Origin of the sequence: Pseudomonas sp. G11-1, assembly GCF_024031555.1 — a bacterium.
In the GTDB taxonomy this organism is placed as follows: domain Bacteria; phylum Pseudomonadota; class Gammaproteobacteria; order Pseudomonadales; family Pseudomonadaceae; genus Halopseudomonas; species Halopseudomonas bauzanensis.
On the sequence record NZ_QEYQ01000001.1, the window covers coordinates 1,263,991 to 1,321,661 of the forward strand.

The 57,671-nt window shown below is 60.9% G+C and carries 49 protein-coding genes, 1 tRNA gene and 2 pseudogenes (2 of these 52 only partly in view); 31 read left to right on the top strand and 21 right to left on the bottom strand.

Features of this window, described 5'->3' with window-relative positions:
* A protein-coding gene (locus tag DHB74_RS05810; protein WP_136868712.1) for an intermembrane phospholipid transport YdbH family protein crosses the window boundary here: on the bottom strand, positions 1-1,776 show its 5' portion. The gene continues 516 nt to the left of window position 1, outside the view; the window shows 1,776 of its 2,292 coding nt (coding positions 1-1,776); it begins with the start codon at positions 1,774-1,776; the stop codon falls past the left edge of the window.
* A gap of 73 nt (positions 1,777-1,849) precedes the next feature.
* Here DHB74_RS05810 and DHB74_RS05815 point away from each other — a divergent pair, with 73 nt between their 5' ends.
* Complete coding sequence (locus DHB74_RS05815) at positions 1,850-3,310, top strand: phospholipase D-like domain-containing protein (RefSeq protein ID WP_499160981.1); 1,461 nt, start codon at positions 1,850-1,852, stop codon at positions 3,308-3,310.
* Positions 3,311-3,325: 15 nt separating this feature from the next.
* Here the strand turns inward: DHB74_RS05815 and DHB74_RS05820 are convergent, their stop codons facing one another.
* The 3 genes from DHB74_RS05820 to gabD are packed head-to-tail and all read right to left on the bottom strand — an operon-like array spanning position 3,326 to position 7,362.
* On the bottom strand, positions 3,326-4,564 hold the full coding sequence (locus tag DHB74_RS05820; protein WP_499160982.1) for an NAD(P)/FAD-dependent oxidoreductase: 1,239 nt from the start codon (positions 4,562-4,564) through the stop codon (positions 3,326-3,328).
* A 36-nt stretch (positions 4,565-4,600) separates the two neighbouring features.
* Positions 4,601-5,872, bottom strand: coding sequence for a 4-aminobutyrate--2-oxoglutarate transaminase (gabT, locus tag DHB74_RS05825; RefSeq protein ID WP_499160983.1), 1,272 nt, complete (start codon positions 5,870-5,872; stop codon positions 4,601-4,603).
* A 29-nt stretch (positions 5,873-5,901) separates the two neighbouring features.
* Positions 5,902-7,362 carry an NADP-dependent succinate-semialdehyde dehydrogenase gene (gene gabD / locus DHB74_RS05830; protein ID WP_499160984.1) on the bottom strand — a complete coding sequence of 487 codons (1,461 nt, stop codon included), beginning with the start codon at positions 7,360-7,362 and terminating at the stop codon, positions 5,902-5,904.
* Positions 7,363-7,569: 207 nt separating this feature from the next.
* On the opposite strand from gabD, the gene DHB74_RS05835 reads away from it, so the two are divergent.
* Together DHB74_RS05835 and DHB74_RS05840 are read left to right on the top strand one after the other, a co-directional pair.
* Positions 7,570-9,531 carry a type VI secretion system family protein gene (locus tag DHB74_RS05835; RefSeq protein WP_074779533.1) on the top strand — a complete coding sequence of 654 codons (1,962 nt, stop codon included), beginning with the start codon at positions 7,570-7,572 and terminating at the stop codon, positions 9,529-9,531.
* Positions 9,528-10,202, top strand: coding sequence for a DUF2931 family protein (locus tag DHB74_RS05840; protein WP_036988972.1), 675 nt, complete (start codon positions 9,528-9,530; stop codon positions 10,200-10,202). The genes DHB74_RS05835 and DHB74_RS05840 overlap by 4 nt, the downstream gene beginning before the upstream one ends.
* 28 nt (positions 10,203-10,230) lie before the next feature.
* On the opposite strand, the gene DHB74_RS05845 is transcribed toward DHB74_RS05840, so the two are convergent.
* Positions 10,231-10,692 (bottom strand): MarR family winged helix-turn-helix transcriptional regulator, encoded by a 462-nt coding sequence (locus DHB74_RS05845; RefSeq protein WP_499160985.1) that lies wholly within the window; start codon positions 10,690-10,692, stop codon positions 10,231-10,233.
* A gap of 207 nt (positions 10,693-10,899) precedes the next feature.
* On the opposite strand from DHB74_RS05845, the gene DHB74_RS05850 reads away from it, so the two are divergent.
* The 4 genes from DHB74_RS05850 to DHB74_RS05865 all read left to right on the top strand — a co-directional run bounded on the left by DHB74_RS05850 (position 10,900) and on the right by DHB74_RS05865 (position 17,766).
* Positions 10,900-12,672 carry an N-acetylglutaminylglutamine amidotransferase gene (locus DHB74_RS05850; protein WP_499160986.1) on the top strand — a complete coding sequence of 591 codons (1,773 nt, stop codon included), beginning with the start codon at positions 10,900-10,902 and terminating at the stop codon, positions 12,670-12,672.
* 2 nt (positions 12,673-12,674) lie between these two features.
* On the top strand, positions 12,675-14,432 hold the full coding sequence (ngg, locus tag DHB74_RS05855; RefSeq protein WP_235818262.1) for an N-acetylglutaminylglutamine synthetase: 1,758 nt from the start codon (positions 12,675-12,677) through the stop codon (positions 14,430-14,432).
* Positions 14,433-14,442: 10 nt separating this feature from the next.
* Positions 14,443-15,630: an osmoprotectant NAGGN system M42 family peptidase gene (locus DHB74_RS05860; RefSeq protein ID WP_499160987.1), complete on the top strand. Its 1,188-nt coding sequence runs from the start codon at positions 14,443-14,445 to the stop codon at positions 15,628-15,630.
* A 228-nt stretch (positions 15,631-15,858) separates the two neighbouring features.
* Complete coding sequence (locus DHB74_RS05865; protein ID WP_499160988.1) at positions 15,859-17,766, top strand: beta-ketoacyl synthase; 1,908 nt, start codon at positions 15,859-15,861, stop codon at positions 17,764-17,766.
* A gap of 307 nt (positions 17,767-18,073) precedes the next feature.
* Here DHB74_RS05865 and DHB74_RS05870 read toward each other — a convergent pair whose 3' ends face one another.
* Positions 18,074-18,736 carry a glutathione S-transferase family protein gene (locus DHB74_RS05870; protein ID WP_136868675.1) on the bottom strand — a complete coding sequence of 221 codons (663 nt, stop codon included), beginning with the start codon at positions 18,734-18,736 and terminating at the stop codon, positions 18,074-18,076.
* A 173-nt stretch (positions 18,737-18,909) separates the two neighbouring features.
* On the opposite strand from DHB74_RS05870, the gene DHB74_RS05875 reads away from it, so the two are divergent.
* A complete protein-coding gene (locus DHB74_RS05875; protein ID WP_036988966.1) occupies positions 18,910-19,149 on the top strand; it encodes a TIGR02647 family protein in 240 nt (79 codons plus the stop codon).
* A gap of 51 nt (positions 19,150-19,200) precedes the next feature.
* On the opposite strand, the gene cyaY is transcribed toward DHB74_RS05875, so the two are convergent.
* Entirely contained in the window at positions 19,201-19,536 is a 336-nt protein-coding gene (gene cyaY, locus DHB74_RS05880; RefSeq protein ID WP_036988965.1) for an iron donor protein CyaY, read from the bottom strand.
* Between the two features lie 92 nt (positions 19,537-19,628).
* Here cyaY and lptM point away from each other — a divergent pair, with 92 nt between their 5' ends.
* Genes lptM through DHB74_RS05910 form a run of 6 tightly spaced genes read left to right on the top strand, consistent with a single transcriptional unit; the run spans position 19,629 to position 24,194 of the window.
* Complete coding sequence (lptM, locus tag DHB74_RS05885) at positions 19,629-19,775, top strand: LPS translocon maturation chaperone LptM (RefSeq protein ID WP_083392483.1); 147 nt, start codon at positions 19,629-19,631, stop codon at positions 19,773-19,775.
* An 8-nt stretch (positions 19,776-19,783) separates the two neighbouring features.
* Positions 19,784-21,037, top strand: coding sequence for a diaminopimelate decarboxylase (gene lysA / locus DHB74_RS05890; RefSeq protein WP_136868674.1), 1,254 nt, complete (start codon positions 19,784-19,786; stop codon positions 21,035-21,037).
* Position 21,038: 1 nt separating this feature from the next.
* On the top strand, positions 21,039-21,869 hold the full coding sequence (dapF, locus tag DHB74_RS05895) for a diaminopimelate epimerase (RefSeq protein WP_036988963.1): 831 nt from the start codon (positions 21,039-21,041) through the stop codon (positions 21,867-21,869).
* Positions 21,866-22,573 (top strand): DUF484 family protein, encoded by a 708-nt coding sequence (locus tag DHB74_RS05900; RefSeq protein WP_136868673.1) that lies wholly within the window; start codon positions 21,866-21,868, stop codon positions 22,571-22,573. The genes dapF and DHB74_RS05900 overlap by 4 nt, the downstream gene beginning before the upstream one ends.
* Before the next feature lie 14 nt (positions 22,574-22,587).
* On the top strand, positions 22,588-23,481 hold the full coding sequence (xerC, locus tag DHB74_RS05905; RefSeq protein WP_136868986.1) for a tyrosine recombinase XerC: 894 nt from the start codon (positions 22,588-22,590) through the stop codon (positions 23,479-23,481).
* Positions 23,482-23,495: 14 nt separating this feature from the next.
* A complete protein-coding gene (locus DHB74_RS05910; RefSeq protein WP_036988961.1) occupies positions 23,496-24,194 on the top strand; it encodes an HAD family hydrolase in 699 nt (232 codons plus the stop codon).
* Positions 24,195-24,261: 67 nt separating this feature from the next.
* Here DHB74_RS05910 and DHB74_RS05915 read toward each other — a convergent pair whose 3' ends face one another.
* The 4 genes from DHB74_RS05915 to glnK form a co-directional block, all read right to left on the bottom strand.
* A complete protein-coding gene (locus DHB74_RS05915; protein WP_036988960.1) occupies positions 24,262-24,567 on the bottom strand; it encodes a hypothetical protein in 306 nt (101 codons plus the stop codon).
* A 123-nt stretch (positions 24,568-24,690) separates the two neighbouring features.
* The gene (locus tag DHB74_RS05920; RefSeq protein ID WP_036988958.1) at positions 24,691-25,146 is read right to left on the bottom strand and encodes a hypothetical protein; all 456 of its coding nucleotides are present in this window, start codon (positions 25,144-25,146) and stop codon (positions 24,691-24,693) included.
* Positions 25,147-25,271: 125 nt separating this feature from the next.
* Positions 25,272-26,516, bottom strand: coding sequence for an ammonium transporter (locus DHB74_RS05925; protein ID WP_036988957.1), 1,245 nt, complete (start codon positions 26,514-26,516; stop codon positions 25,272-25,274).
* 53 nt (positions 26,517-26,569) lie between these two features.
* The gene (glnK, locus tag DHB74_RS05930) at positions 26,570-26,908 is read right to left on the bottom strand and encodes a P-II family nitrogen regulator (RefSeq protein WP_036988956.1); all 339 of its coding nucleotides are present in this window, start codon (positions 26,906-26,908) and stop codon (positions 26,570-26,572) included.
* Positions 26,909-27,365: 457 nt separating this feature from the next.
* Here glnK and DHB74_RS05935 point away from each other — a divergent pair, with 457 nt between their 5' ends.
* Positions 27,366-27,608, top strand: a complete 243-nt coding sequence (locus tag DHB74_RS05935; protein ID WP_036988954.1) for an accessory factor UbiK family protein — start codon at positions 27,366-27,368, stop codon at positions 27,606-27,608.
* A 48-nt stretch (positions 27,609-27,656) separates the two neighbouring features.
* Entirely contained in the window at positions 27,657-29,195 is a 1,539-nt protein-coding gene (locus DHB74_RS05940; RefSeq protein WP_499160989.1) for a YifB family Mg chelatase-like AAA ATPase, read from the top strand.
* Here DHB74_RS05940 and DHB74_RS05945 read toward each other — a convergent pair.
* Complete coding sequence (locus DHB74_RS05945) at positions 29,188-30,879, bottom strand: putative bifunctional diguanylate cyclase/phosphodiesterase (protein ID WP_499161035.1); 1,692 nt, start codon at positions 30,877-30,879, stop codon at positions 29,188-29,190. The two genes, DHB74_RS05940 and DHB74_RS05945, sit on opposite strands and share 8 nt — an antisense overlap.
* Positions 30,880-31,020: 141 nt before the next feature.
* Here DHB74_RS05945 and rep point away from each other — a divergent pair, with 141 nt between their 5' ends.
* Positions 31,021-33,027 (top strand): DNA helicase Rep, encoded by a 2,007-nt coding sequence (gene rep, locus DHB74_RS05950; RefSeq protein WP_074779765.1) that lies wholly within the window; start codon positions 31,021-31,023, stop codon positions 33,025-33,027.
* 156 nt (positions 33,028-33,183) lie between these two features.
* On the opposite strand, the gene DHB74_RS05955 is transcribed toward rep, so the two are convergent.
* On the bottom strand, positions 33,184-33,504 hold the full coding sequence (locus tag DHB74_RS05955) for a c-type cytochrome (protein WP_499161036.1): 321 nt from the start codon (positions 33,502-33,504) through the stop codon (positions 33,184-33,186).
* Between the two features lie 330 nt (positions 33,505-33,834).
* Here DHB74_RS05955 and DHB74_RS05960 point away from each other — a divergent pair.
* A tRNA-Arg gene (locus DHB74_RS05960) sits at positions 33,835-33,911 on the top strand.
* A gap of 236 nt (positions 33,912-34,147) precedes the next feature.
* Here DHB74_RS05960 and DHB74_RS05965 read toward each other — a convergent pair.
* Positions 34,148-34,618: pseudogene (locus DHB74_RS05965) on the bottom strand (OprD family outer membrane porin); the annotation flags it as partial.
* A gap of 73 nt (positions 34,619-34,691) precedes the next feature.
* Positions 34,692-36,203 carry an SLC13 family permease gene (locus DHB74_RS05970; protein WP_499160990.1) on the bottom strand — a complete coding sequence of 504 codons (1,512 nt, stop codon included), beginning with the start codon at positions 36,201-36,203 and terminating at the stop codon, positions 34,692-34,694.
* Between the two features lie 240 nt (positions 36,204-36,443).
* On the opposite strand from DHB74_RS05970, the gene DHB74_RS05975 reads away from it, so the two are divergent.
* From DHB74_RS05975 to DHB74_RS05995, 5 genes are all read left to right on the top strand, one after another.
* The gene (locus DHB74_RS05975) at positions 36,444-37,358 is read left to right on the top strand and encodes a LysR substrate-binding domain-containing protein (protein WP_499160991.1); all 915 of its coding nucleotides are present in this window, start codon (positions 36,444-36,446) and stop codon (positions 37,356-37,358) included.
* 100 nt (positions 37,359-37,458) lie between these two features.
* Entirely contained in the window at positions 37,459-38,340 is an 882-nt protein-coding gene (locus tag DHB74_RS05980; protein WP_499160992.1) for an alpha/beta fold hydrolase, read from the top strand.
* Between the two features lie 280 nt (positions 38,341-38,620).
* The gene (gene leuC, locus DHB74_RS05985; protein WP_499160993.1) at positions 38,621-40,042 is read left to right on the top strand and encodes a 3-isopropylmalate dehydratase large subunit; all 1,422 of its coding nucleotides are present in this window, start codon (positions 38,621-38,623) and stop codon (positions 40,040-40,042) included.
* A 1-nt stretch (position 40,043) separates the two neighbouring features.
* The gene (gene leuD, locus DHB74_RS05990; RefSeq protein ID WP_499160994.1) at positions 40,044-40,652 is read left to right on the top strand and encodes a 3-isopropylmalate dehydratase small subunit; all 609 of its coding nucleotides are present in this window, start codon (positions 40,044-40,046) and stop codon (positions 40,650-40,652) included.
* A gap of 55 nt (positions 40,653-40,707) precedes the next feature.
* Positions 40,708-41,403 carry an RraA family protein gene (locus tag DHB74_RS05995; protein WP_499160995.1) on the top strand — a complete coding sequence of 232 codons (696 nt, stop codon included), beginning with the start codon at positions 40,708-40,710 and terminating at the stop codon, positions 41,401-41,403.
* A gap of 63 nt (positions 41,404-41,466) precedes the next feature.
* On the opposite strand, the pseudogene DHB74_RS06000 reads toward DHB74_RS05995, so the two are convergent.
* Positions 41,467-42,054: pseudogene (locus DHB74_RS06000) on the bottom strand (LysR substrate-binding domain-containing protein); the annotation flags it as partial.
* Positions 42,055-42,324: 270 nt separating this feature from the next.
* On the opposite strand from DHB74_RS06000, the gene DHB74_RS06005 reads away from it, so the two are divergent.
* From DHB74_RS06005 to DHB74_RS06035, 7 genes are all read left to right on the top strand, one after another.
* A complete protein-coding gene (locus DHB74_RS06005; protein ID WP_499160996.1) occupies positions 42,325-44,373 on the top strand; it encodes a TonB-dependent receptor in 2,049 nt (682 codons plus the stop codon).
* A gap of 70 nt (positions 44,374-44,443) precedes the next feature.
* Entirely contained in the window at positions 44,444-44,719 is a 276-nt protein-coding gene (locus DHB74_RS06010) for a phosphoethanolamine transferase CptA (protein ID WP_235833865.1), read from the top strand.
* Position 44,720: 1 nt separating this feature from the next.
* Positions 44,721-46,292, top strand: a complete 1,572-nt coding sequence (locus tag DHB74_RS06015; protein WP_499160997.1) for a PepSY-associated TM helix domain-containing protein — start codon at positions 44,721-44,723, stop codon at positions 46,290-46,292.
* Positions 46,280-46,591: a DUF3325 family protein gene (locus DHB74_RS06020; protein ID WP_499160998.1), complete on the top strand. Its 312-nt coding sequence runs from the start codon at positions 46,280-46,282 to the stop codon at positions 46,589-46,591. The genes DHB74_RS06015 and DHB74_RS06020 overlap by 13 nt, the downstream gene beginning before the upstream one ends.
* A 173-nt stretch (positions 46,592-46,764) precedes the next feature.
* Positions 46,765-48,246 (top strand): carbon starvation CstA family protein, encoded by a 1,482-nt coding sequence (locus DHB74_RS06025; RefSeq protein WP_499160999.1) that lies wholly within the window; start codon positions 46,765-46,767, stop codon positions 48,244-48,246.
* A gap of 140 nt (positions 48,247-48,386) precedes the next feature.
* On the top strand, positions 48,387-48,974 hold the full coding sequence (locus DHB74_RS06030) for an IMPACT family protein (protein ID WP_280164874.1): 588 nt from the start codon (positions 48,387-48,389) through the stop codon (positions 48,972-48,974).
* Positions 48,975-49,061: 87 nt separating this feature from the next.
* Positions 49,062-49,586 (top strand): lipocalin family protein, encoded by a 525-nt coding sequence (locus DHB74_RS06035; protein ID WP_499161000.1) that lies wholly within the window; start codon positions 49,062-49,064, stop codon positions 49,584-49,586.
* Positions 49,587-49,607: 21 nt separating this feature from the next.
* Here DHB74_RS06035 and DHB74_RS06040 read toward each other — a convergent pair whose 3' ends face one another.
* The 3 genes from DHB74_RS06040 to DHB74_RS06050 form a co-directional block, all read right to left on the bottom strand.
* Positions 49,608-50,570 carry a siderophore ABC transporter substrate-binding protein gene (locus DHB74_RS06040; RefSeq protein WP_499161001.1) on the bottom strand — a complete coding sequence of 321 codons (963 nt, stop codon included), beginning with the start codon at positions 50,568-50,570 and terminating at the stop codon, positions 49,608-49,610.
* Positions 50,571-50,797: 227 nt separating this feature from the next.
* Positions 50,798-52,870 carry a TonB-dependent receptor domain-containing protein gene (locus tag DHB74_RS06045; protein ID WP_499161002.1) on the bottom strand — a complete coding sequence of 691 codons (2,073 nt, stop codon included), beginning with the start codon at positions 52,868-52,870 and terminating at the stop codon, positions 50,798-50,800.
* A gap of 218 nt (positions 52,871-53,088) precedes the next feature.
* Entirely contained in the window at positions 53,089-53,805 is a 717-nt protein-coding gene (locus DHB74_RS06050; protein ID WP_499161003.1) for a response regulator transcription factor, read from the bottom strand.
* A 103-nt stretch (positions 53,806-53,908) separates the two neighbouring features.
* On the opposite strand from DHB74_RS06050, the gene DHB74_RS06055 reads away from it, so the two are divergent.
* Positions 53,909-55,684: a S8/S53 family peptidase gene (locus DHB74_RS06055; RefSeq protein ID WP_499161004.1), complete on the top strand. Its 1,776-nt coding sequence runs from the start codon at positions 53,909-53,911 to the stop codon at positions 55,682-55,684.
* 16 nt (positions 55,685-55,700) lie between these two features.
* Here the strand turns inward: DHB74_RS06055 and hemN are convergent, their stop codons facing one another.
* The gene (gene hemN / locus DHB74_RS06060) at positions 55,701-57,089 is read right to left on the bottom strand and encodes an oxygen-independent coproporphyrinogen III oxidase (RefSeq protein ID WP_074781335.1); all 1,389 of its coding nucleotides are present in this window, start codon (positions 57,087-57,089) and stop codon (positions 55,701-55,703) included.
* A gap of 118 nt (positions 57,090-57,207) precedes the next feature.
* Positions 57,208-57,671: the 3' portion of a hypothetical protein gene (locus tag DHB74_RS06065; RefSeq protein ID WP_036991959.1), read on the bottom strand. 142 nt of this gene lie beyond the right edge of the window; 464 of the gene's 606 nt are visible here — the last part of the coding sequence; the start codon falls outside the window, past its right edge — the gene reads right to left on this strand; the stop codon is at positions 57,208-57,210.

Genomic DNA, 57,671 nt, shown 5'->3' on the forward strand with positions numbered 1-57,671 from the left:
CGGCTCCAGTATTATCTTTCCATCCAGCACACCGAGGCTGGCGCTGCGCAGGTCAAGCGCACCTGTGGTCGGTTCATTGAGCGTGGCGCGATAACGGCCGCTGGCCTGCAGTGGTCCCAGCGGCAGGCCAGGGTCCAGACTGGTGATGCGCAATGCGTCGGTGTCCAGCTGCAGCTGTTCGTTCTGCAGCACTATCTCCAGCGGCAATGACAACCCGGTGAAGCTGGCGCGATCGTAGATACCCTGACCGCCACTCAACGACAGTTGGCCGGTGAGACGACCCAGCCCGTCTCGGCCGGTCGCCTGCAACTGACCGCTGATGCGCCCACTGGAGAAACTGAGCAGCGCCGGCCAGTCGGTGAAGGTGCCCATCAGCGGATCGGCGGCGCGTAGAAAGATCTCCTGCAGGGTCGCCTGCAGCTGCCAGGGCTGACCGCTGGGCCAGTTCATTCGCAGGTCGGCATTCAGCCCACTGAGCGCGGCAAGGCTGCCATCCAACGTCAGTCCGGCCGGTGATTGCTGGAGTCTGCCGTTCAGGTTCCAGCCCTGGGGTTTGAGCGCGGCATGCGCCAGCCGGGTGGCACCGATCCGCAGCGGCGTATCCAGTTGCAGCTGATCAGGCGTTGCCAGCGGAACACTCAGACTGGCCCCGCCAACCTCCACGCGCAAGCCCGCCAGTTGCAGACCAACGTCCGCCAGCGACAGGCTCTGCGCCGTTACCAGGGCCTCTTTGCCGAGCTGCAGATTTAACTGCTGCTCGCTTATGTGTCCGAGAAACGGCCAGTCGAGTCGCACCGTCCGCGCCTGCAAGCCGGCCATCGCCAGACTTGACGCATCCAGTTGCAAGAGCCCGTCCCGCAGCCGAGCCTGCCACTGCGGCTGGCTGCTCAGCTCCAGTTGGGTATCCAACTGCCCGCTAATGCTTCCCTCAAGCGCCATGTGCATGGCCAGCGGAATCGTATCCCGCCAGCTCGCCAGACTGCCGGGCTGCGGCGTGACCTGCAGAGCAATGGCGTCTGGCCGCAGCTCCGCCGGCAGGCTAGCCAGCGCCTGCAGCTCCGGTCGCGCCAATCGCGCGTCCAGTTGCCCCGCATGCAACAGCCATTGATCACCGCGGTTTTCCAGATCGATATGGAGATGGCCACTGAGCTGCCCCAGCCCGGCCAGCGGCAGCGGTTGCGGCAGTTCCAGCTCGGCCTGCAACAGGTAGGCGCCGGCGTCTTCGCGCAGCTGCAGCTGGCCCTGCACGTACTGCTCATCAGCCTGGAGCGCCAGCTGGGCGGCAATTGCCAAGGGCTGCTGCTCGGCGCTTACCTGCAGCTCGCCCTGCAAGCGGCACCATTCGCCCTCACAGGGCAGTTGCACCAGCAGGCTGCGCACCGCCAACTCCCGCGGCAGCCAGGACAGCGGCCCGGCCAGTTGCTCCAGGTCGGGAAACTGCCACTGCGTCTCGGTCTCGCGTTGCGGCAGCTGCTGCGCCGACTGCCAGACCAGTTGCAGTTCATCGATCAGCAACTGCTCGATCCGCGGCCCATCGCGCCAGGCCGGCTGCAGGCGAATGCCATCCAGACGGAACCCCAGGCGACCCTGCTCCGTTACTTGTACCCCGCTGGCCTCGCCCAACCACAGCGCGCCATCGGTCCAGCGTAACTGCTGCCAGTGCAACTGTTCGAGCCCGGCGGCCGTGAGGGTGCGCTGCAGCCACTGGCCGGTCAGCACGGCGGCGAGCAGCAACACCAGTAATACTGCCCCGGCACTGACCACGGCTTTGCGCATTCACCCCTCCACAAGACAAGCACCCGGCATCAAGGTTAGCATGCGGGATCAACCCGATCATGAAGGCAGGTATATGGATATTCTCCGCCGGGTCAATCGCCGCAAACGGCGGCCCAGACCGTTGCGCCGACTGGCTCTGCTGTTCTTGCTGTTGTGGGTCGGCATGGGCCTGTTCGAGGCCAACCGACCCATGCCGGAAGGATTGGCGGTCAGCCAGCCCTGGCGACCCGCCACCGACGTGCAACTGTTGCTGGATCAGACCTGGCAGGCTGGTGATGGCGAGCGGATCAGCCAACAGCAGATCTTTGACGAGGCGCTGGCGATGATCAACGGCGCCCGGCGGCTGGTGGTCGTGGATATGTTCCTGTTCAATGAGTTTGCCGACGAGAACAGCTTCCGTCCCCTGTCTGCCGAACTGACCCAGGCGCTGATCGCTGCCCGGCAGCAGCCGACCGCACCGGAGGTCATACTGATAAGCGATCCCTTCAACACTCTGTACGGCGGAATGAACAATCCTCAGCTGCAAGCCCTGCAGCAGGCCGGCGTGCGGGTGGTGCTGACCCCGCTGCAGCAATTGCCTGCCTCCAACCCGCTATGGTCCGGCCTGTGGAATCTGTGTTGCCGCTTCGTCGGCAACAGTACCGAGGGCGGCTGGCTGCCCAACCCGGTGGGCGATGGCAAGGTTACCCTGCGCAGCTATCTGCACCTGGCCAACTTCCGCGCCAATCACCGCAAGACCCTGGTAGTCGATGCCGGCGACAGCTGGTCGGCGCTGGTCACTTCGGCCAACCCGCATGATGCCAGCAGTCGTCATTCCAACCAGGCGCTGCGTTTCAGCGGCCCGGCGGCGCTGGATCTGCTGCAGACCGAACAGGCCGTGGCCGCGCTGGCGCGTGTCGATACCCGCCACTGGCCGCAGCCACCAACCGCGACATCCATAACGGAGGAAACCAGGCTGCGCGTCCTCACCGAAGGTGCGGTACGTGATGCATTACTGCAGATAATCGACAGCGCCGCGCCCGGCGACCAACTCGATATGGAAGTCTTCTATCTTTCGCACCGGTCACTGATCGAGGCACTGATCGCCGCCCGCCAGCGGGGCGTGATCGTCCGCGCCCTGCTCGACCCCAACCGCGATGCCTTCGGCCGCGAGAAGAACGGCATCCCCAACCGCCAGGTCGGCTGGGACCTGCACCGCGCTGGCATTCCGGTGCGCTGGTGCAACACCAGCGGCGAGCAATGCCACCGCAAATGGCTGCGTCTGGATCGGGCCGATGGCAGCAGCGAGCTGATCAGCGGCTCGGCCAATTTCACCCGACGCAATCTGGATAGCCTGAACCTGGAAACCGATGTGCAATTGGTTGCCGGGCATGACGACCCGACCATGATGCGGGCGAGGAACGTCTTCGAGGCGCTGTGGAATAACGCGGATGGGATCGAATACAGCCTGCCCTACGAGGCTTTCGCCGATCACAATGTCGGCCGCTATGGGCTGTATCGGTTGATGGAGGCGGCGGGGTTGTCGACGTTCTGAGAGGCAAAGCCCGCCTCAGGCAGGCTTCAACGCTGCTCGCAACGAAGTGGACGCATCGGCCAGTGCTTCGACATCCACAGTCGCGCCAGCCTGCACCAACGCTTTGGCCTGGACAAAGTCCCGCGCCAGATTGACGCTATCCACTGCCAGCACCCGCCCCTGACGTAGATAGACCAGCGAAAAGCTGCGATTGGCCGGGTCGCCCCGCATTACCGTCTGGTCATGTCCCGCTGACAACCCGACCGTTTGCAGTTTCAGATCGTACTGATCCGACCAGAACCAGGGCAGCGCGGTATAGGGCTGCGGCTTGCCTGTCAGGCTATCGGCCACGACCCGCGCCTGGTCATTGGCATTCTGCACCGACTCCAAGCGGATCGGACCGTCCAGCGCCGAATGGCAGTTGCGGTGGGCGGCGCAATCACCGATGGCGAAAATATTCGCAGCACTGCTGCCACAATACTCATCCACCAGCACACCTCCAGCGGCCTGCGTCAGCCCGGCCTCGGCCAGGGGGGCCACTGACGGCTCGATACCAATACCGACGACCACCATCTCGGCGGGCAATAGAGTGCCATCCGCCAAAGCCACACCCATCACCCTGCCAGCCTCACCGATAATGCGGTCGACACGGGTACTGAGCCGTACATCAACACCTCGGGCGCGATGCTCGGCTTCATAAAAGCGAGACAGGGATTCGCCTGCGACACGCGCCAGTACCCGGTTCTGCACCTCCAGCAGGGTCACGCTCCGGCCGAGTTGCTGCAGCACCGCCGCCGTCTCCAAACCGATATAACCGCCACCGATGACTACCACCTGCCGGGTGTGATCAAGCTCGGCCCGCAGCCGATCAACGTCCTGCCGGGTCCGCACATAATGAATGCCGGCCAGCTCGTGGCCGGGACAGGTGAGACGCCGCGGCGAGCCGCCAGCGGCCCAGATCAGATTGCCATAGCCGAAGCACTCACCCGAGCCGGCATACAGGCGCCGTGCCTGGACATCAACTCTGTCGATACGAGTGCCGCGCAGTAGCTCGATATCATGGTTGCGCCAGAAATCCTCCGCTCGCAACAGCAGGCGTTCGAATGGCTTCTCCCCCGCAAGATAGTCCTTGGACAGGGGCGGTCGTTCGTAGGGGAGTTCCGGCTCATCCCCCAGTATCCCCAGCGTTCCCGCGAACCCCCGTTGGCGCAACAGGCTGGCGGCTTGAGCGCCCGCATGTCCCGCGCCGATGATGGCCACATCGAATACTTGCATCACGTCCCCATAGCGTTTGCAGGTGGCTTTCACTCTTCAGAGTGCAGCCAGACACCCGGCCATAATAGCCATCCCCTCTTCCACTTCCGCATCCGTCGCGGTAAGCGGCACCAGGATACGAATCACGTTGGCGTACTGGCCGCAGGACAGCAGCAATAGCTGCTTTTCCCGCGCGCGCATTACCAGCCGGCTGGCCAGCTCCGGATCAGGTGCGCCGTCCGGCTTCATCAATTCAAAGGCCACCATAGCGCCGAGACCTCGTACTTCGGCGATGCGCTTGTCGCTCTCGGCCAGTTGGCGTAACCGACTGGTCAACATGTCGCCCAGGGTACGGGCACGCGCCAGCAGGTTTTCTTCCTCGAACACATCCAGCACGGCCAACGCCGCGGCGCAGGATACCGGGTTGCCGGCATAGGTGCCGCCCAACCCGCCCGGAGCAATGGCATCCATCAGCTCGGTGCGACCGCAGACCCCCGCCAATGGGAAGCCGCCGGCCACTGATTTGGCGAAGGTGGTCAGATCCGCGGTCACGCCCATCTGCTCCATGGCGAAAAAGCTCCCGGTACGGCCAGCGCCGGTCTGCACTTCATCGGCAATCAGGACGATGCCATGCAGGTCGCACAGTGCCCGCAGGCGCTGCATGAACTGCGGCGAAGCCACGCGGAAGCCACCCTCGCCCTGCACCGGCTCGACCACCAGTGCCGCGATGTCCCGGGGTTCGGCATCGTTCTTGAAGATCTGCTCGATGCTGTCGATGGCATCGTCCTCGCTGACGCCGTGCAACGCGTCGGGGAAGCGGGCGCGAAACACGCCACCCGGCATCAACCCCATGCCCGAGGCATAGGGCATGACCTTGCCGGTCATCGCCAGGGTCATCATGGTCCGGCCATGATAGCCGCCGGCAAAGGCAATCACCCCGGCGCGCCCGGTGGCGGCGCGGGCGATCTTCACCGCATTTTCCAGCGCCTCGGAGCCGGTAGTGACCAGCAGGGTTTTCTTGGCGAAGTCACCGGGCACCAACGCATTGATGCGTTCACACAGCTCGACATAGGGCTCATAGGCCACTACCTGAAAACAGGTGTGGGTATACAGCTCCAGCTGGCGCTTGACCGCATCGATCACCTTGGGGTGGCGATGACCGGTATTGAGCACAGCGATACCACCGGCAAAATCGATGTACTGGCGGCCCTCCACATCGACGATGGTGGCGTTTTCCGCATGCTCGATAAATACCGGGTGAATCTGTCCGACGCCCCGGGGCACCGCCTGCTCGCGCCGCTGCATGAGGGACTCATTGTTCTCTGCCATGTCGCTGTCCTCCACTCTCTGCCGGCGGGTCAGATGCCGCCCAGGCACACATATTTGATTTCCAGATATTCATCCATGCCGTACTTCGAGCCTTCGCGGCCCAGCCCGGAAGCCTTCATGCCGCCGAAAGGCGCCACTTCGGTGGAGATGAGCCCGGTATTCACCCCGACCATACCGTACTCCAGCGCCTCGGCCACGCGGAATACCCGACTCAGGTCGCGAGCATAGAAGTAAGCGGCCAGGCCGTATTCGGTATCGTTGGCCTGGTGAATCACGTCGGCTTCATCAGTAAAACGGAACAGCGGCGCCACCGGACCGAAGGTTTCCTCTCGGGCGATCAGCATGCTGCTGTTCACCTCGGTGAGAATGGTCGGCTCGAAAAACAGGCCGCCCAGGGCATGGGGGTGGCCACCGGCGAGCAGGGACGCACCGCCCGCCACCGCGTCCGCAACGTGGCGCTGCACCTTCTGCACCGCCTCGGCATTGATCAGCGGGCCGGTGGTGACACCCTCGCGCATGCCATCGCCCACCTCCAGCCGGCGCACCGCCACGGCGAGCTTCTCGGCGAAGGCGTCGTATACCCCGTCCTGCACATAGAGGCGGTTGGCGCAGACGCAGGTCTGACCGGCGTTGCGGTATTTGGAAATCATCGCGCCTTCCACTGCCGCATCCAGATCGGCATCGTCGAAGACGATAAAGGGCGCATTGCCCCCCAGCTCCAGGGACAACTTCTTCAGGCTCGGCGCACACTGCTGCATCAACTGGATGCCGACGGCGGTGGAACCGGTGAACGACAGTTTGCGCACCACCGGGCTGGCGCACAACTCAGCCCCCACGTCCCGGGAATTGTCCACCCCAGCGGTGACCACACTGAGCAGGCCGGCCGGCAAACCCGCCTGCTCAGCCAGGGCGACCAACGCCAATGCGGAGAAGGGCGTCTGCGGCGCGGGCTTGAGCACCATGGCGCAGCCCGCTGCCAGCGCCGGACCGGCCTTGCGGGTGATCATCGCCGAGGGGAAGTTCCACGGCGTGATCGCTGCCGTCACACCGACCGGCTCCTTCTGTACCAGAATGCGCTTGTCGTTCTGATGAGCGGGGATCAGATCGCCGTAAACCCGCTTGGCTTCCTCGGCGAACCATTCGATAAAGGAGGCGGCATAGGCAATCTCGCCCCGGGCCTCGGCTAGCGGCTTGCCCTGCTCGGCGGTCATGATCCGCGCCAGATCTTCCTGATGCTGCATGATCAACTCAAACCAGCGACGCAGAACGCCCGCGCGCTCCTTGGCTGTGCGCCGACGCCAGGCCGGCTGCGCCGCCTGCGCCGCAGCAATGGCCCGGCGGGTCTCCTCGGCACCCATATCCGGCACGCTGCCCAGCCGCTCGGCCGTGGCAGGGTTGAAAATCTCGGTACGCTGGCCGCGCTCGGCCTCGCACCAGGTGCCATTGATGAAAGCCTGCTGGCGGAACAGTTCGGGGGCGTGCAATTCCATGGAGAGTCCTCATGTCCAGAAATGGCATCATGCTTTGCCATATCGGCGTTTGATATTTCAAACATGCTATGTCGCCGAGGAAATTCAGACAAGGCGCATTGTGACCCACCTCCCAACCACACGATAAACCTTTTGACCCTCCTGATGGTTCATCGGGATCATTGCAGCTCCCGGGGCATAACCGGTTTCCAAGGCACAGGGACAGTGATGATCAAGATAGGCATAGGCTCAAGGACGTCCACCGGCGGGGCGGTTATTGAAGGTAATCCCGGCATCATGTTCGATGGTCTGGTAGCGAGCTCGGTGGGACACATGGCCAGTTGCCCGAAATGCAAGAAGGGTGTCGGCCCCATTGTTGCGGTTGGCCCACGAACGATTATGCTGCCCGCCGGCCCTGCCGCCCGTGCCGGGGATTATGTAGCCTGCGGTTGCCCGGCCGGATCAAATACGCTGCTGGCAGAGGGTACGGTGTTTATCGGCAGCGGTAGCGCCGCGGGCTCTGCATCTCGCAGCGGATCTGGCAGCTCGGGCAACACGGCATCGGCTCAGACCCTTGCCAAAGCAAGTGGCGCCAGTCTATTAGCTCCTGGCACCGGCGCGCCAACGCCTGGGCAATTCCGACAAAATGCGGTTGGCGATAATCCGCCTCATTCCTTTGAAGAGGAAGAAGAGGAGGAAGAACGCGAGCTGCCGATGAAGCAACGCATCACCCTGCGCCTGGGCATGTTCTTCGACGGCACCGGCAACAATCTGGGCAACGCCGCCCTTACCGCCGAGTGCCGTCGCCAGGATCTGCATGAATTCGATGAACAGACCCTGAGTAATATCCGTCAGCTGTGCGAAACCCATGATTACCGGGACACCAATGGCGATGGGCTTTATGATCAGTTGCCCGGCAGCAGTTATGGCAATGAATTGAGTAACGTGGCGCTGTTGTATGACCTGTATGAAGATCAGGCCGATGCCCTCGTGGAAGAAAATACCAAGGCAGCAAGCCTTAAAGTCTATATCGACGGAATAGGTACAACTGGCGGCAGCGAAGATTCCACCACGGGGTTGGCAATGGGACAGGGCCGAACGGGGGTGGTCGCTCGTGTCAGCGAAAGCCCTACGCTGATAATGGCAAAGCTGCGCCGATTACTGAACGGGAATCCGCAACTGCTTATCGAAAGAGTCGAGTTCGATATCTTCGGTTTCAGTCGTGGGGCTGCCGCTGCACGGCATTTTGCCAACGAAGCACTCAAGCCCTCAGGTGGTGTAATGGCCAGCCAATTGAATCATGAACTGCCAGCAATGGCTGCCGACTTTGACTGGTCAACCCACGTGAGTATCAACTTTATCGGTCTGTTCGACACCGTCGCCGCGGTTGCCGCCCCTTTGAGCGGCAATCTCAGTGTCGGAGACAGCCACAACCCCGGCGTCAATCTGCACCTGCCGCCCGGCTGCGCCAGAAAGGTGGTTCACCTGACCGCGGCCGATGAGCACCGGCATAACTTCAGCCTCAACCGGGTGCATACCAGTCATGAAGAATTGGCGTTGCCTGGAGTACATTCCAATCTCGGTGGCGGCTATCCGGCCGTGCTACGTGAGCGCCTACTGATCGGACGGCCGCGCCTCTGCCGCGCTGCGTATTATTCGATGGAAAGCGTCGATCGGGCCAAAGTGGAACAATCACGGGAATGGCGGGCCAGAGAGGCGGAGGAGCGCGAACTACGCGCCAGAGGTTTGCCCGGAGAGGGCAAGTTCATTCATGAAAATATTGCCCTGCCGCCCTCGACGGGTAGCCAAAATGGGCACCGGCAAGCCAGGGATGTCCTCTTGGCTCTGGGGCTAGATCGGATGGTGCGGGGCGAGCTGTCGCGGGTTGCATTGCGGGTGATGCATGCCAAGGCAATCCAGCATAATGCCCCGCTTGGCGCAATCGACGAATTGGATCGGCGAATGAACATACCCGCCGACTTGCAACCTATCGCCCATAAAGTCATCAGTTCTGCCATGACCGGTCAGAGTGCAGAACTGAGTCAAGCGGAGAAACGCTTTCTGCACAGTCGCTACATCCACAGTTCGGCCAACTGGACATCGACATATGGCTTTATGGTGAACAAACCACGCAGCGGGAATCAGCGTGCGGTTTATAGCGATCAGCCACAGAGAGGCTATCCAGTATGAGACGTTTTCTGCTGGCTTGCAGTCTGTTGATACTCATGGCCGGTTGCACCAGCCAATCTGTCCAGGATCCGCTGCATCCGCCGCCACCGGACCTGCCCTACCGCACCTGGGAAATCGGCCTGCTGGCACCCAACTATATGGAGGTCTGGGTCGAGAGCGTCGATGTGCTGGATCAGCGCGGAGTGGGCTATTACCGGGTACATGGCGGTCTCGCGTCCATCCAGAGCCCACCCAACAATCGGGGCAACCCGAGCGGTTGGCCAGCCAGACCAGGAGCCGGCGCTACCCGCCCCATGACCGGTATCGACCTACCCGAAATTGTGTTTGTACGTTGGCAATCATTGGCCGAGCCACAGACCTACCGGGTGCGGATCGATATACCAGAGGCTATACGAAAGGAAATGGTCACCACCTATCCCACCTTCTGCCATTTTGATGGTCAGTATATTCAGGACTACAGAGCCATTATCACTGTTGGACTAGCTCCCGGCGGCATTGCCAAAGCATGGTTGAGCGGGGACTGCCTTGAACCTGTCGAAATCGGCCGATTCACCGGTTCCATTCATCCCGAGGGGCCTTACGACGGAACGTCAGGCGGTCAGCACAGACCACTCTCTCCCGCCGCAAAAAGCTATATCGACACTCATGAGATTCCCTTCGACAGTTGGTAGGCTCATGCTCGCTATTACAACGAGCCCGCTACACCAACGGCTCGTCATCAATGAACACATGGGAGGACTGCTGTCCTTCCTCGAATAATCCGGCCACCCGCTGCAGGCTGGCCAGCAACATCAGCTGCTCCCAGTCGGCAAGCTTGCCGAAACGCTCGAGAAAAGCGCTGGGCAGCAATGCCGGTTCGGCCTGGATGGCCGCCTCGCCTTTGGCTGTCAGGGTCAGGTGCACCTTGCGCTTGTCACTCTGGCTGCGTACGCGTTTGAGCAGCTCGCGGTTTTCCAGGCGGTCGATGATGGTGCTGAGTGTCGCCTGGGACACGCTGACCTGTTTGGCCAGGGCGCCGAGCGTGCCTTCACCCATCGCCTGAATGCTGTGCAGGATCAACAGCTGGATAGGCGTCAGGCCGCTGTGGCGGCCCAGCCGCTTGGCGTGAATCTCGGTGGCGCGCTGCAGCCGCCGCAGGGCCAGATACAAGTCGTGCATCATGTGGTTTCGCTCCCGGCAAACAAACGGCCTCGGTGGGCGGGCATTCTGCCACAGACCCCGCTCCCTTTGGCCAAAAAACCTTTAAACCAAACCGCGCCCGCGGTTTCCAAGGATTGAGCAATGGAAAATCGGCAGATTAATTTCCACTTCAAACTATCTTCATTGTAGGTCGCCATGACGACCTCACCCCAAACCGAGGAGTAGTAGATGTGTGGATTGGCGGGAGAATTTCGTTTTGATGGCCAACTGGCGGACCTGACTGCCCTGGCCCGAATGACCGGACAAATGGTCAGCCGTGGCCCGGACGCCGCCGGTGTCTGGTCCACCGGCCCGGTCGCCCTGGGCCATCGCCGACTGAAGATCATGGACCTGGCCGAAGCCTCCGGTCAGCCCATGACCGATCCGCAACTGGGCCTGAGTCTGGTCTTCAATGGTGCCATCTACAACTATCCAGCCCTGCGCGGCGAGCTGGAGATCATGGGTTACCGGTTCTTTTCCGATGGTGATACCGAGGTAGTACTCAAGGCGTATCACGCCTGGGGCGAAAAGATGCTTGAGCGCTTCAACGGCATGTTCGCCCTGGCCATCTGGGAGCGTGATACCCAGCGCCTGTTCCTGGCCCGTGATCGCCTGGGCATCAAGCCGTTGTACCTGTCCGAGACCAGCCAGCGCCTGCGCTTCGCCTCCAGCCTGCCGGCGCTGGTGCGCGGCGGTGATCTGGATACCTCGATCAACCCGGTGGCGCTGAATCACTATCTGTCCTTCCATTCGGTGGTGCCAGCACCGCTGACCGTCCTCAACGGCGTGCAGAAACTGCCGCCCGGCCACTGGCTGCGGATCGATGCCCAGGGCCAGCGCGAACAACAGTGCTGGTGGACGCTGGAATACGGTGCGCGCGCCGATGAGCGGGAATTGCCCTTCGAAGCCTGGCAGGACCGCGTGCTTGACAGTCTGCGTGCGGCAGTCAAACGGCGCAATCTCGCGGCGGTGGACGTGGGTGTGCTGCTCTCTGGCGGGGTGGATTCCAGTCTGCTGGTGGGCCTGCTGCACGAGGCGGGCGCCCGTGACCTGCAGACATTCTCAATCGGCTTCGCCGACGTCAACGGCGAAGCGGGCAACGAGTTCCGCTACTCCGACCTGATCGCCGAGCATTACGCCACCGACCATCATCAGTTGATGATTCCCGAGCAGGAGATCCTCAGCGGCCTGCCCGATGCACTGACGGCCATGAGTGAACCCATGGTCAGCCACGACTGCATCGCCTTCTACCTGCTGTCCCGTGAGGTTTCCAAGCACTGCCGGGTGGTGCAGAGCGGTCAGGGCGCCGACGAAATCTTCGCTGGCTATCACTGGTATCCCCAGGTCGATCAGGCCGCCGATCCGGTCGCCGCCTACCAGCAGGCGTTCATGGACCGGGACTTCAACGAGTACCGCGACACTGTCCAGCCTGCCTGGGTCCAGCAGGACCATGCCGGCGATTTCATCCGCGATCACTTCGCCCGTCCCGGCGCCGCGCAGGGCCTGGACAAGGCACTGCGCTTGGACAGCACCGTGATGCTGGTGGAAGATCCGGTCAAACGGGTCGACAACATGACCATGGCCTGGGGCCTGGAAGCACGGGTGCCCTTTCTCGACCATGAGCTGGTGGAGTTGGCCGCACGCATCCCGGGGCGCTTCAAGCTGCCCGGCGATGGCAAATACGTACTCAAGGAAGCAGCGCGCAAGATCATTCCCGCCGCGGTGATCGACCGGCCCAAGGGCTACTTCCCGGTGCCGGGACTGAAATACCTGCAGGGCAGCACCCTGGATTGGGTCCGCGACAGCCTCACCAGCCGCCGCGCCCGGGAACGCGGGCTGTTCAATGAAGCCTACATCGATACATTGCTGCGCAATCCCATGGATCACATCACCCCCCTGCGCGGCTCCAAGCTGTGGCAGTTGGCGGTGCTGGACCTGTGGCTCGACGCCCAAGGGGTGTGACCATGAGTCGACCGATGCCACCCGAACAACAACGCCTCAAGCGCGGCCAGACGCCCACCTGGGAGCGGCTGCAGGCCGGTCATGCCCAGCAGGGCCAACCCCCTGCCGAAGAGTTGCGCGACGTCACCCTCGATTGTGGCTGGGGTCGCTTGCTGATCGGGCATACCTTCAAGGACCCACAGCGGCTAGCCGACACGCTGCTGCAGGAAACGCCCGGCGAGCGCGATATCGCACTCTATGTCGCCGATCCGCATGTGGTGCTGTCCTTCGCCCCGCAGCAACTGTTCCTCGACCCGTCCGACACCCTGCGCCTGTGGCTGAGCAATTACCGCCCGGCGCACAACGGCATGCGCGGCTTTCACATCCGCCGCCCGCAATGCGATGCGGATTGGCAGGCAATCAATACCCTGTATCTGTCCAATGGCATGGTCCAGGTCAATCCGCAGCGCCTGACGCCACGAAAATCCGGTGGCCCGGATTTCTGGCTTGCCGAGGATGCCGACAGCGGCGAGATCATCGGCACGGTAATGGGCCTGAACCATGCCCGCGCCTATGACGATCCCGACAAGGGTTCCAGCCTCTGGTGCCTGGCAGCGGACAGCAAGACCCAGCGCTTCGGCGTCGGTGAAATGCTGGTGCGGCACCTCGTGGAGTATTTCATGAGCCGGGGCAGCGCCTATCTGGACCTGTCGGTGCTACATGACAATACCCAGGCCAAGGCGCTGTATCACAAGCTCGGCTTCCGCCAGCTGCGCACCTTCACCATCAAACGCAAGAACAGCATCAATCAGCCGCTGTTTCTCGGCCCGGAGCAGGATGAAGGACTCAATCCCTACGCCCGCATCATCACCCGGGCAGCCCGACGTAGAGGCATCGAGGTCACCGTCAATGATGCCGAAGCCGGTTTGTTCACCCTGACCCAAGGCGGGCGTAGCATCCGCTGCCGCGAGTCGCTCAGCGATCTGACCAGCGCTGTCAGCATGACCCTGTGTCAACAGAAGCAGCTGACTCATCACTGTTTGCAGCGCCACGGGCTGAACACACCCGCCTACCGTCTTGCCGCCGCCCCGGAGGCAAACGCCGCCTTCCTCGCCGAGCATGGCGCGCTGGTGGTCAAGCCCGACAACGGCGAACAGGGTAATGGCGTGGCGGTCAATATCCGTGACCCGCAGACCCTGGAGCAGGCCATCGAAGCGGCCCGCCGTTTCGACAGCCGCGTGCTACTGGAGAGCTTCCACGAAGGCGACGACCTGCGCATAGTGGTGATCAACTTCCAGGTGGTCGCCGCCGCCATCCGCAAGCCGGCGCAGATCTGCGGCGACGGCCGCAAGACCATTCGCGAACTGATCGAGAAGCAGAGCCGCCGCCGGCAGGCCAGCACCGATGGCGAAAGCCGCATCCCGCTGGACGACGAGACCTGCCGCACCGTGGCAGCGGCCGGCTTCACCCTGGACAGCGTCTTGCCCGCCGACCAGCATCTGCAGGTACGCCGCACCGCCAACCTGCACACCGGCGGCACCCTGGTGGATGTCACCGATGAACTGCACCCCACCTTGCGCGAGTGCGCCATCACCGCCGCCCGCGCGCTGGACATTCCCATGGTCGGCATGGACCTGCTGGTCCCCGCCGTCGACCAACCCGATTACGTCATCATCGAGGCCAATGAGCGCCCGGGGCTGGCCAACCACGAGCCCCGCCCTACAGCAGAGTGCTTCATCGACATGCTGTTTCCGCTCAGTCAGCCCGGTTCGTCAACCTGATGGAGGACTCATGCAACCCAGCCCCGGACCCGACATGCAATATCTGCGGCAGGTGCTACTGGAAATGCTCGCCATTCCCTGCCCGACCGGCTTCACCGACGGCATAGTGCGCTATGTCGCCGAACATCTCGACGCCATGGGCGTGCCCTATGAATTGACCCGGCGCGGCACTATCCGCGCCACGCTCAAGGGCCGCCAGCGCACACCCGACCGCGCCATTGCCAGCCACCTGGATACCGTGGGCGCCATGGTCAGCGAAATCAAGGACAACGGCCGCCTGAAACTCACGCCCATCGGCTGCTGGTCAAGCCGCTTCGCCGAGGGCAGCCGGGTCAGCCTGTTCGCCGAGCATGGCTGTTTCCGGGGCAGCGTACTACCACTGATGGCTTCCGGGCACGCCTTCAATACCGAAGTCGACACCCTGCCGGTGAACTGGGACACCATCGAGCTGCGCCTGGACATTCGCACCACCAGCCGCGCCGAAACCGCAGCCGAGGGTATCGCCATCGGTGATTTCGTGGCCTTCGACCCGTTACAGGAGTTCACCGACAACGGCTTCATCAGCGCACGCCATCTGGACAACAAGGCCGGCGCCGCTGCCCTGCTCACGGCCATCAAGTACATTGTCGACAGTGGCCAGGCCCTGCCCTTGGATTGCCACCCTCTGTTCACCATCACCGAGGAAACCGGCTCCGGCGCGGCAGGCGCACTGCCCTGGGATGTCAGCGAATTTGTGGGCGTGGATATCGCGCCGGTGGCTCCGGGGCAGGCGTCCACCGAGTATGCCGTGACCCTATGCATGCAGGATTCCAGCGGGCCCTACGATTATCATCTGAGCCGACACCTGCTGAACCTGTGCGCGCGGGACGAGATTCCGGTGCAGCGCGATATTTTCCGTTACTACCACAGCGACGCCGAATCGGCGGTCCGCGCCGGCAACGACACCCGGGTGGCATTGATCGCCTTCGGCACGGACGCGACCCATGGCTACGAACGCACCCACCGCGACAGCCTGGAAGCCCTGACGCGCCTGCTGATTGCCTACGTCTTCAGCCCGCCGGTGTTCGAGCATGATGACCGCGACAGCGCGCCGCTGGAGCACTTCCACCTGCAGACCGATGCCGACATGCCATTGACCGGCGAAACCCCGCTGCCGCCCCTGGAACAGATATTTGCCTGTGACAGGGAGAAGGAATAGGTTGCGGCCATCCCCCGCATCCTGACAGCGATTCGGCCACCGCTGTTTGAGAAACACCCTAGTCTAAACGTGACCATCGGGTTACATTCCTCGTCTGCCTATGCAATCAAACCCAATTCGATGCCTGCTGGTCTTTGGACGATACTCTCGAGTATCCGTCAGGATGTCAGCCCGCTCCGGTCGCTACGTACCGGAGCCACGCAGCGAAACAGCGAGGAGTCTTGCTTGATGTCGCGTTTACCGGTCATTGTCGGCTTCGGTGGTTACAACGCCGCCGGCCGCAGCTCGTTTCACCATGGCTTTCGGCGCACCGTGATCGAGTCACTGCCCGCCGCCGAGCGTCAGGAAACCCTGGCGGGGTTAGCCGTGTTGATGGGTCTGGTACGTGCAGAGAACGATCGCTATCTGGATGATGCGGGGCAGATTCTTACGCCAGCGGACATCGAGCAGCGCTTCGGGCAACAGATTCTCGATGGCACTCTGGTACGCCGCATAGAAAAGCGTCACCTGGACGTGGATGCTGCTCATTGGCACAAGGCGCTGCCGGTCGGCCTGGAAGCAGATCAACCCTTCTCCTTCATTACCCTGGCCAAGCAATTGCCGGAGCCCTTGCCTGCCGGCTGGACGGCGGAGGTGCTGGATAACGGCGAAGCCCGCGTCACCATCGCCGGCAATTGTGAGCTCAAGGTCGACAGCTATCGACCCCTGGCGGTCAAATCCGCCGGCCAGCTGCCCACCGGCTTTGAGCCGGGCGAACAGTACAATTCACGCTTCCACCCCCGCGGCCTGCAGATGGCCATCGTTGCGGCGGCAGATGCCCTGCATTCCACCGGCCTGGCCTGGCAGCATATTCTCGAGCATGTCGAGCCCGACCAAGTCGCTGTGTTCGCCAGCAGCATCATGAGCCAGCTGGACGAGTTCAGCTTCGGCGGCATGATGCAGTCGCGCCTGAAAGGCCACCGGGTCAGCGCCAAGCAACTGGCCCTGGGGCTGAACAGCATGCCGGCGGACTTCATCAACGCCTATGTACTGGGCAGTGTCGGCACCACCGGCGCCATTACCGGCGCCTGCGCAAGCTTCCTGTACAACCTGCAGAAAGGCATCGAGATGATCGGCAGCGGCCGCGCCCGGGTCGTGCTGGTCGGCAGCAGCGAAGCGCCCATCACCCAGGAATGCATCGAGGGCTACGGCGCCATGAGCGCCCTGGCCACCGAAGAAGGCCTGCGCAATATCGAAGGTCGGGATGAGGTGGACTTCCGCCGGGCCAGCCGTCCGTTCAGCCAGAACTGCGGCTTCACCCTGGCCGAGTCGGGGCAGTTCTTCATGCTCATGGATGATGAACTGGCGCTGGAGCTGGGTGCCGATATCCATGGGGCGGTGCCGGATGTGTTTGTCGGCGCCGATGGGTTCAAGAAGTCCATTTCCGCTCCCGGCCCGGGCAATTATCTGACCATGGCCAAGTCCGTCCACAGCGCCATGCAGATTCTCGGCCCGGAGCGGGTCCGCCAAGGCAGCTTCGTACATGCCCACGGCTCCAGCACCCCGGCCAATCGGGTCACTGAGTCGCAGCTGATCGATGAGGTGGCAGCCGCCTTCGGTATCGAAGAACTGCCCGTGGCCGCGGTCAAGGCCTTTGTTGGTCATTCCCTGGCCAGCGCCAGCGCCGACCAGCTGGCTTCGGCCCTGGGCACTTTCAAGTATCAGATCATTCCCGGCATCAAGACCATCGACAGTATTGCCGCGGATGTCCACCAGCAGCACCTGCGCTTCAGCACCACCGATGTATCACGCGCCGATAATCCGCTGGAAGTGTGCTTCATCAATTCCAAGGGTTTTGGCGGCAACAACTCCAGTGCAGTGGTGCTGGGCCCCCAGCCGGTCGAGCGCATGCTGCGCAAGCGTTACGGCGCCGAGTGCTTTGCCGATTATGAAACCCGCCGCGAGGAAGTGCGCAAGGTTGCCGCCGCCTATGAGCAGCGGGCATTGCTGGGCCAGCTGGATGTGATCTACAACTTCGGCAAGGACATGATCGACGAGAGCGATATTCAGATCAGCACCGAGCAGATGCGCATTCCCGGTTTCAGCCAGCCGCTGGTGTTCAAGCAGGATGCGCGTTTTTCCGACATGCTCGACTGAGCAGGCTCATTGTAGGAACGGCCTTGGCCGCGAACAGGGTCAGCAGCAGCCCCTTCGCGACCAAGGCCGCTCCCACACAGGCCGGCCAATACCCGAAATAATCGGGCTCAGGTGCATAACACGGGGGGCTGCGCGACAGCCTCCGCCATAGGCGGGGCGGAGACTCCTGTCAGCCTAGCACCGCGGCAACCGCCAGCAAGATACAGCTGGCGCTCGAATCTCCCAGGAGTTCACTCCAGTCATGGCCCGCCCTGGGATTGTCGAGCACCAGCTCGACAGCTCTCCCGGATACGCGCGCAATCAGACCTTACTTGCGCTGACCGGCCATTGCGGCAATAAAGGCGGCCATTTCGGCGTTCTTGTCCGCAGCGATGCTCTGAACATGGGGGTTCTGGTTGAGCAACTCCAGCAAGGCCTGGGCCTCTGGCCAGTCACCCAACAGATCGATGCCGAACAATTTCTTGCCGACGATCTGCGCCAGGTCGATGCTGTAGAGGAACAGGATATCGGCGATGGTCATTTCGCTACCCGCCACATAGGGCGCGAAACGGCCATGGCGACGCAGGGTGGCGACGCCGGCCTGCAGATCGGCCTTGGCCTTGTCTTTCACGCTCTGTTCCACCTTGCCACCGAAGAATACCTCCGGGTAGCAGCTGCGCGCCGGCAGCTCGATATACAGTTCGATTTCCTTGGCCAGCGCCCTGACGGTCGCCCGAGCGAAGGGATCGCTTGGTAGCAGCGCCTTGCCGCCCTGGGTCTCTTCGATATATTCCAGGATGACGTTGGTTTCGCTGATGAAACCCTGCTCGGTTTCCAGAAAGGGCACCTTGCCGCGCGGGCTCTTGGCCAGAAACTCGGCATCCTGACTGCTGTGGACGGTGTTGATTTCGAAATCTGCGCCTTTTTCCAGCAGCGCCAGTTTGGCCATATTGAAGTAATTGCTGACTGCAAATCCGTGAAGTCTGAGCATCGTCGTTCTATCCGTCTTGTTTTTGAAAGATGCCAGTGTTGATCAGGAACCCGGGGCACGTCCAGTCCATCACAGCCATGAATTTCACCAGAGCCGATAGCCGCATTGCTACCGCGTTCCGCGCTGGCTAGACTGCAGGTGTAGTTTACCGTCTATCAGAAAAGGTACTGCCCATGTCACTGACTTCCGAAGAAATCGACGATATCAATCTGCTGGTCCAATACGATCTCGCCAATACCCAGGCGGGACTCAAGGTGCATCAGCGGGAGGCGTCGGCCACTACGGTGGAGACGGCCGCGCGGTTGTATCGGCGGGGGCTTACCACGATGGATGATGGCGGCTATCTGACCAGCCTCGGGCTGGAAGCGGCGGAACATGCCCAGGCGCTGATGACCATACTGCGCGCGAAATAAGCGATATCTCGATGGATCGCCGCTCGGCATGAGGAGCGGCGATGGCTCATCTTACTCGTCCAGATCCAGCTCCACCTCATCTCCCGACAGATCTCCCAGCACCTGCGCCAGCACGATACCGAGTGCTTCACCGTCGCTGTCATGGATCCATCCGTGCGCTGGCTGGTAGCCAAAATGCAAGGTGCCATCTGGGGTCGCCACCCATAGCTCGCGCGAAGCCGGCTGTCGGCCGATGACCAGCCGCGGGCCGGCGGCCAGCATCAATATCAGTGACCCTTCGGTCTGTTCCATGTCCAGATCCAGGTCGGCAGCGTCCAGCGCCTGCTCGATGCGGTCCTGAATCAGATCAACCTGACGGTGGAATTCGCTTTCATTCAACTCTTGCATTGCCTTCCTTTCCTGCTTCTGCGGCGGGTGCGCCGGACTCCCGGGCTGGGTATACTGCCGGATATTGTCCGTTTATCAACCAGGATTCCACCATGAAACAATCCATTGCGGCATTCTTCATGCTTCTGATCCTCGCCGGCTGTGGCCAGAAGGGCCCGCTATACATGCCCGAAGAGCCGGCCGGCCAGCCGGTTGATCCGGCCCGGGAAGAAATGACCCAGCAACCTACCGGAAACTGAAATATTTCATGAGTGAATTTCAATACCAGAACGGCGAACTGCACGCCGAAGCCGTTGCCCTGTCCGCCATCGCCGAGCAGTATGGCACGCCCTGCTACGTCTATTCGCGCCGCGCCATCGAGCAGGCCTTCCTGGCCTGGGATTCGGCCCTGGCCGGCCAGCCTCACCTGGTCTGCTTCGCGGTAAAGGCCAATTCCAACCTGGCAGTGCTGAACGTGCTGGCTCGCCTGGGCGCCGGCTTCGACATCGTGTCCGGCGGCGAGCTGGAGCGGGTATTGGCCGCCGGTGGTGATCCGGCGCGGGTGGTGTTCTCCGGCCTGGGCAAGACCGAGGACGAGATGCGCCGCGCGCTGCAGGTCGGCATCAAGTGCTTCAACGTGGAATCCACCGCCGAGCTGGAGCGCCTGCAGAAGGTCGCTGCCGAGCTGGGCGTGCAGGCGCCGGTATCCCTGCGGGTCAACCCCGATGTGGATGCCATGACCCACCCCTACATCTCTACCGGTCTCAAGGAAAACAAGTTCGGGATCGACATCGCTTCAGCGCTCGCGGTATACCGCCGGGCTGCAGCTCTGCCAAATCTGGACGTGCAGGGTGCGGATTGCCATATCGGTTCCCAACTGACCGATGACACCCCGCTGATCGATGCCCTGGATCGCATGTTGCTGCTGGTCGATCAACTGGCTGCCGAGGGTATCCAGGTCCACCATCTGGATCTGGGTGGCGGGCTGGGCGTGACCTACGACGACGAAACCCCACCCACGCCGGGTGAGTATCTGGCCAAGGTGCGGGAGAAAGTGGCTGGGCGCGATCTGACCCTGCTGTTCGAACCGGGCCGCTCGATCGTTGCCAATGCCGGCCTGCTGCTGGCCCAGGTCAACCTGTTGAAGCCAACCGAGCACAAGAACTTCGCCATCATCGACGCGGCCATGAACGACCTGATTCGCCCGGCTCTGTACAGCGCCTGGATGGGCATCGATGCTGTGCGCCCACGCACCGACGTGGCGGCCAAGCCCTGGGATCTGGTCGGCCCGGTCTGCGAAACCGGCGATTTCCTCGGCAAGGACCGGGAACTGGCCTTGGCCGAGGGTGACCTGCTGGCGGTGCGTTCGGCCGGTGCCTACGGCTTCGTCATGAGCTCGAACTATAACACCCGCCCCCGTGCAGCCGAGGTGATGGTGGACAGTGCGGCAACACATCTGATTCGCCGCCGGGAGACGGTCAGCGAGCTGTTCGCCGGCGAGTCACTGCTGCCCGAGGCCTGACATGCTGCTGCGATTCACCAAGATGCACGGCCTGGGCAATGATTTCATGGTCATCGACCTGGTGACCCAGCATGCCCAGTTGTCGCCGAAACTGATCCGCCAGTGGAGCGATCGGCACACCGGCATCGGCTTCGATCAGTTGCTGGTGGTGGAACCGCCGGGCCATCCCGATGTGGATTTCCGCTATCGCATCTTCAATGCCGATGGCAGCGAAGTGGAGCAGTGCGGCAACGGCGCGCGCTGTTTCGCCCGCTTTGTGCAGGACAAGCGCCTGACCGCCAAATCGGAGATCCGCGTGGAAACAGCCGGCGGCCTGATCACCCTGAATGTCCGCCGTGACGGCCAGGTCACGGTGGACATGGGCGCGCCGCGCTTCACCCCGGCGCAGATCCCCTTTGCCGCCGACCATGAAGCCGTGAGCTACCCGCTGGAGGTCAATGGCCAGACGCTGGAAGTGGCCGCGCTATCCATGGGCAACCCCCATTGCGTGACCCTGGTGGATGACCTCGACCGCTATCCGGTGGCTGACATCGGCCCGCTGATCGAGCATCATCCGCGCTTCGCCAACCGGGTCAATGCCGGTTTCATGCAACTGGTGGATCAGCATCAGGCGCGGCTGCGCGTCCATGAGCGCGGCGCCGGCGAGACCCAGGCTTGCGGCACCGGTGCCTGTGCGGCAGCGGTGGCGGGCATCCGGCTCGGGCATCTGAAATCCCCGGTGACCATACGCCTGCCAGGCGGCAACCTGAAAATCGAATGGGCCGGCCCCGGCCAGCCGGTAATGATGACCGGACCCGCCGCCCGGGTCTACGAAGGACAGATACGCATATGAGTACAACCAGCCAGCCGCCAGCCACCGAACTGGATGCCACCGTTGTGGCCGATTATCTGCGCCGCCATCCGGCATTTTTTGTCGAGCATGACGAGCTGCTGCCCGAGCTGCTCATTCCGCATCAGTCCGGTCAGGCTGTATCGCTGGTGGAGCGGCAGGTCAAGCTGCTACGCGAACGCAATATCGACGTGCGCCATCGGCTCAGCCAGTTGATGGACGTAGCCCGGGAAAACGACCGGCTGTTCGAGAAAAGCCGCCGGCTGATTCTCAACCTGCTGGAATCGCCAGACGTGGAAGAGGTGATCGCCACCATCGAAGACAGTCTGCGTGATGACTTCCAGGTGCCCTTCGTCGCCCTTATCCTGTTCAGCGAGACACCACGCATCGGCAACGCCCGCTACACCACGCACGGCGAAGCCCGCGAGGCCATCGGCCATCTGCTGGACAGCGGCAAGACCCTCACCGGAGTGCTGCGCAGCCATGAGCTGACCTTCCTGTTCGGTCCCCAGGGCGAGGAAGTCGCCTCCACCGCTCTGGCACCGATTCAGCATCAAGGGCTGCATGGCGTGCTGGCGCTGGGCAGCCGCGACCCGCAGCAATACAAGAGCGCCACCGGCACCCTGTTTCTCGGTTATATCGCCGACGCCCTGGCCCGGGTGCTGCTGCGTCAGCGACCGCTGAGCAGCGAGCCGCGGAGCCTGTAGTGAGCAGCGCGCCGCTGCTGACGGAGCTGGAGGCGTTCCTCGGGCATCTGCGCAGCGAGCGGCAACTGTCGCCCCGCACGCTGGAAGCCTATCGCCGCGACCTGGACAGCCTGTGCCGGTTTCTGGCCGAGCGCCAGGTCAGCGACTGGAACGCGGTGGACAGCGCCCTGCTGCGGCTCTATATCGCCAGCCGGCATCAGGCCGGATTGTCCGGTCGCAGCCTGCAACGCGAGCTGAGCGCGGTGCGCAGCCTGTATCGCTACCTGTTGCGCGAACGGCGTTGCCGGCACAACCCGGCGCTGGACCTGCGCCCGCCCAAGTCCCCCCGCAAGCTACCGCGCACCCTGGACGCCGACCTGGCGGCACAGCTGCTCGATACCGGCGAGGAAGAAGACTGGCTGACGATCCGCGACCACGCCATGCTCGAACTCTTCTATTCCTCTGGTCTGCGCCTGTCGGAACTGGCCAGCCTGGACATGGGCCGGCTGGATATCGATGCCGGCGAAGTCCGGGTCATCGGCAAGGGCAACAAGACCCGGGTGCTGCCGGTGGGCCGTATGGCACGCCAGGCCCTGCGCAATTGGGTCAAGGTACGGCCGGTAGTGGCGGACGCCAGCCAGCCGGTGTTCGTTGGCATGCAGGGCCGGCGGCTGACGCCACGGGCTATCCAGTTGCGGGTGCGGCGTTACGGGGTCGAGCATATCGGCCAGCATCTGCATCCGCATATGCTCCGGCATTCCTTCGCCAGCCATCTGCTGGAGTCATCAGGCGATCTGCGCGCGGTTCAGGAGCTGCTGGGCCATACCGATATCAGCACCACCCAGGTGTACACTCATCTGAATTTCCAGCATCTGGCCGAGGTGTATGACAGCGCTCACCCCCGTGCCAGACGCAAGTCTGAAGACTGACCGGATTGCTTATCATGTTTCAATTGCTGACCTTTGATCTGGACAACACCCTGTGGGAGACCGAGTCGGTGGTTGCGGCTGCCGAACAGACCCTGCTGGAGTGGCTGGACCGACACGCTCCCCTGTTCACCCAACGGCTGGACCGGGAAGCCCGACGGGCTCTGCGCCATGAGGTGCTGGCTGGCGACCCCGCGCTGCGCCACCGCGTTACCGCGCTACGCATCGCCGTGCTGGAACATGGGCTGCGCAAGGCTGGTTATACCGCCGAGCAGGCGGCGGAGCTGTCGCTGGCTGGCTTCGAGGTGTTTCTCGAGGCGCGCCATGCGCTGACCTTCTTTCCCCACTGTGAGCCGCTGCTGGAAGAGTTGGCCCGGCATTATCAGCTGGCGACCATTTCCAATGGCAATGCCGACGTGCGCCGGCTGGGGCTGGAAAAGTATTTCAAGATCATCGTTTCCGCCGACGAGATCGGTCTGAGCAAACCCGATCCCGCGCCCTTTCTCGCCGCGCTGGAGCGCGCCGGAGTGGAGCCGCATCAGGCCTTGCATATCGGTGATCATCCGATCGACGACATTCAGGGCGCCCGTGAAGCGGGGTTGCACACCCTGTGGTTCAACCGTTTGGGGCTGGAGTGGGCGGAGGCGGAACGCCCCCATGGCGAGGTGCGCTGCCTGAGCGAGATTCCCGACTGGCTGCGCAACTATCGGGGCTGAGCCTCAGCGCCCGATGGAAATACAACGAGCCCGCGGCGACCGACGGGCTCGTCAATACCGCGATACGTCAGATCGGCCGGCTGCCGTACTTCCCTTCTGGCTTTTTCGGCGGATCACCCAGTGCGTTGTTGTCGACTTCCTGAACCTTGCCGCCGCGTGCAAGGAACTCCTCCATCTGCCGCGCCAGCATTTCACGCTCCCGAGCCTTGGCTTCCAGGGATAACCCTTCCAGAGGGTCTTCCTGATTGGCCGACTTCTTGCGCGGTTTTACCGCGGGCTCATCATCGCTCTCCATGGCATCGGTTTCATCAACATCACTGTTGTCCACCTCTTCTTCCTGCAGGTCATCATCTTCGATATCGTCTTCACTCATGGCGTTCCTCCGCTTGAAACTTGGCTATATATAGCGCAACAGAGGGATTTGAACAGAGGGTAAGGAAAAAAATTTGCCTCATCGAGATGATGTTGCCTGCCCGGCAGGGGCCCGGCCCGTGGATCAGAGGTCCTGCAGGCGCCCGCATTGCTCGGCCAGGCGGCGGGTCTCCCCCTGCTCCAGCGCCAACATGTTGCGCATCAGTTCAGCCGCCGCCGGGATCGCCGCGCGACCGGTCATCGAGGTGTACACTTCGATCAGCTGACCATGCAGCTCGAACAGCTGTTCATTGATTTCATTGAAATCCTTACCGACGAAGCTCAATTCCCACCTGGCTCTTGGCGGCAGGTCTTCGCCAATATGCTCATACAGCCAGGTCCGGCTTTCCGCCTTGCCGGCCTGCGCCCGGAACTGATCCACCTTGCGGGCGATATCACGCTCATGGCCGGCCACGTACTCCATCAACCACCGGCTGCGCTGGTCGGTATCAGGGGTGATGGCCTGTTCCAGACAGTCAGCAATGATGGTGTGCAGATCGCTGGTCCATTCCAGCAGATAATCGAACGTCTCGGCTTTCATGCAAATCTCCCTTGGCGAATGATGCGTTCACAACTTGTGACTCTGTCGGAGCCGGCAAGTTTTGCAGTTTTTGCCCAGGTAAAAACGCAGACAGGGCGCATATGCGCCCTGTCTGCCATCAGCCATCACTTGTTGCCGGTGAACTCGGGGTAGGCTTCCATCCCGCATTCGGAGATATCCACACCTTCGTATTCTTCCGCCTCGGAGATCCGGATGCCGATCACCGCCTTGATAACGCTCCAGATAATCAGGCTGGCGAGAAACACCCAGGCGAAGATGGCGATCACGCCCAGCAGCTGCCCACCGAAGGTCGCCTCGGCATTGCTCAGCGGTACCGCCAGCACGCCCCAGATACCAGCCGAGCCGTGGGCGGAGATGGCACCGGCCGGATCGTCGATTTTTACCCGATCCAGCGCCAGTACGCTGAAGACCACGATCACACCACCCACCGCACCGACCAGCAGGGCGCCGAAGGCCGTGGGCGACAACGGATCGGCGGTGATGGACACCAGCCCCGCGAGCGCACCGTTGAGCAGCATGGTCAGGTCAGTCTTGCCGAACAGCAGACGCGACACGATCATCGCGGCGATCAGCCCACCCGCTGCCGCCAGGTTGGTATTGACCATCACCTGGGCCACGTTATTGGCCGACTCGATGTCGGAAATTTTCAGCTCGGAGCCGCCGTTGAAGCCGAACCAGCCCATCCACAGGATGAAGATACCCAGGGTGGACAGGGCCAGGTTACACCCCGGAATGGCATTGATCTGACCATTCGGGCCGTATTTTCCCTTGCGCGGCCCCAGCAGGATGACCCCGGCCAGCGCTGCGGCAGCACCTGCCATGTGCACGATGCCAGAGCCTGCGTAATCGGAGTAGCCCATCTCGCTCAACCAGCCGCCACCCCAGCTCCAGGCGCCCTGAATGGGATAGATGAAGCCGGTCATGATCACCGCGAACAGCAGGAATGCCCACAACCGCATACGCTCGGCGACGGCGCCCGAGACGATGGACATGCAAGCCCCGGCAAAGACGATCTGGAAGAAGAAATCGGCGCGGCTGGAATAATACGGCGCGTCGTCCCCTCCGGCCATGACTGCATCAAGGGTGTTTTCCTGCCCAATCAGCATGCCCAGGCTTGGAAAGATCGGCCCCGTGGATGAGTACATGATGTAGTAGCCGACCAGCAGGTACATGATCGACGCGATGGCGAACAGTGCGATGTTCTTGGCAAGAATCTCGGTTGTACTCTTGGTGCGCACCAGGCCGGCCTCGAGCATGGCAAAACCGCAGGCCATCCACATTACCAGCACGGCACACATCAGAAAATAGAACGTATCAAGCGCGTACTTCAGTTGTACGATGTCTTCCATAATCAAGCCCCCCAGATAGGCTTTATTACTTTGTAAGCGAATGCAGCGACGCGTTAGATAGCGTCGGTGCCGGTCTCGCCTGTCCTGATGCGGATGGCCTGCTCCAGCGCCACAACGAAGATCTTGCCGTCGCCGATCTTGCCGGTGTTGGCCGCCTTGGTGATGGCTTCGATGACGCGGTCGAGCATGTCGTCGCCGATGGCCACTTCAATCTTGACCTTGGGCAGGAAGTCCACCACGTATTCAGCACCCCGATACAGCTCGGTATGGCCCTTCTGCCGACCAAATCCTTTTACCTCGGTGACGGTAATGCCCTGAACGCCGATCTCGGAAAGCGATTCCCGAACGTCGTCCAGCTTGAATGGCTTGATTACAGCCGTTACTAATTTCATGTTGATACTCCCGTTAGATGGACTGCCCTGGGGGACAGGACAAGTCTATGCCGAGTTAAAGCCTTTTAAAATCGGACTTTGCACGGATGCGTGCAGAAAACCCGCAGCACACCGCCCCGCGCGGCCTGATGCAGTTGCCCACCGCATCGTGCACCGGATCACATTTTCGGCACTGCGCTATTCGGTTCCGCGGGTGATCCGGATACTCTGGCTCTTTGCAGAAACCCTGCCATCTTTGAAATATCTTTTATTTTCAAGTGGTTGAATAAATTTCGGGATGAGAATGGCAATGATGGCGGCCGTAGCCGCACCAGCGTGGTGCGCTGCAGTCGCGTCAATGCGCCAGAGTCGGGCAGCGCAGCGGGTGCCGTTTTGGGGCGTGGGGCGGCGGATGTTAGACTCGCACAGCCAGACCGGCCGCGGCCGGCTCCTTTCAATTACCGGAAACGGAACGCATATGCTGCATAAAGTCTTGTTTGATACCGTCGGCAATCAGGCAGCAAAACTGCTGATGAGCGATGGAACACGGCCCACCGCCGAAGTCGAGCGCCAGCTCAAGGCCATGCTGCAAAGCGCACTGGCCAAGCTGGATGTGGTGAGCCGGGAGGAATTCGATACCCAGCAGACCGTCCTGCTGCGCACCCGGGAACGCCTGGAAGCGCTGGAGAAGCGGGTGGCGGAGCTGGAACAGCAACCCTGACGGCACCGCCGTCGCAGCCTCCCGGGCGGAGGCGATCAAGGAGTGATCATGTCCCTGGCGATTGTCCACAGCCGCGCTAAGCTGGGTATCCAGGCGCCACCGGTGATGGTGGAGGTGCATCTGGCCAACGGTATGCCTAGCCTGACGCTGGTCGGACTGCCGGAAACCGCCGTACGGGAAAGCAAGGACCGGGTGCGCAGCGCCCTGCAGAATGCCCGGCTGGAATTTCCCAGCCTCAAGCGCATCACCATCAACCTGGCGCCGGCCGACCTGCCAAAGGAAGGCGGGCGCTTCGATCTCGCCATCGCCCTTGGATTACTGGCCGCCAGTGGCCAGATACCTCCCGCCAGCCTGGAGCGCTGCGAAGTGTTGGGCGAGCTGGCCCTCTCCGGCGAGCTGCGCCCGGTCCAGGGTGTGCTGCCTGCTGCTCTGGCCTGCCGGGATAACCAGCGCACCCTACTGCTGCCCCGCGCCAATGCGGCCGAGGCGGCGCTGGTGCAGGGGGTGGAGATCATCGCCGCCGAACATCTGCTGGAGCTATGCGAGCATCTGCGCGGCGAGCAGCTATTGCCAGCGGTGGCGGCCGGCTCACGGCCACCACCGGCCGGCAACCTGCCCGATCTGCGCGACGTGCAGGGACAGGCCCAGGCCAAGCGCGCGCTGATCGTGGCCGCCGCCGGTTCCCATAATCTGTTGCTGTTCGGCCCACCGGGTACCGGCAAAACATTACTCGCCAGCCGCCTGCCCGGTATCCTGCCGGCGCTGGAGGAAGAGCAAGCGCTGGAAGTGGCGGCGATTCAGTCAGTGTGCGGACGCGGCATGTTGCAGCATTGGCCGACCCGCCCGTTCCGCGCGCCCCACCATGGGGCATCCGCCGCGGCGCTGGTGGGCGGCGGCAGTCAACCACGGCCCGGGGAGATCAGCCAGGCGCATCACGGCGTGCTGTTTCTCGATGAACTGCCGGAGTTTGATCGCAAGGTGCTGGAGATGCTGCGCGAGCCGATGGAGTCGGGCGAGATCCATATCGCCCGGGCCCGCGAACAACTGACCTTTCCTGCGCGGTTTCAGCTGATCGCCGCGATGAACCCGTGCCCCTGCGGTTATCAGGGCGACCCGTCCGGGCGCTGCCGCTGTTCACCGGAACAGGTGGAGCGTTACCGCAGCAAACTGTCCGGCCCGCTGCTGGATCGTATCGATCTGCATCTGGCCATGCACAACGAGGCGTTCAGTCTCACCGGGCAGACCGTCGGCAAACCCGACAGCGCCGAGGCTGGCGCTGCAGTCGCTGCCGCCCGTCAACGTCAGCTCGACCGTCAGGGCTGCCTGAATGCCTATCTGGATCTGTCCGATGTGCGCCAGCATTGCGCGCTGCCAACGGCCGACGCGAGCTGGCTGGAAAAGGCGGTGGCGCAGCTGGGATTATCGCGGCGGGCCAGCCATCGCGTCCTGAAGGTCGCACGCACCTTGGCCGATCTCGAACAGCAGCCCATGATCGGGCGGCCGCACCTGGCCGAGGCATTGCAGTATCGGCAACTGGATCGCCAGCCGCTGGATCGCCAGCCGCTGGATCGCCTGCCACTCAGCTAGCAGGGGAGCACTGAGGCGTGCCGCTCAGCACGTTATCCCGGCCCATACTATAGGCATCGGCGAAATAACACAGTTCGTCAAAGGGCAATGCCGGACTGATGAAGAAACCCTGGATCTGGTCGCACCCCATCCCCCGCAGGATTTCCATTTGTACCCGTTCTTCCACCCCTTCGGCCACCACCTGCAAACCGAGGCTGTGGCCCATATCGATCATCGCTGCGACCAGTTGCCGGTCTGCCGGGCGCTCGGCGGTGCCGCGAACGAAGCTGCGATCGAGCTTGAGCAGATTGATCGGCAAGCGGTGCAGGTGTACGAAGGAGGAAAAGCCGGTGCCGAAATCATCCAGCGAGAAACGAACGCCTAGTCCGGTCATGCCCACCATGGCCTGCTGCACTTGCTCAGGGCGCTGCATGACGGCGGTTTCCGTCAGCTCGAACTCTAGCTTGCGCGGATCGATACCGGTCTTGGCAACCAGCCGCTCGATGGTCGCCAGCAGGCGCCCGTCGAGAAACTGTCGGAAGGACATATTGACCGCCACGTGCAGATCTATCCCTTGCCGCTGGAGGATGCTCAGGTCATGGCAGGCGCGGGCGATGACCCAATAACCCATCGGCACGATCAGGCCGTTCTCCTCGGCCAGTGGAATGAACTCGTTGGGCCCCAGCAACCCCCGTTCGGGATGGCGCCAGCGAATCAGCCCTTCCACTCCTACGATCCTGCCGCTGCTGAGCTCAACGCGCGGCTGATAATGCAGCTCCAGTTCGTTATTGCGCAACGCCCGCCGCAGCTCCCCCTCGAATTCGATCTGGCGGGACGCCTGCAGATTGATGCGTTCATCATAGAAATGGAAATGACAGCCACTCTGCGCCTTGGCCTGCTGCATGGCCAGGCCAGCACGCAACAGCAGATCATCGACTGTCTGCCCCCCTTCGGGGAAGGTCGCGATACCGATACTGCAGCCCAGCAGCAGGCTTTCCTCATCCACCCGATACGGCTCGGCCAGCCCGTCGATAACCTTTTTCATCACATGCATGAGGTTGGCGTGAGAGTCGTAATCTTCGAGGATGACGGTGAATTCATCACCGCCCATGCGTCCCACCGTATCGGTGGAACGCAGGAGATGTCGCAGCCGATCGGCTACCTCGCGGATGATGGCGTCGCCGGCCACATGACCGAGGCTGTCATTCACATGGCTGAAATTGTCCAGATCCAACGACAATACGGCCAGGGGCTGGTTGGTGCGCGCCGCGCGACACATGCCCTGTTTGAGGCGATCCTGTAGCACCTGCCGGTTGCAACAGCCGGTCAGCGGATCATCACTGGCGGCACGGGTGAGTGCTACCTGCAGGGCGGCGCGTTCGCCGGCATAACGCAGACAGCGGAACAGTTCGCCGTCGCTGGCCTGATCCGAAATGCTATCCACCACGCCAACGGGCAAAGCATCGGCAGTCCCGTGCGTCAACAGAATCACCGGAACACTGCATTGAGGGATGGGAAGGAAGGTCTCGCGGGCCAGTATCACTGACTCCAGGTCGGGCACCAGCAGGTCCATCGCCTGTTGCCAGTTCCGGGCAACAACGACCGAAGGAACGCCGTCTACCGCCAGACGAATGGACAGCTGTTTCGCAGCGGCGCCATTGTCTTCCAGCAACACAATCCGTTGTAGCGGCCTTTCCACAGACAGCAAGTTCACCTCGTCTCAGACCTGGAAAAAACAAAGCCTGCCTCAGACTAGCTTTTGGCCATTATCATGTCGAGCGTTTCCGGCCCGGCCAGTAGCATACCCTATGCTAGAATCGCGCACCCGGTTTTGCGTGAGGTCAATGTGTCGCAACTCAATCCCCGTCAACAGGAAGCAGTCCACTATATCGGTGGCCCCATGCTCGTGCTGGCCGGCGCCGGAAGCGGCAAGACCAGCGTGATTACCCGCAAGATCGCTTACCTGATCAAGGAATGTGGCCTGCGCGCGCAGAATATCGTCGCGGTCACCTTTACCAACAAGGCCGCCCGGGAAATGAAGGAACGCGTCGGCTCACTGCTGCGCGGCGCCGAGGGGCGGGGCCTGACGGTATCGACCTTTCATAACCTTGGCCTGAACATCATTCGCAAGGAACACAAGCGCCTGGGCTACAAGCCCGGCTTTTCGATCTTCGACCAGAATGATGCCCAGGCGCTGATCAATGACCTGATGCACAAGGACTACGGCGCGGACGACGGCGTCGAGGGCATCCAGGCGCAGATCTCCGCCTGGAAGAATGACCTGATCACCCCCGAAGAAGCGCTGGAGCATGCCAAGACGCCCCAACAGCAGACCGCTGCCAGCGTCTACATGCACTACAACCGCACGCTGAAAGCCTACAACGCGGTCGACTTTGACGATCTGATCCTGATCCCGGTATTGCTGTTTCGCGACCACCCTGACGTGCTGGAAAAGTGGCAGTTTCGCATCCGCTACATGCTGGTTGACGAGTATCAGGACACCAACGCCAGCCAGTACCTGCTGGTGAAGATGCTGGTGGGCAGCCAGGCGCGCTTCACCGTGGTGGGGGATGATGACCAGTCGATCTACGCCTGGCGCGGCGCTCGCCCGGAAAACCTCGCCCAGCTGAAAGAGGATTTCCCGGCGCTGAAGGTCGTCATGCTGGAGCAGAACTACCGCTCCACCAGCCGCATCCTCAAGGCCGCCAACACCCTGATTGCCAATAACCCGCATGTGTTCGAGAAACAACTGTGGAGCGAGCTGGGCTATGGCGATCCGATCCGGGTGATCCGCTGCCGCAACGAAGACGCCGAGGCCGAACGGGTGGCCACTGATATCCAGAATCTGCATCTCAAGCAGCGGATTCCATGGAAGGACATTGCCATCCTCTACCGGGGCAACCACCAGTCCCGGCTGATCGAACTCAAGCTGCAGCACCATCAGATTCCCTATCACCTGTCGGGTGGTACCAGTTTCTTCAGCCGCCAGGAGGTCAAGGACGTGATGTCCTACTTCCGCCTGCTGGTCAACCCGGATGACGACAACGCCCTGCTGCGGGTGATCAACGTACCACGCCGGGAAATCGGCCCGGCGACCCTGGAAAAGCTCGGCACCTACGCCAACCAGCGCGAGATCAGCCTGTTCGCCGCCTGCACCGAAATGGGCCTGGCCGAGCATATGGAACCGCGTTACTGCGAACGCCTGCAGCGCTTCGGCCACTGGCTGGAAAAGGTCCGCCAGCAGTGCGCCCAGAACGAGCCCATTGCTGCCCTGCGTAGCATGGTGATGGATCTGGACTATGAGAACTGGATACGGCAGAACTGCTCCAGCGACGAGATCGCCGCCAAACGTATGGGCAACGTCTGGTTCTTGCTGGACTCGCTGAAAACCACCATGGACCGTGATGAAACCGGCGAAACCACCTTCGAGGATGCCATCGCCAAACTGGTGCTGCGCGACATGCTCGAACGCCAGGAAGAGGAAGAGGACGCCGACCGCGTGCAGCTCATGACCATGCACGCCTCCAAGGGCCTGGAATACCCGCACGTCTATGTGCTCGGCATGGAAGAAGAGATCCTCCCGCACCGCTCCAGCATCGAAGCCGACAGCGTGGACGAAGAGCGCCGGCTGGCCTACGTGGCCATCACCCGCGCCAAGCGCAACCTGACCTTCACCTTCGCCGCCCGCCGCCGTCAGTTCGGCGAAATCATCGACTGCCTGCCCAGCCGCTTTCTCGATGAGCTACCGCCAGATGATCTGGAATGGGAAGGCACCGAGGACGTCCCGGTGGAAAAGAAACAGGCCCGTGGCAATACCGCCCTGGCGGACATCCGCAGCATGCTCGGGCGCTAATTGGTTTAGCAGATTGCTTCTTGTGGGAGCGGCCTTGGCCGCGAAGCTTTTCCATCAGCCCTCACCCATTCGCAGGCAAGCCCCGGCCCCATAATCCAGCCGCCAGAAACAGAAAAACCACCGCAATGGGTGGTTTTTCTCAAAGCACAGCTCGACTCAGTTGAGGGACAGAATCCACTCAGCCAGCGCAGCGGCTTCTTCATCATTGACCGCATTCGGCGGCATCGGAATCGGACCCCAGTTACCGCTGGAACCGTTCTTGATGCTGGCGATGATATGGTCCGCATCACCCGCGTACTTGGCCGCCACTTCCTTGAGCGCTGGGCCTACTACCTTGTTGTCGACGCTGTGGCACGCAACACAGGCCTTGGCACTGAACAGCGCCTCACCCTGAGAACCACCACCGGCAGCCGCATCGCCACCGGCCGCAGCAGCAGGTGCAGCGGCGACTTCGTCCGCGCACTCATCACCGGTCACGCACACAGTACCGTAAGGCTTGATGCGCTCAGCAATGGCCTCGTCGGTGGCCGCAAAAGAGTTGCCGGCAACCAGGGCAAGCATGGCGGCGGACGCAGCCAGATATTTTTTCAAGATCGTCACTTATACATCCTCATCATGGCTATAGGTATGAGCCCAAGTACAGTGCCCGGACAATTGCGCGAGTATACCGGTAAACCCATAAGCAGCAAAACAGCAACCGCGTGCAGCGACAAGCCGCCGCACCTGGGCGGGGCTCGGCGACACGGCCGGTATTGTACCGAAACCATGGACGAATGCCTTATCTATGCGTATCATGGCCGCGCTTACGCACCCGTAGCTCAGCTGGATAGAGTACTGCCCTCCGAAGGCAGGGGTCACAGGTTCGAATCCTGTCGGGTGCGCCATTTCCCTCTAAAATCAACGACGCACCACGCTATCAGTTGCATTCTTTGTGCCCGAATCGGTGGGCACAGAAAACAATACTCACTTTTCTGCTTAAAACCTCTCCGTGACACCCGCCCTTCAGCGCAAAAAAACCTGAAAAATGCCGTGTGCCCAAAATGTGCCCAAAACGAGGCGCTGGCAATCACACAGCCGCAGTGTGTGGCAGCTGGCGAGATAACGGGATGGCTTCGCGGAATTACAGTAGCGTCCGGGAATCACAGGTTGATAACCGGACGCTTACACTTGAGTTGCGCCCGCGCACGTTTAGATTCTTTAGTACGCCACTCTGAATTACATATGCCAATTCAGTTTCCCGCCCCCATTCCTTCCCCTTGGTCATGGACCCAGTGTGCACGTTGCTGCCACTAGTGTAGCGATTCATCATAACTAGTCCGATGATGCCTACGCCGGCAAAGTTGTAGTCGTGACGTACCTGCCAGGAGCGCTCCCCAGCGTTGTCGTAGCTGGAGTTGAAGTTAAAGTTAGCGAGAGTGCTGCCGCTGGTGCCGTTAACCCGCATCCAGCTTGTGTCGCCGCTGACCTTCTGCAGACCGACATAGAAGGTATGCTTGCCGGTCTTGGCCGAGACCGGCCCAGAGTAGGTCTTGTTGTCCAGCTCGCCGACCATGGCGCTGCCGTCTTCGTCGCCGACGAAGTAACCGAGGTTTGTTCAAATTCTGAATTCTCACTAGGGCAGCCTGAGCCTTGTAATGAGTGCTCCAGCGACATGGACTCAAGGGTTAACCCAACACCGTTCCGATCAGGAAATAACTGACAAGGGTGACAATCACCAAACCGGCAAGGTTGAGCATGAAACCCGCACAGACCATCGACTTGATGCGCATATGGCCGGAACCAAAGACAATCGCGTTTGGTGGCGTGGCCACAGGCAACATAAATGCGCAGCTGGCGGCTATTGCGGCAGGCACCACAAGCAGTTCCACTGGAAAGCCCTGGGAAATGGCCAGAGCCCCCAGAAGTGGCAGGAAGGCAGCTACGGTCGCGGTGTTGGAGGTGATCTCAGTGAGGAAGATGATCACTAGGGCTACCACTCCGAGCATGAGCAGTATCGGCAATGTGCCAAAAGTACCCAGGCCTTGAGCTATCCACTCAGCCAAACCAGTGGTCCGAATAACCTCCGCAAGGGACAAGCCGCCGCCGAACAGCAGTAGCACGCCCCAAGGAAGTTTAGCGGTGTAGTCCCAGCTCATAAGGAAACCCCGTCTTTTCGCATCTGCCGGGATAATAAAGAGAGAGATGGCCGCGGCGAGCGCAATGGTGGTGTCATTCACGCCTGGAAAGTAGACCGCAATCAGTGGTTGAAATATCCATGAGAGCGCAGTCAAAACGAAGACCAATCCGACCAACTTCTCGCCTTTGGAGAGCGGACCAAGATCAGCGAGCTCTTGATTAAGCAGGACTTCACTGCCATGTCCAGATAGATTGAAGCCTTTGCGAGTCAGCCACCACCAAGTAAACGCCAGCAGCAGAATGGATACCGGAAGTCCAATCAGCATCCACTGTCCAAAGCCGATATGAATGTTGTAGTTGTCTTGAAGAAAGGCTGCCAGCAAGGCGTTCGGTGGTGTGCCTATCAGAGTGGCTATGCCCCCGATGCTGGCTGCATAGGCAATACCCAAAAGCAGTGCTGTGGCAAAGCGCTCACGCTCTACCTTGCTCTCACTGTCGCCCCGGCTAAGCATGCCTATGACTGATAGGCCAATGGGCAGCATCATAATTGTGGTAGCGGTATTGCTTACCCACATGCTGAGGAACGCAGTAGCGAGCATGAACCCAGCCACCTGATGGGTCGGGCGACTACCAACGGCCAACAACGTGTGCAACGCGATGCGTTTGTGCAGGTTCCAGCGCTCCATAGCCAAGCCCAGGAGAAAACCACCGAGAAACAAGAAAATTATCGGATTGGCATATTGACTGGTGGCATTGCCCAGGGTGTCGATACCTAACGCAGGAACCAAAAGGATTGGTAGCAGCGAAGTGATGGGGATTGGAATGGCCTCGGTAGACCACCAGGTGGCCATCAAGAGTGCTATCCCCACGACGGCCCAGGCAGTGACCGACATACCGGATGGTGGGTCACTCAACAGGCATACCAACAGCAAGAGTGGGCCTAGGAAAAAGCCTATCTTAGCAGCGGTGTTATTGGAGGCTTCTGGCTCATGACCGGCAACTATCGAGTTTGGCACGGCGTTGGCCGGCGATAAACGCTCTTCTTTAAGTGGCTTGTTCATAGGCCACCTTCACTCTTGCGGATTACTTCATTCAGGCAGTCAGCTTGCGGGGACAACAGTTGACTAACTACTGAAGATAGAATTGGAAGGATTACAAATGCGCGGAGAATGTGCATAGCATTATTCCTCTGTTTATTTTTGTGTGAGGACTCGGTGGCGTTGCTCGCTTCGCTATAAAGGTCAGCTGCTAGCATGCTATCTTCCACTTCGCGTGTGTAAAATAAGCTAAGTATGGGGTCTATGAACACGATTCGTGATCAACTGCCATTGCCTGAGGATTTGCGGGTGTTCCTCACGGTAATCCGCAAGCAGAGCTTTGCCGGAGCTGCGGATGAGCTAGGAGTATCACCTGCCTATGTCAGCAAACGCATCCAGATTCTCGAGCGGGTGCTCAATGCCAAGCTGCTGCACCGCACCACCCGCCGGCTTGCCCTGACCGATGATGGCGAGCGGGCGCAGCGTTGGGCGGTGCGCATCCTCGGCGATCTGGACGACTTCTTCAATGAACTCTCGCAGGCACGACAGACGCCCCGCGGACTGGTCCATATCTGCAGTAGCTTCGGTTTTGGGCGAAACCACGTGGCACCGGCCATCTCGATACTTGCCGGGCGCTTTCCTGAACTCGAGGTGCGGCTGGACGTTTTCGACCGTGTTGTCGACATCATCGGGGAGGGTTTCGATCTGGAGATTCGGGTTGGAGATGACCTCCCTGGCCAACACATCAGCAAGCGGTTGGTGGCCAACAAAAGAGTGTTGTGTGCAAGTCCCGACTACCTCGCTCGCAGAGGTGCGCCGACGAGCCTCGAGGATTTGCAGCGTCACGATTGCCTCGTGCTGAAGGAGCGCAACAATGCGTTCGGCATATGGCACCTGCAGGCCGACGGCAAGTCGCACTCGGTACGAGTCAGCGGCTCCTTGTCATCGAACAGTGGTGAAATCGTTCTGCAATGGGCACTGAGTGGCCAAGGAATACTGCTCCGTTCGATGTGGGACGTTAAGCCGCTGCTTGAGGAGGGCAAGTTGGTACATCTGCTAGCCGACTACAGTGAGAGCGCAAACGTTTGGGCCGTATATCCCACACGACTTGCCAATTCGGCAAAGCTCCGAGTATGCGTCGAATTTCTTGCCGAGCATTTCAGACAGCTTTCGCTCTGAGCGTTCAACACGGTTCGTGAACGCGCAAACCACGTTGCCCGCCTTGTGATAACTCCCTGCAGGTCTAACATGTCGGCAACCATGACGAAGAGGTAAGGATATGTTTACTAGCTTCACGAAGGGCGAAAAACAAGTTAACGGGGTGCGCATTGCTTACCGTAAAGGCGGCACTGGCCCTGCCCTGTTGCTACTGCACGGCCACCCACAAACCCATGTGATATGGCACAAGATTGCAGAGCAACTGGCCCAGCACTTCACCGTAGTGGCAGCCGATTTGCGCGGGTATGGCGACAGCAGCAAGCCGGCTTCCGATGCTAATCATGAGGCATATTCCAAGCGCGAAATGGCACGCGACATGTTGCAGTTGATGCAGTCGCTAGGATTTGGAGCCTTCGATATCCTTGGGCATGACCGTGGTGCTCGTGTTGCTCATCGGCTGGCAGCCGACCATGGCTCGGCGGTAGGTCGGCTCATCCTTCTCGACGTCGCTCCAACACTGGCAATGTATGCGCAAACCAACGAGGCGTTCGCCCGTGCCTATTGGCATTGGTTCTTTCTCATACGTCCTGCGCCGCTTCCGGAAACCCTGATCGAGGCTGACCCTGAACTCTATCTGAAGAGCGTGATGGGCGCGCGTAGCGCGGGCCTTGCACCCTTCACCGACGAAGCGTTCGCCGAGTACCTCCGCTGTCTGAGTTTGCCGGGAACGGCACGCGCCTTCTGCGACGATTACCGAGCGAGCGCAACGATCGACTTGGAACATGATCGGCAGGATCTGGACGCTGGGCGTTTGTTAGAAACGCCGATACTTGCCTTGTGGGGGGCGCAAGGTGTGGTAGGCCGCTGTTTCGACCCGTTACGCGAATGGCAGCAGGTCGCTCGAAACGTGCAAGGCAAGTCGCTGCCCTCAGGGCACTACATACCCGAAGAAGCGCCAGGGCTTTTGTTCGACGAGGTCATGACGTTTCTCGAACGGACTTGATCAAACCCGAAGGACTTTCGGCACTTCTACGCTGGTACGAGCGTTTGGCAAGCCAGCTCGAGGTCTTCTGGCGGACAAGTACGGAATTGAGGTCACAACCGCTGATCACCTGAAATTCTCGACGCACTAACACCTGTGGATTGCGATTCGATTAGCCACGATTCGTGATTCATTGGTGTTTGAGGCTCGGCTTTGTCCACACTATTTCTTCTATCTCCTGGCCGCAAGCGTTCTCATATAGCTGTTTTGAAACCGGGAAAATGACTAAAGCGAGAGAGCCATGGCTCATCCCAGAACCCTTTACGACAAATACATTGACTCCCATACGATCTGCGAACTCGACGACCAAGGCCATGTGCTGCTCTACATCGACCGGCAGGTCGCCAACGAGTACACCAGCCCGCAGGCATTCAGTGGTCTGCGCGAAGCCAAGAGAAAAGTGTGGCGTCCCTCGGCCACGCTTTGTGTCGTTGATCACGTCAACCCGACTGCCCCGCAACGTGTCGCCGCCATGCCGGATGCTGGCGGTGCGCTGCAAGTGTCGTACTTCGAAGAAAACTGCCGCGACTTCGGTATCGAGCTGTTCGACGTGCTGGACAAGCGCCAAGGTATCGAACACGTGGTCGCGCCCGAGCAGGGCTTCATTCTGCCCGGCATGATGGTGGCGGCAGGTGATAGCCACACGACGACCTACGGTGCCCTGGGGGCGTTCGGCTTCGGTATCGGCACATCCGAGATCGAACACCTGCTGGCTACCCAGACGCTGGTCTACAAACGTTTGAAAACCATGCGCGTGAGCGTTCAGGGCGAGATGGGGCCGGACGTCACCTCGAAAGACATCATCATGGCGCTGATCCAGCGAATCGGTGCTTCTGGAGCAACGGGATACGCCATCGAATTCGCCGGCAGCACCATCGAGTCGCTCAGCGTCGAAGCCCGCATGACCATTTGCAACATGGCGGTAGAGGCTGGCGCACGCGGCGCGTTCATTGCGCCGGATGAGAAGGTCTACGCCTACCTCAAGGACAAGCCTCGCGTACCCAAGGGCGCGCTGTGGGAGCAGGCTCTGGAAAAGTGGAAGGGGCTCTACAGCGATCCTGGCGCGCAGTTCGACAAGGAAGTGGAGCTCGACGCCAGCGAGCTGATCCCCATGGTGACTTGGGGCACCAGCCCCGATCAGGCCGCGCCCATCGGCGCCTGTGTACCTGACCCTGCGGAGGAGCCCGATGCGATTCGCCGTATGGATTTACAGCGTGCCCTGCGTTACATGGGCCTAGAGCCCGGAACGCCATTGACTGAAATCGCCATCAGCCACGCCTTCATCGGCTCCTGTACAAATGCCCGCATCGAAGACCTGCGCGACGCAGCGCGGGTGGTGCAAGGACGCAAGGTTGCGGCAAACGTGCGCGCGATGATCGTGCCCGGCTCGACGCAGGTTCGTGACCAGGCGGAAGCTGAAGGCCTGGCGCAAATCTTCCAGGAAGCAGGCTTCGAATGGCGCCAGTCCGGTTGCTCCATGTGTCTGGCAATGAACGATGACGTGCTATCGACCGGTGACCGTTGCGCCTCGAGCACCAACCGCAACTTCGAAGGACGCCAGGGGGCAGGTGCACGTACGCACCTGATGAGCCCGGCCATGGTCGCGGCTGCTGCCGTCAGTGGCCGTCTGACCGATGTTCGTACCCTGTCGCTGGAGGCCTGAGATGCAGCCATTCACTACTGTCAGCGGTGTAGCCGCTCCGTTTCTTGCAGCCAACGTCGACACCGACGTGATCATGCCCAAGCAATTTCTCAAGGGTATCGATCGCAACGGTCTGGATCGTGGCGTGTTCTTCGATCTGCGTTTTTTGCAGGACGGCAGCCCCAATCCGGAATTCGTGCTCAACCAGGCGCCCTGGAATCAATCCAGCTTTCTGGTCGTTGGGCCGAACTTCGGCTGTGGCTCGAGCCGTGAGCACGCTGTCTGGGGGCTCAAGCAACTGGGTATTCGCGCCATCATAGGCACCAGCTTTGCTGGTATCTTCTTCGACAATTGCCAGCGAAACGGCGTCTTGCTCATTCAACTGAGCGAGGCCGAGCTGCAGGTGCTAGGCGCGATGGTCGCCGAACAGCAAAACGCCGCCATTGAAGTCGACCTGGTCGAGCAAGCTATCCGCTTGGCGGACGGGCGCAGCATCGCGTTCAGTATCGACACATTGCGTAAGGACGCGCTCATGTGTGGCCTGGACGCCATCGGCAGCACGTTGCAGCGCACCGAACAGATCAAGGCATTCGAAGCTCGACACCTACATGCCAACCCCTGGCTCGCCTGAACTTTCTGACTGGAAATCGGCCAGGCTCTTTCGGGCCTGGCCTGGAGAAATATCGATGCTCGAAGTAGCGCAAAATCAGCAGTGGCCTGCCGGCTATATGATCAACCCTCGCGCAGCCGAACTGGACGCGCACTGGTTCGAGGCCTTTCGTGGTATGCCAAGCGCCATCCTCAGTGATTGCCTGGGGCGCAATGTCGGAGGCCTTGGCCTTAAGCCCTATCACGGCACCCGACACCTTTGCGGTCAGGCGCTCACGGTCAGGGTTAGGCCCGGTGACAATTTGATGATCCTCAAAGCCATTCAACTGGCGCAGCCGGGGGACGTGCTGGTCATTGACGGCAGCGCGGATCTGACGCGTGCGGTCGTCGGCGGCATCATGCGGGCGATGGCGATCAAGACGGGTATTGCCGGCATCGTCGTCAACGGCGCCATACGCGACCGCGACGAGTGGCTTGAGGGTGATCTGCCAGTATTTGCGCTGGGTTGTGTGCACCGGGGGCCAAGCACCGATGGTGGCGGAGAGATCAATGTGCCGGTCTCCTGCGCGGGGTTGGTGGTCAATCCGGGAGACCTGGTGATTGGCGATGCTGACGGGGTCGTATCGGTTTCAGCAGTCGAATTACCCGCCCTGCATGCACGATGCAGTGAGCTGTTGGACAGAGAGGCGGGCATCATGCGAGCCATCGAAGAAGGGACGCTCGATCCTGCACGTTTCGATGCCCTGCTGCGCAGCAAGGGATGCCCGCTCTAGCTCCCACTAGGTAAGTCAGCGGCCAGCCTGAGTGGTCCTGACCTCAGCATTTGCTGGGACGGCCTATAAGGAAATGACGCAGAAATATTCGGTCAGAAACTCGACACACACCCTCAGCTTAGCCGGGTGGGGTAAACAGCCCCCACGTTGGCGCTCTGACTGTATTCAGGCAATACCTGCACCAACGCGCCGCGCTCCAGTAGCGGTTTGACATCCCAGAGGGAGCACAGAAGGATGCCGCGGTCATTGAGGCCCACTGCAGCACGATTTCTCCGTTATTGGATGAGAATGGTCCACTGATTCTGACGCTTTGTTGCTTGCCGCCACGATCCAGATTCCACACGCCGAACACGTTGTTGCGCTCCTTGAGCACGAGACAACCGTAGCGTGGCAGGTCTTCCAGTCTGCTGGGCACGACGCGATCGAACACATCGAGACGAATCTCCATTTCGTGATAACGCTCTGCCAGCAATGAGATGGCCGGAGCCACATGGTAGCGGCCAAAACCGAACGAGTTGCTGATGTGCAACAAGCCTCGCAGGCTCTGTCTGGCTTGAGAGAGTTCGTCGAACAGATCGTCCAGATCGTCGAGAATCCGCACCGCCCAGCACTGAGCACATTCCCGTCTTCGGTCAGCGAGATACGTCGGGTAACGTATTGAACCGTGGAGAGGGCAAGCCGCAGCAGATCATCTATCGCCGACTCCATACTCATATCCCCCAATGCCATGTAGCGACCCCAAGAAAATACCTCAAATGATAATGACACTCGTTATCCGCCGATATATATTGCGCACCCACATGATAATAAGTATCAACAACATTGGAGAGCGCCTACGTGTTTCGCAACCCCTGCCTATACCTGTCCATTTCGCTCGCTAGCCTTTCCCTGCCAGCCGCAGCCGCGACGCCCCAGGAAACAGTGGAGCTCAAAGCCGTCACCGTCAGTGCCACACGTGGTGGAACCGAAGCAGGAAAGACGCCGCAAAAAATCACGGTGATCAGTCGTGAGCAGATCGAGCAACAGCTGGCTATCACCTCTGATCACGGGGCTGTGCTGAGTAACCTGATCCCCTCCTACTCGCCGAGCCGACAGAAAATGTCCAGCGCGGGCGAAAGTTTTCGCGGGCGTTCGGCGCTGATTCTTATTGATGGCGTACCACAGTCGACACCACTTCGTGACAGTCAGCGCGACGGCTACGTTATCGACTTATCGATGGTCGAGCGCATCGAGGTGATCCACGGTGCCAGCGCTGAGCACGGTCTGGGCGCCACGGGCGGCATCATCAATTACGTCACCCGCCGCCCAACCGGTGGCGCCTTGCGTCAGCATGCGGGCATCAGCCTCACCGCACCGGGCGACTACGAGTCCGAAGGGCTGGGTTACAAGCTCGATTACCGCGTCGAGGGCACCCAGGGCAGCTTTGATTATCTCGCCTCCGCAAGCTGGAATACCCAGGGCATGTTCTACGATGCCAACGGCGATCTCATCGGTGTCGATGATACCCAGGGCGATGTGATGGACTCCACGGCCCAGGACGTGCTGCTCAAACTAGGTTACTGGCTGGACGACAACCAGAACATCAACCTGATGATCAACCACTATCAGGTCGAAGGCGAGCATGACTACGTCAACGTTCCGGGCGATGCCAACGCAGGTATTCCAGCCACCTCGCGCAAGGGTGATCCGCAGGGCAAAGCGCCGCAGAATGAGGTGCTGGCTAGCAGCCTGTCGTACAAGCATGCTGATCTGTACGGCAACGAGTTGGGGCTGCAGTTGTACAGCCAACGCTTTCGTGGGCGCTTTGGTGGCGGTATCAATGCTGCCTTCCAAGATTCCAGCATCGCACCGGTCGGTACCCTGTTCGACCAGTCACAGAACGAATCGGACAAGTACGGCGCCAAGCTCACCTTGAGTCGCGATGGCTTGTTCGACAACCATCTGAAGCTCGTCGGCGGTCTCGACATTCTGCAGGACACCACCAGCCAACAATTGATCCTGACGGACCGCGAGTGGGTGCCGGAGACAGTGTTCCGCAACTACGCGCCTTTTCTGCAGGCGGAAATCCGCGCGCTCGACCAATTGACCCTGTTTGCCGGTGTGCGTCACGAGTTCGCCGATCTTGAGGTGGACAGTTTTCATACCATTGCCTCCACTAGCCAGCCACCGGGTGGTGTTGCCGTCGAAGGGGGGAATCCTTCCTTTGAAGAAACGCTCTACAACATCGGCGCCGTCTGGCAGGTGAGCAGTTGGGCACAGCTTTTCACCAACTATTCAGAGGGCTTTGGCATGCCGGATGTCGGTCGCGTATTGCGCGGCATTGGTACGCCAGGCACACGAGTCGACGGCTTCCTTGATCTGCAGCCGGTCGTGACAGAGAACAAGGAGGTTGGCCTGCGCCTGAATCATGGCCCGTTCGATGCCGAGATCAGCTACTACGAATCCGACGCCGACCTCGGCTCGCGTCTGGACAGTGTTGGCGGCGTCTACCAGGTTCGCCGCGAGCGCACGGAGATCGATGGTATCGAGTTCACTGGCGGCTGGCAGGTCAACGATGCGCATCGCCTGAAACTCAGCTATGCCCAGGTCAACGGTCGCTCCGACACCAACGGCGACGGCAAAGTCGATACCGACCTCAATGGCGCCAACATCTCGCCGGATCGCTACGGCATCAGCTGGCAGGCCAATTGGACTGACAAACTGCACAGCCTGCTGCAAGCCAACCACTACGCCAGCCGCGACTTCGACCAGCCGGAGCTGGAGTTTGACGGCTACACCTTGGTGGACGCGTCGATTGGCTACCGTACACCGGTTGGCGATGTCAGCCTCGGCGTGGAGAACCTGCTCAACCGCGACTACCTCACCTATTACTCCCAGGCTGCCAATACTGGTTCAGACCAGACCCGCAACGGCCGCGTGTTCAATGGACGCGGACGTACCCTGACCCTTGGTTATCAGGTCAGTTTCTGAAGTGAGTAGCAGATCGCCAATCACGGCATCCCGGCGCCCCGCCTCCCCGCGTGACCTTCGGCGTGGCAGCTTGCTGCTGCGCCTGTTGGCGGCCATTGGGGGTAGCTATGCCTGTACGGCCTCGCTGGCTTCGTTGAGCAGTGTGCTCGCGGTGATGCTATCCGACCTGGCACGCAGCGAAGCCGTATACCTGACTGCCATGCTCAGCCTGCTCGTTTATCCCGCCTTGCTGCTGTGGAGTGTCAGTGAACCACGACTGTGGCGTGTCTGGGCGATCCTCTTGAGCGGCACCTTCGGCGGCATGCTGCTGCAGGACCTGTTAACCATGACGCAGCTGGGAGATTGATATGGCGCCAGGTACAGGCTTTCGCCGGTCCATGAGTTGGCTGCACGGCTGGGCAGGCGTGTTGCTCGGTGGGGTACTCATGGCGATCTTCTGGACCGGCTCGCTTTCGCTGTTTGACCGCGAGATCGATCGCTGGATGCTGCCGGCCACGCGCTTACCGGCACCACCCATCGAACTGTCGCTCGATCACCTGCTGGTGGAACATGCAAAACAGTTGGCTGCCGCCTCACCGCTCTGGTCCATCCGTCTGCCCGACGCACGCGCGCCTACCCTGCAGCTGTCTTACCAGCTCCCCGGGCAGGACCGAGTTACCCGGCACATTGATCCGCACTCCGGCCAATTGCTCGCCGATGAAGGGAGCTGGGCTGGCACCGGTTTTATTTTCCCGTTCCACTTCAGCCTGCATGTGCCCTGGCTCAACATCGGCTACTGGCTGGTGGGTGCAGCCGGTATGGGTATGCTGGTGTTGCTGGTATCCGGTGTCGTCGCACACCGCAAGCTGCTCGCCGAGTTCTTCACTTTTCGCCCCCGCAAACGCCTCCAACGCGGCCTGCTTGACCTGCATAACCTCACCGGCGTGATGGTGCTGCCGTTCCATTTCCTTATCAGCCTGTCGGGGCTGGCGATCTTCTGCCTGATCTACTTTCCCAACATCGCCGATGGTCTCTATGCCGAAGACCGGGCGCAGCTACAACTGGAAGCCCTTGGTGGCTACACACGGCCGGCCAGCGGGTCTGCGGCGCCGATGGCCTCGCTGGATGCAATGCTGCACAGCGCCGAACGTATCTGGTCTGGTGCCGACAGACCGGGCAACGCCTACCTGATCCGCATCTGGAACCCCGGTGATCGCCATGCCTATGTGGAAGTGCGCCGCGGGTTTGCTGACGAAGTCACCATGAACGTGGACCGCCTGACATTCGACGCCAACACTGGCGCACTTCTGCATCAACACTGGACGACGCCCATCGTTGGGGTGCAACGATTCCTGACGGGTTTGCACTTCATACAGTTCGATCACTGGACGCTGCGCTGGCTATATTTCGCCGGAGGGCTGAGTGGCTGCCTGCTGATCGGCACCGGGCTATTGTTCTGGACCGGCGCTCGCCGCGCACGGCATGCACGTCAGGGACGGATCAGTGCGCGCCTGGTCGAGGCCACCGCGGTTGCTGGCTGCACCGGCCTGGTCATCGCTACGCTCGCCTTCTTCATCGCCAACCGGGTCTTGCCCGTGGCTGCCGCCGCACCGGGTCAGCGTGCGGCACTTGAAGCCTGGGCATTCTTCCTCGCCTGGGCGCTGACGCTGGCTCATGCAGTCTTGCGCCCTGCCGGATCATGGCGCGAACAGTTACTGACCGCCGCCGGCATGGCGCTGCTCGCCGTAGCGTTGAACTGGCTGACTACAGGCGCGCACCTTGGGCATAGTCTGCGCACAGGCCTGCATGCAGTCGCCGGCATGGACCTGATGCTGCTGGTGCTGACCGGCGTGTGTCTGATCAGCGCAAAGCGCATCAGACTCGCGCAGCTCAAACAGGCGACACATCAGGATGACCGAGTGCCGCAATGCCTGAGCTGATCCCCACCTTCCTGGCTTTTGCCCTCGCCTACCTGGCCTTCGCCCAGCTTGCACTCAGCCAGCCGCAGCATCTGAAGACCATTGCCCCCGACGCCCGCCCTCCCGGTAAATGCCGGGGACGCAAATCAGTCGCCACGCTGTTGTTGCTGATCAGCCTGGTACTGCTGCTTCGCACCGAAGGTGCGGCCTTCGGCACACTTATTTGGGTACAGCTGCTGAGTGCGGCCGGCTTCTGCGTAGCCCAGACGCTGGCCTGGAGGCCCGCCTGGTTGCGCTGGCTGGTAGCAGCTCGATGCTGAAAACCGCTGCGCCCGCCTCAGCAAGGATTTCTGAAGGGACACGCCTGCGACCATAGGCTAGTAGGCAATGATGGACTTCCTCTGTTAATTTGCCGGGCTTTTTCCAAATCAGCTCCGGCTCAAGGAGGAGACAGTTGGCGTGTCTCCAGAATAAATAACGAGGAACGAAATAGATGCTTCTTTTCTTTGCCAGTCTTGCCATATTGCTGCTGGGCTACAAGTTCTACAGCCCCTTTGTTGAAAAGCAGGCGGGGATAGATCCTACAGCCAGGACGCCGCAACAGCGCCTGGATGATGGCGTTGACTATGTAGCCATCAGCCCGCTCCGGGCATTTCTCATCCAGTTTCTGAATATTGCCGGCATCGGGCCCATTTTCGGTCCCATCCTGGGCGCAATGTATGGTCCGATCGCCCTGGTGTGGATCGTTATCGGTAACGTGGTGGGCGGCGCGGTACATGACTATTTCTCCGGCGTTATGAGCCTCAAGGAAGACGGCAAGAGCCTGCCCGAGATTGCCGGTCACTATTACAACGTGATCTTCAAGGGCGTCATGCTGATCTTCACTTGCATGCTGCTGTTCTTCGTGGGGGTTGTCTTCATCATGAGCCCGGCAGGGCTGCTGAGTAATCTCTCCTACTTCGAAGGCACTTTCCTGGCGGGCAATACCTTCTGGGTACTGGTGATCCTGGCGTATTATTTCTTCGCCACCCTGCTGCCCATCGACAAAATCATCACCAAACTCTATCCAGTGTTCGGTCTGCTGATGATCGTGATGACTTCCCTGGTGGCTATTTCAGTACTGCTGGAAGCACCCCACCTGCCGCAGGTCACCGACATTTTCGCGTTCTTCGATAGCCATGAGCATCATGACTTCCTGACGCCCAACCCCGATGGGTTGCCGGTCTGGCCGCTGCTATTCCTGACCATCACCTGCGGTGCGATCAGTGGTTTCCACTCCACCCAGTCGCCGATGATCGCGCGCTGCCTGACCAACGAGAAATATGCCCGCCCGGTGTTCTATGGCGCGATGATGTGCGAAGGCATCGTTGCCTGCGTCTGGGCGACGGCCGGTATCGCCACCTTCCCGGGCGGCTATCCCGAACTCAAGGCCATGCTGGATCTGGGTGGACCGGGCCTGGTAGTGAACCACATTGCCACCAGTTACCTGGGTATCTTCGGTGGGGTAATGGCCATCCTGGCGGTGGCGATCTTCCCGATCACCTCCGGTGACACCGCCTTCCGCTCGCTGCGCCTGACGGTTACCGATGCATTCAACATTTCCCAGTCCGCCACACGCCGACTGGCTCTGGCGGCGCCGATACTGGGCGTGGCCTATCTGATGACCTTCCTGGACTTCTCGTTGATCTGGCGCTACTTCGCCTTCTCCAACATGCTGCTGTCAACCAGCGTATTGTGGCTGGCAACCAAGTATCTGCTGGATAGAGGCACATTCCATTGGATCGCCAGTATTCCAGCGGTGATCGGTACCGCCATTACCGTTGCTTATATTGCAACGGCCGGTATCGGTTTCAATCTCCCCGCGGAATACAGCAAGGCGATAGGCATCGTGGTTGGAGTGATCTGCTTTATCGGGCTGGTGATGCACCATAGCAAACGCAATGTCGCCGACGGTTATGCGAAGCCGGAAGCGTAATAAAGCTCTTGTAAGCTGAGGTGCGCCTCAAGTGAACACCTGACCTTTCGGTCAGGTGTTTTGCGTTGAAGAGGTCTCGCCTGCGACCTCTTTTCTCTCCTGACGTATACTCCTCCGTTCGCCCTCAACCTGTCGTCGCCATGTTCAGCCTTGCCCGCCCCGTCAATATCACCCTGGAAATCCGCAAAAGCCGGTTTATCGCCTGTGTCGAACCGATAGCCGATCGCGCCAGCGCCCAGGTTCGGGTGAACGCCTTGCGCGCTGAGCATCCTGACAGCACACATGTCTGCTGGGCACTGCTTGCCGGCGGGCACAGTGCGGCAGTGGATGATGGCGAACCCTCCGGCACCGCCGGACGGCCGATGCTGGAAGTGCTGCGTCACCAGCAGCTCGATGGCGTGCTGGCGACCGTGGTGCGTTACTACGGTGGTATCAAGCTGGGCGCTGGCGGGCTGATGCGCGCCTATACCGACGCGGTCGCCCAGGCGCTGCAGCAAGCCGAGAAGGTTGCTCACATTCCCACCCTGCTGGTGCTCTGCGAGCTACCCTACGCCCATGAAAGCTCCGCCCGCCATCTGTTGGCGCAGCTTGAAGGCGAGCTGCTGGAGGTGCGGCATGGGAGTGGCGTGCAGTTGCACCTTCGTCTGCCGGCCACCGCGGCGGAGGAACTCCATCGCCAATTGCTGGCCATCACGCGTGGCGACATGACCTGGCAACCGCGCTCCTGAGCGGCCCCTCCTCCCCGGCCGACTGCGCCGTGCTGCTCTGCCGCGCTCTGCTATCGTTCAAGAACTCTGCTACTCAAGGATTCAACGATGAAACTGCTCAGCATCGTCTTTGCCGCCCTGGTCCTGCTCGCCGGTTGCACCGGCGTACCCAAGGGCATCGAACCGGTCACCGGCTTTGACCCGGAACGTTATCTGGGCACCTGGTACGAGATTGCCCGGCTCGATCACTCCTTCGAGGAGGGCCTGAGCCGGGTCACCGCCGAATATATGCTCAATGAAGACGGCAGCATCAAGGTGATCAACCGGGGCTATAACCAGGCCAAAGGCGAATGGAAGGAGGCTGAAGGCCGCGCGGTGCCTGTCGGTGACAGTGACGTCGCCCACCTGAAGGTCTCGTTCTTCGGCCCCTTCTACAGTTCCTATGTGGTGTTCGCGCTGGATGACGACTACGCCAACGCGTATATCTCCGGTTATAACCGCAACTATCTGTGGTTCCTGTCCAGAACGCCCCAGGTCAGCGCTGCACAGCTGGAGGCGTTCAAGGAGCGGGCAACAGCCGAAGGGTTCGAGCTTGGGGAACTCATTGTGGTGGAACACCCAAGCTCGGATTGAAGCCCCCGCCCGCTGATCCGCTTACAATTTGTCGCCAAACTCCTGCAGCGTCTCCATCAGGCTCTGGTAGCCACCGGTTGCGGTATACCAGGCGGCCGGATCGAGATAATAGATCTTGCCCTGCTTCCAGGCCTGGGTCGCGGCAACGGCGGTATCCTGGCCCAGGGTTTCAGCAGCCTGGCCTTCGCCACCGGTGGCAGCGCCACGGTCCAGCACCACCAGCCAGTCGGGCTGTTGCGCCAGGGCCTGCTCCAGGCGGGTGCGCTGGGCTTGCTGAAGTTGCTTGGCCTCCGGCGAGCCGGCTGCCGGGCGAGCCTGGCTGCGCGGTGCTGCTTCGCCGGCTTCAGCGGTGGACGTGGTTCCCAGCATCTCGTAGAGCATGCCGAAGCGCTCGCCCGGGGCGTGGGTCATGATCCGGCCCTTGACGGTGAACAGGGTCACAGAACTCAGACCCCGGCTCTGCTGCTGGACCTTGGTCAGCGCCTGTTGCAATTCAGTATCCAGTTGCTCCGCCTGCTGCTGTTTATCGAAGATACTGCCCAGCAGTTGCAGGTTGGTCCGCACACCGCCAACAAAGGACTCAGGGCTTAGAGTCAGATCGATGGTCGGCGCCAGCTCAGCCAGTTTGTCATGGGCGGTGCGTGAGCGCCCGGCGATGATGATGAGATCGGGCTGCAGGGCTTGCAGCGCAGCGTAGTCCGGCTCGAACAAAGTGCCGACCTGGGCATATTTCTCATGCTGAAATTTTTTGAGGTGTTCGGGCCCGGCCTGCTCGGGCACAGCTGCCACCTCGACGCCCAGCGCGTCCAGGGTATCGAGCGTGGCCAGATCAAACACCGCAACGCGCGTCGGGACTTGCTCCAGCGTTACGCTGCCCTGTGCATGTTCGACGGTCAATGGATAGGCGGCATGGGCAGTTGATAGCATCAGCAACAGGGCTAGTACTGTTGATAGTTGCAATGCAGCGGAACGTAGGATGCGCATGGGTTCACTCCAGGGGTTGGGATGAGTAGGTAATGGGTTGGGCTCGGCTGCCAGCCGTAGCGTCAGCAGGCGTTTCACGGCGTATGCACCGCTGTTCCGCACTCCTTCGCCACTTTCAAGGCCAGCCCGCCGTTTCTTCATTCATGTACTTGCTCTCCAGCCTGCAGCAATGCCACCGCCCCCGACAGCATTGAACCGGCGGAGGCGGTGATGCTCGTTGGATAGACTCAGAAGCTCTTGGTCAGACCGACGATGAATCTTCTGCCATCCAGGTTGTAGGCGTAGTCGTCATCCGTGGATACCTTCTTGTTGGTGACGTTGTAGACACCGGCCTTCAGGCTCAGACCATCCTGCGGCCGGAACACCAGCCCCATGTCGGCGAAGGTATAGGATGGATACTTGATGCCATTGGTGCTGGAGCCACTGGTACCTGTCTGCCACCGGCCAGAGGTCTCACCCCGGTAGTTGACCTGGGTCCAGAGGTTCAAGCGCCCGGTCACTTCCCAGTCCAGCGAGGCGTTGAACATGTGTTTGGCGACGTCGTTCAGCGGCTCGCCCTTGTAGTCGCCGGACTTCTGTTCGGTATCGGTCCAAGTGTAGCTGTGGCGGTAGGTCAGGTTGTCGAGGACATCATAGTCCAGGGTGAACTCGATCCCGCGCAGCTCCGCCTTGTCCACGTTTTCATAGGAGGTATAGCCGAAGGGGTGAGCGGGATATTCCTTGCCCTTGTAGAAGCAAGGTGCGTTCTGCTCACATACCCGGCCGGTACGGTTGATCTTGTCTTCGTAGTCGATCACATAGGCAGTCAGCGAGCTGCTGAGGCCAAGCTCGAAATTCTCGTAGTTGATGCCGATCTCGCGGTTCAGGCTGGTTTCCGGGACCAGTTCCGGGTTGCCGATGATCACGCCACCCCTGGAGGTGGAGCCGTAGTCGGTGGCAGCGGAGCGCAGGTCCGGCGCCTTGTAGCCCGAGGTCACCCCGCCCTTCAGGGTGAAGTTGTCGTTCAGGTGATAGACCGCATACACCTTGGGACTGAACTCGCCACCGAACACCTGGTTGTCATCGTAGCGGCCGCTCAAGGTGAGGATCAGATTGTCTGTCAGGCTCCAGTTATCTTCCAGGAAGATGGAGTTCTGGTAACGGTCCATTTCAACCAGCGCGTTGGCATCAGGCACGACCGGCTCGCGCAGGCCATTGCTGCCGTCTTCCAGTTTCTCGTACTTGTGGGTCAGACCGCCGGTCAGGGTGTGCGCGCCAAGGAACCAACTGGCCTGGGTGTTGGCGGTAACCACTTCGAACTCGACACCGTTGCCAGTCGTTTCGTTGACCGTGGTCGGGTTTTCCGAATGATCGTAGTTGATGTAGGAGTTGGAGAAGACGTTGCCGTACTTGCCTTCGTGCTGCAGGAAGTAGTTCTTCTTGATGGACTCGCTATATTGGGCCTCGCCGTCAGCGGCCAGGCTCTTGCCGGCGTTATGCCAGCGCTCCTGCTTGGTATAGGTGTGGCCGAAGGTCAGCGCGTTGGCTTCGTTGAGGTTCCAGGACAGTTTGCCGCCCACATTACGCTTGTCGTATTCCGGGTCAGACGCAGCGCTGTCGCTGCCGCCGACGAAATTACTTTCTTCCTGATTGTGGAAAGCACCGGTCAGCTGCAGGCCCAGGACATCTTCGATCAGCGGCATGTTCAGATAGGCGCTGGTCTGGAAGGTGTCCTCATTCAGCTTGTTGGAGCTGTGCGGGGTGATGTATTCACTGGTGATGCTGCCACTGAATTTATTGCCGACCTTCTTGGTGATGATGTTGATCACACCGCCCATGGCATCGGAACCGTACAACGCCGATGCCGGGCCGCGGATCACTTCAATCCGCTCGATGGCCTCGATTGGCGGCAGGAAGTTGATCGGCGTGCCTGCCTGGGAGCCGCGCTGGGCGAAGGCATCGTTGCCCTGGGCCGGGCGACCATCGATCAGAAACAGGGTATAGGCCGAGGTCATGCCGCGCATCATGATCGACTGCTCGACGCCGCCCCCGGCAATCTGCACGCCGGCGACATTCTTCAGCGCATCGGTGATATCGGTATAGGATTTCTTCTTCAGCTCTTCCGCGGAGATGACCGAGATGGACGCAGGAGCATCCCGGAGGTTCTGCTCAAAACCGGAGGCGGTCACCACCACCTGTCCCAGGTCCAATGCCTCTTCCGCTACCGCCGAGCAAGCCAGTGAGGCCATGGTGACTGCCAACAGGGCTCTCTTGAAGTGGGGCTGCGAACTTGAAGCAAACTGACGCATATGGCGTGACATGCATTTATCTCCAAACAACTCGGAATGATTTAGCGAACCTCTGACAACCCTGGGTTGCCGAGGCTTCTTTGCGATTGGCTTGGTTATGGCAGCGCCTGCTCAGGCGCGGCGGTCTTCCCGCGCTGAGCTGGCGGATGAAGCCGTATGACCCACCGGTTATCCGATGAACCGACGCAAATGATATACATTACTATTTGGGAGTAAACGCAATTTACAATCTATACACTTTCAGACAACGGCTCCTGCAGGCCAACCAGCATGTACCCCTGCCCCCATACTGTTTCCAGTCGTGCGGCGCGATAACCGATAGCCTGCAGTTTGCGGCGGATATGGCTGATATGCATGTCCAGGCTGCGATCATGCCGGGCATAGCCGCGGCGCAGAGCCTGTTGATACAGGAAGGGTTTGCTTAACACCTCGTTGAGGTGCTGCCAGAGCAGTTCCAGTACGCGATACTCGCTGGCGGTCAACCCAGCGGGGCTATCGGCCAGACTGACATCAGTGTTCGTCTCGTCAAAAACCAACTCACCGGACTCGCTGGGCAGCGACGTCTTGCGCTCATAGGCCACCCGCCGGAGGATCGCGGTGACCCGCACGCAGAGCTCGGTAATGCTGAAAGGCTTCGGTAGATAGTCGTCCGCCCCCAGGCTGAACCCTGCGATGCGATGCTGCTCGTCACCCAGCGCCGACATCAACAACACCGGGACACGGCTGCGACGCCGCAGTTGCTTCAGCATACCCAGGCTGTCGGTTCCAAGAATTGCCAACAGGATCAGATCGAAGTTCCCGTGCTCGGCCAGCAAAAGACCGTTATTGCCGGCGCTGAGCGTGACGCAATGGCCGCGCCGTTGCAGGTGGGTCTGCAACTCGCGGGCGAGCAGCGAATCTCCTTCAACCGCAAGAATACGCGCAGCAATGGGCATGGTCGGTGTCATGATGGCGAACACGAAGACAAATGAGAATCATTCTACATGAAATCTTCTGAAACAATTACCGCTTTACCGGTCTGATTACATAGTCTCAGATGACGTTTCGGGGATGTGGATGAGGAAGTTTCAAGCAGTTGTGTCCGGGCTGGTCATGGCGTTGTCATGCGTATCTATTAACGCTGCAGCCGCTGCACCGCTGCGTATAACCCAACTGCAGCGCTGCGGCGATCTACTGGAGACGCGCCAGCTGACGTTCTGTCTGCAGATCGCCGGACTCCAGCAAACCCCGTTACAGATCCAGTACAACGGCAACCCCCTACCCTCGGATCAGATCAGGCAGGGCGACGGGCAGATACAGCTGCAAATCGACGCTGCCAGTAGCAAAAGCGGCCCGCTATGGGTCGAGCAGCGGGGCCAGGCCAGCAATCCCATATGGCTGAGTCTGGGCTCCAGCCATGTGCTCGCCGCTGATCAACAGGCGGTGGCGAGGAACCAGGACGGCTTGACCACCTATCTGGATCTGGTCAGCGTGATCATCGAGGAAAGCCATGACGCGCCGACGGAAGCCCGGCGGCTGGCCGAGCGTTACGACGCCGAGGTGGTTGGCGCGATTCCGCCTCTCAACCTCTATCAGTTGCGCCTGCCCGTCGACAACCTGGAACAGCGCGACGCCGCGGTGCTGCGCATCGGCAATGAAGCCGGGGTGGATGCTGTGGTGATCGAGGAGTCCGGTGCGGAAGAATCAGTCGAGCAAGAGCAGGACGCGGCCAACCCACCAATGGACCCGCGTGAGGAGTGGTCATCCAACCGTTTTCTGGATGCGCTGAACTTCTATCAGCGGCGGCTGAAGAAACCCTCGGATCACATCGAAACGCACCCCGTGCGCATTGGCGTGATCGAGCGGGATGTGGATTTCGACACGCCGGACTTCACCGATTATCTCGGTGACTGCCGCAGTAAGGCCAGCCGCACCTGCGTATATGGCCGCGACGCCGCAACCGCAGATGGCCACGGCACCACCGTCACTGGCGTTCTCGCAGCGGGCTGGGGTAATGGTGGCAGCAATGGTTTTCTGCGCGGGCTGGATGAAGTTGGGCCGGGCTTCGATGTGATTGTCGATCGCGGCTCGGATGCCGGCATCACCGCCAATGTCGCCACTTCGGTAAACCTCGTCGAAGACGGCGCCAGAGTACTCAACTGGAGCTGGGGCATGCATCGGATCGGCGCCCGTGACATCCATGGCGACCCGGTGGATTCGCTGTTGCGTTCCGGTATCGCCATGAGCGGTTATGAAGAGCTGCTGGAAGAATTCTTCCTGTGGCTGCGCCGTGAGCATCCCGATGTCGTTGTGGTGAACTCGGCCGGCAACGGCGCCTCTTTCTCCAGCCGTGATGACTATCGCCTGCCCTCCTCCTTCATCACCGACCAGCTGTTCGTGGTGGGCGGACATCAGCGCAGCAGCAAGGATGTTGATCTTGATGATCCCCGCTATGCCACCCGGCGCCAGGCTTCCAATTCCGACATGCGCGTCGATATCACCGCCGCCGCCTGCACGGCCGGTTCATCCCCGCTCCGCGAACAGGACGGACCGGTTCACTGCGGCACCTCCTACGCTACCCCGCTGGTAGCCGGAACCATCGCCGCCATGCTCTCGATCAACCCCGAGCTGCAGCCCGATCAGCTACGCATGCTGCTGCGCCGCAGCGCCATGACCATCGGCGGGGAGAGCGACTTCGAGCCCATGGAAGCCGACGACCTGACCGCCCCGATCCTGCCGTCGGAGCGCGGTAACAACCTGCAGGACCCGGACATCGGCCGCTCGGCGAGGCTGGACATGTACAAGGCGCTGGAACTGGCGGTGGAAAGCCTCAAGCACGCACGTTGAGCACCCCCGGTCCCAGTCACACCGTACGAGAAAAATTACCTTTCTGCGCCGCACCCAGATAAGCGTCGAAGGCCATCGCCACGTTGCGCAACATCAATTGGCCCTCGGGCAATAGCAGCAGTTCGTTGTCTTCGATTGCCACCAGCCCGTCGGCCACCGGCTCGGCCAACTGATCCAGCGCGTCGGCGAAGTAGCTCTTGAAGTCGATGCCGTAGTGATCTTCGAACTTGCAGAAATCGATGCGCCCCTGGCACATCAGGTCGAGAATCACCTCGCGGCGCAGCACGTCATCCTCACTCAGGTTGTAACCCCGGTGAATCGGCAGCATGCCGCTGTCCAGCCGTGCATAGTACTGGGACAGCTCCTTGACGCTCTGGCTGTAGGTGTCACCTACCTTGCCGATGGAAGACACGCCAATGCCGATCAGGTCGCAATCGGCGTGGGTCGAATAACCCTGGAAGTTGCGTTGCAGGGTGCCGTTCTCGCGGGCCAGTGCCAGTTCGTCGTCGGGCAGGGCGAAATGGTCCATGCCGATGTAGATATAGCCGGCGGACGTCAGCCGCTCGATGGTCAGCTCCAGCAGCTCCAGCTTGCGCTCCGGTGGTGGCATGTCCTGCGGGCGGATCAGCCGCTGCGCCCGCACCAGCTCGGGCAGGTGCGCGTAGCTGTAGGCTGCGATGCGGTCGGGACGCATGTCGATGATCTTGCTCAGGGTGACGTCGAAGCTCTGGATCGTCTGCAGCGGCAGGCCGTAGATCAGGTCGACACTGACCGACTTGAACTGCGCCTCGCGGGCGGCCTGAACCAGCTCGCGGGTCTGCTCCTCGCTCTGCAGGCGATTGACGGCGGCCTGCACGGCCTCATCGAAATCCTGCACACCGAAGCTCAGGCGATTGAAGCCCAGAGCGCGCAGCTGATGGATCTGCACAGGCGCGACGGTGCGCGGATCGACTTCCAGGGAGAACTCGTGATCATCGCTGTCATCCAGGTTGAAGGATGTGCGCAACGTGTTCATCAGGTCTTCCAGCTGCTCGCTGGTCAGGTAGGTCGGTGTGCCGCCGCCCAGGTGCAACTGGGTCAGTTTGCGAGACTTGTCGAACAGCGCCGCCTGCATGGCGATTTCGCGCTTGAGGTATTGCAGATACTCCACCGCCCGCTCGGTCTTGTGGGTGATGATCTTGTTGCAGGCGCAGTAGTAACAGAGACTCTTGCAGAACGGGATGTGGATATATACCGACAGGCACTTGGGCTCGGCAGCAGCGTTGCTGGCCTTGGCGGCTGCCTGATAGTCATCCATGGCGAAAGCCTGATGAAACTGCGGCGCGGTCGGATAGGAGGTATAACGCGGGCCCGGCCGGTCGTATTTCTCGATCAGGGTCCGGTTGAAGCTGATTTTCTGCGTCACTAGGGTCTCTCGCCATCATCACGGGATATACGTGAAGTGTACGGCAAGGGGCTTTGCATGGCACTCGGGCCGGGCTGCGACTGTGCGCCGCAGCCGCCACAGCACCGGCTGGCCTGGCTCAGAGCTCCTCGTGCAGACCGAACATGATCGAATGCGCCTGCCCATCGCTGACAGCCACCACCACGCCCTGACGCGGGTAGATCCAGGCTTCTCCCTCGCTGACCGGCATGCGCACCTCGACCGGACCGAAGGTGCCCTCGATGTGCCCCAGGGTCAGCGGCTGATCGGGAATCATGCTGATCCGTTCCACCAGGTAGGCAGCCAACGCCTGGCCTACCGCCGGGCTTACCGCCTGGTCAGGGGAGCCTGGCTGCCAGGCCTGCGCCTCGACCAGGCTGGCGGTCTGCTGTTCATCCAGGCCGATCACTGCCTGCACCCGCCATTGCCGATCATCGGACTCCAGCTGATGGCGGCTGACCAGCCGAGGCTCACCATCGGCGCTGATCATCCACAAGCTGCCTTCACCGAGCACCCGCTCCACGCCCGCCAGCGTCAGGGTCCGCTGCTGCACCGGCGCCCACA

What these genes read in the sequence shown, in the direction of transcription:
- DHB74_RS05815 (WP_499160981.1), top strand. Translation starts at nt 1,850, where the DNA reads ATGGATATTCTCCGCCGGGTCAATCGCCGCAAACGGCGGCCCAGACCG.
- DHB74_RS06015 (WP_499160997.1), top strand. Translation starts at nt 44,721, where the DNA reads ATGGCGCCAGGTACAGGCTTTCGCCGGTCCATGAGTTGGCTGCACGGC.
- leuD (WP_499160994.1), top strand. Translation starts at nt 40,044, where the DNA reads ATGCAGCCATTCACTACTGTCAGCGGTGTAGCCGCTCCGTTTCTTGCA.
- cyaY (WP_036988965.1), bottom strand. Translation starts at nt 19,536, where the DNA reads ATGCAAGAGTTGAATGAAAGCGAATTCCACCGTCAGGTTGATCTGATT.
- DHB74_RS05900 (WP_136868673.1), top strand. Translation starts at nt 21,866, where the DNA reads ATGAGTACAACCAGCCAGCCGCCAGCCACCGAACTGGATGCCACCGTT.
- dapF (WP_036988963.1), top strand. Translation starts at nt 21,039, where the DNA reads ATGCTGCTGCGATTCACCAAGATGCACGGCCTGGGCAATGATTTCATG.
- DHB74_RS05835 (WP_074779533.1), top strand. Translation starts at nt 7,570, where the DNA reads ATGATCAAGATAGGCATAGGCTCAAGGACGTCCACCGGCGGGGCGGTT.
- DHB74_RS06055 (WP_499161004.1), top strand. Translation starts at nt 53,909, where the DNA reads ATGTGGATGAGGAAGTTTCAAGCAGTTGTGTCCGGGCTGGTCATGGCG.
- DHB74_RS05940 (WP_499160989.1), top strand. Translation starts at nt 27,657, where the DNA reads ATGTCCCTGGCGATTGTCCACAGCCGCGCTAAGCTGGGTATCCAGGCG.
- DHB74_RS05920 (WP_036988958.1), bottom strand. Translation starts at nt 25,146, where the DNA reads ATGAAAGCCGAGACGTTCGATTATCTGCTGGAATGGACCAGCGATCTG.
- DHB74_RS06050 (WP_499161003.1), bottom strand. Translation starts at nt 53,805, where the DNA reads ATGACACCGACCATGCCCATTGCTGCGCGTATTCTTGCGGTTGAAGGA.
- DHB74_RS05995 (WP_499160995.1), top strand. Translation starts at nt 40,708, where the DNA reads ATGCTCGAAGTAGCGCAAAATCAGCAGTGGCCTGCCGGCTATATGATC.
- DHB74_RS05840 (WP_036988972.1), top strand. Translation starts at nt 9,528, where the DNA reads ATGAGACGTTTTCTGCTGGCTTGCAGTCTGTTGATACTCATGGCCGGT.
- DHB74_RS05980 (WP_499160992.1), top strand. Translation starts at nt 37,459, where the DNA reads ATGTTTACTAGCTTCACGAAGGGCGAAAAACAAGTTAACGGGGTGCGC.
- gabT (WP_499160983.1), bottom strand. Translation starts at nt 5,872, where the DNA reads ATGGCAGAGAACAATGAGTCCCTCATGCAGCGGCGCGAGCAGGCGGTG.
- leuC (WP_499160993.1), top strand. Translation starts at nt 38,621, where the DNA reads ATGGCTCATCCCAGAACCCTTTACGACAAATACATTGACTCCCATACG.
- DHB74_RS06020 (WP_499160998.1), top strand. Translation starts at nt 46,280, where the DNA reads ATGCCTGAGCTGATCCCCACCTTCCTGGCTTTTGCCCTCGCCTACCTG.
- DHB74_RS05915 (WP_036988960.1), bottom strand. Translation starts at nt 24,567, where the DNA reads ATGAGTGAAGACGATATCGAAGATGATGACCTGCAGGAAGAAGAGGTG.
- glnK (WP_036988956.1), bottom strand. Translation starts at nt 26,908, where the DNA reads ATGAAATTAGTAACGGCTGTAATCAAGCCATTCAAGCTGGACGACGTT.
- DHB74_RS05875 (WP_036988966.1), top strand. Translation starts at nt 18,910, where the DNA reads ATGTCACTGACTTCCGAAGAAATCGACGATATCAATCTGCTGGTCCAA.
- lysA (WP_136868674.1), top strand. Translation starts at nt 19,784, where the DNA reads ATGAGTGAATTTCAATACCAGAACGGCGAACTGCACGCCGAAGCCGTT.
- DHB74_RS05820 (WP_499160982.1), bottom strand. Translation starts at nt 4,564, where the DNA reads ATGCAAGTATTCGATGTGGCCATCATCGGCGCGGGACATGCGGGCGCT.
- DHB74_RS06040 (WP_499161001.1), bottom strand. Translation starts at nt 50,570, where the DNA reads ATGCGCATCCTACGTTCCGCTGCATTGCAACTATCAACAGTACTAGCC.
- DHB74_RS06045 (WP_499161002.1), bottom strand. Translation starts at nt 52,870, where the DNA reads ATGTCACGCCATATGCGTCAGTTTGCTTCAAGTTCGCAGCCCCACTTC.
- DHB74_RS05925 (WP_036988957.1), bottom strand. Translation starts at nt 26,516, where the DNA reads ATGGAAGACATCGTACAACTGAAGTACGCGCTTGATACGTTCTATTTT.
- DHB74_RS06035 (WP_499161000.1), top strand. Translation starts at nt 49,062, where the DNA reads ATGAAACTGCTCAGCATCGTCTTTGCCGCCCTGGTCCTGCTCGCCGGT.
- DHB74_RS05910 (WP_036988961.1), top strand. Translation starts at nt 23,496, where the DNA reads ATGTTTCAATTGCTGACCTTTGATCTGGACAACACCCTGTGGGAGACC.
- DHB74_RS05865 (WP_499160988.1), top strand. Translation starts at nt 15,859, where the DNA reads ATGTCGCGTTTACCGGTCATTGTCGGCTTCGGTGGTTACAACGCCGCC.
- DHB74_RS06025 (WP_499160999.1), top strand. Translation starts at nt 46,765, where the DNA reads ATGCTTCTTTTCTTTGCCAGTCTTGCCATATTGCTGCTGGGCTACAAG.
- DHB74_RS05850 (WP_499160986.1), top strand. Translation starts at nt 10,900, where the DNA reads ATGTGTGGATTGGCGGGAGAATTTCGTTTTGATGGCCAACTGGCGGAC.
- DHB74_RS05970 (WP_499160990.1), bottom strand. Translation starts at nt 36,203, where the DNA reads ATGAACAAGCCACTTAAAGAAGAGCGTTTATCGCCGGCCAACGCCGTG.
- lptM (WP_083392483.1), top strand. Translation starts at nt 19,629, where the DNA reads ATGAAACAATCCATTGCGGCATTCTTCATGCTTCTGATCCTCGCCGGC.
- DHB74_RS05870 (WP_136868675.1), bottom strand. Translation starts at nt 18,736, where the DNA reads ATGCTCAGACTTCACGGATTTGCAGTCAGCAATTACTTCAATATGGCC.
- DHB74_RS05860 (WP_499160987.1), top strand. Translation starts at nt 14,443, where the DNA reads ATGCAACCCAGCCCCGGACCCGACATGCAATATCTGCGGCAGGTGCTA.
- gabD (WP_499160984.1), bottom strand. Translation starts at nt 7,362, where the DNA reads ATGGAATTGCACGCCCCCGAACTGTTCCGCCAGCAGGCTTTCATCAAT.
- DHB74_RS05935 (WP_036988954.1), top strand. Translation starts at nt 27,366, where the DNA reads ATGCTGCATAAAGTCTTGTTTGATACCGTCGGCAATCAGGCAGCAAAA.
- DHB74_RS06030 (WP_280164874.1), top strand. Translation starts at nt 48,387, where the DNA reads ATGTTCAGCCTTGCCCGCCCCGTCAATATCACCCTGGAAATCCGCAAA.
- ngg (WP_235818262.1), top strand. Translation starts at nt 12,675, where the DNA reads ATGAGTCGACCGATGCCACCCGAACAACAACGCCTCAAGCGCGGCCAG.
- DHB74_RS05845 (WP_499160985.1), bottom strand. Translation starts at nt 10,692, where the DNA reads ATGATGCACGACTTGTATCTGGCCCTGCGGCGGCTGCAGCGCGCCACC.
- DHB74_RS05975 (WP_499160991.1), top strand. Translation starts at nt 36,444, where the DNA reads ATGAACACGATTCGTGATCAACTGCCATTGCCTGAGGATTTGCGGGTG.